Below are 55512 nucleotides of genomic sequence, written 5' to 3'. Positions count from 1 at the left end.
CCGCATCCAGCTCCAGCAGGCCTTCGTCAAGGCCCTGGTCCACCAGGTCAAGGACATCGGCCTGCTCGGCAACCCCAAGAAGCTGTACGACATCGCCGACACCGCCACCAAGACCGTCACCACCGACTCCGACCTGGGCTCGGTGAACTCCCTGATGTCCTTCGCGAGCGGCCTCAAGGGCATCGGCCCGGACAAGATGCACATGGTCACCATGCCGGTGGTCTACGACCCCGCCGACGCCAACCGGGTCCTGGTCGAGAAGGACAAGGCCCAGCAGGTCTGGACGGCCCTCAAGAACGACCGCCCGATCCCGGAGTCGGCCACCAGGGGCACGGCCACGGGCGAGGCCAAGGGCGTCGTGAACGCCGGGGAATAGTTCACCGCCGCCCCCGGTTTTGGGGGATGGCCCCAGTCCTGGCAGACTGGTACGTCGGCTCCGGTTCACGCTCCCGCATCCCGCGGCTGCGACCCGGCGCCCTCCCGGAACAGTAGGAGACACCTTGAAGCGCGACATCCACCCCGAGTACGTCGAGACGCAGGTCAGCTGCACCTGTGGCGCGTCGTTCACCACCCGCAGCACCATTCAGTCCGGCACCGTCCGGGCCGAGGTCTGCTCCGAGTGCCACCCGTTCTACACGGGCAAGCAGAAGATCCTCGACACCGGTGGCCGCGTGGCCCGCTTCGAGGCCCGCTTCGGCAAGGCTTCCGCCGGCTCCAAGAAGTAGCGAGCCTCCAACCGCCGGTCCACGGCCGCATCCCCTCCCCGGGGAGCGCCGGGACCGGCGTTTTTGGTCGCCCGCCTTCCCTTTCCCACGCAGTAGCAGGAGCCCAAGATGTTCGAGGCCGTCGAGGAACTCGTCGCCGAGCACGCCGACCTGGAGAAGAAGCTCGCCGACCCGTCGGTCCACTCCGACCAGGCGAACGCGCGCAAGCTGAACAAGCGGTACGCCGAGCTGACCCCGATCGTCGCCACGTTCCGCTCCTGGAAGCAGACCGGCGACGACATGGAGACCGCCCGCGAGTTCGCGGCCGACGACCCCGACTTCGCCGCCGAGGTCAAGGAGCTGGACAAGCAGCGCGACGAGCTCACCGAGAAGCTCCGGCTGCTCCTCGTCCCGCGCGACCCCAGTGACGACAAGGACGTCATCCTCGAGATCAAGGCCGGCGCCGGCGGCGACGAGTCGGCGCTCTTCGCCGGGGACCTGCTGCGCATGTACCTGCGCTACGCCGAGAGGATCGGCTGGAAGACCGAGATCATCGACTCCACCGAGTCCGAGCTGGGCGGCTACAAGGACGTCCAGGTCGCCGTGAAGACCAAGGGCGGCCAGGGCGCCACCGAGCCCGGCCAGGGCGTCTGGGCGCGGCTCAAGTACGAGGGCGGCGTGCACCGCGTGCAGCGCGTCCCCGCGACCGAGTCCCAGGGCCGGATCCACACCTCCGCGGCGGGCGTCCTCGTGACCCCCGAGGCCGAGGAGATCGACGTCGAGATCAACCCGAACGACCTCCGCATCGACGTCTACCGGTCCTCCGGGCCCGGCGGCCAGTCCGTCAACACCACCGACTCCGCGGTGCGCATCACGCACATCCCGACCGGAGTCGTCGCCTCCTGCCAGAACGAGAAGAGCCAGCTGCAGAACAAGGAGCAGGCCATGCGTATCCTGCGCTCCAGGCTGCTCGCGGCGGCGCAGGAGGAGGCGGAGAAGGAGGCCGCGGACGCCCGGCGCAGCCAGGTCCGCACCGTCGACCGCTCCGAGAAGATCCGCACGTACAACTTCCCGGAGAACCGCATCTCGGACCACCGTGTCGGCTTCAAGGCGTACAACCTGGACCAGGTCCTGGACGGCGACCTCGACTCGGTGATCCAGGCCTGCGTCGACGCGGACTCGGCGGCCAAGCTCGCCGCCGCGTAAGCCCCGTACGACAGCCCGGAGGACCAGCGTGCCGCTACATCACGGGGGGCGACCCCCGAACCCCCGCAGTGTGCTGCTCACGGAGGTGGCCCAGGCCACCCAGCGGCTGGCCGACGCCGGCGTGCCCTCGCCGCGCACCGACGCGGAAGAGCTCGCCGCGCACCTGCACGGCGTCAAGCGGGGCGAGTTGCACACCGTGCCGGACGCGGACTTCGACGCCCGGTACTGGGAGGTCGTCGCCCGCCGGGAGGCGCGCGAGCCGCTCCAGCACATCACCGGCCGCGCCTACTTCCGCTACCTGGAGCTCCAGGTCGGCCCCGGCGTCTTCGTGCCCCGCCCCGAGACCGAGTCGGTCGTCGGCTGGGCCATAGACGCGGTGCGGGCGATGGACGTCGTCGAGCCCTGCATCGTCGACCTGTGCACCGGCTCGGGCGCCATCGCGCTCGCCCTCGCCCAGGAGGTGCCGCGCTCGCGCGTGCACGCCGTGGAGCTGTCCGAGGACGCCCTGAAGTGGACGCGGAAGAACATGGAGGGGTCCAGGGTCGACCTCCGCCAGGGAGACGCCCTGACGGCCTTCCCGGACCTCGACGGCCAGGTCGACCTGGTGGTCTCCAACCCGCCGTACATCCCGCTCACCGAGTGGGAGTACGTCGCCCCCGAGGCCCGCGACCACGATCCCGAGCTGGCCCTGTTCTCCGGCGAGGACGGCCTCGACCTGATCCGCGGCCTGGAACGCACCGCGCACCGCCTGCTGCGCCCCGGCGGCGTGGTCGTCGTCGAGCACGCCGACACCCAGGGCGGCCAGGTGCCCTGGATCTTCACCGAGGAGCGGGGCTGGGCCGACGCGGCCGACCATCCCGACCTCAACAACCGGCCCAGGTTCGCGACCGCCCGCAAGGCACTGCCGTGAACATCCCGACGACCCCCACCCCGCAGTACGTGTACGAGGAGGCCAGCTAAATGGCACGGCGTTACGACACCAACGACGCGACCGACCGAGTGACCGGTCTGCGCGAGGCCGCGTCCGCCGTCCGCCGTGGCGAGCTCGTGGTGCTGCCGACGGACACCGTGTACGGCATCGGCGCCGACGCGTTCACCGCGGAGGCCGTCGGCGACCTGCTGGAGGCCAAGGGACGCGGCCGCAGCATGCCCTCCCCGGTCCTCATCGGCTCGCCCAACACCCTGCACGGCCTCGTCACCGACTTCTCCGAGATGGCCTGGGAACTCGTCGACGCCTTCTGGCCCGGCGCGCTGACCCTGGTCGCCAAGCACCAGCCGTCCCTCCAGTGGGACCTCGGCGAGACCCGCGGCACGGTCGCCGTCCGGATGCCGCTGCACCCCGTGGCCATCGAGCTGCTCACCGAGGTCGGTCCCATGGCCGTCTCCTCCGCCAACCTGACCGGCCACCCGGCCCCCGAGGACTGCGACGCCGCCCAGCAGATGCTCGGCGACTCCGTCTCCGTCTACCTCGACGGCGGCCCCACCCCCGGCAACGTCCCGTCGTCCATCGTCGACGTCACCCGCGAGGTGCCCGTGCTGCTGCGCGCGGGCGCGCTGTCCGCGGAGGAACTGCGCAAGGTGGTACCCGACCTCGAGGTGGCGAATTGACGGCCCCTGAGACGGGGCGTGGCATAGGCAACGGGGAACGCGCCGCGGAGATCACGACCACGTTCGTCGGACTTCCGCGCGACAGCTTCCGCATCCTCCACGTCAGCACCGGAAACGTCTGCCGCTCGCCCATCACCGAGCGGCTGACCCGGCACGCGGTGCAGGAGCGGCTCGGTGTGCTGGGCGGCGGCCTGATCGTGGAGAGCGCCGGGACCTGGGGCCACGAGGGCGCCCCCATGGAAGCGAACGCCGAGACGGTCCTCACGGACTTCGGCGCCGACCCGGCCGGGTTCACCGGCCGCGAGCTGCTCGACGAGCACGTGATCCGCGCCGACCTGGTCCTCACCGCCACCCGCGACCACCGGGCCCAGGTCATCTCCATGGGCCACTCCGCGGGCCTGCGCACCTTCACCCTCAAGGAGTTCACCCGCCTGGTGAACGCCATCGACCCGGCCACGCTCCCTCCCCTGGAGGACGGCGTGGTCACCCGCGCACGCGCCCTGGTCCGCGCCGCCGCCGCTCTACGCGGGTGGCTCCTGGCGCCCACGGCCGAGGCGGACGAGGTGTACGACCCGTACGGCGCCCCGCTGACGTTCTTCCGGTCGATCGGCGACGAGATACACCAGGCACTGGACCCGGTCGTGACCGCGCTGACGGGGGTCCCCGCGCGGGCGTAGGGCCCGTCGTGCGCACGCCGGGCGGCTTCGCCGTGCCGGGCCTACATTGGTCGTACGTCACCGTCGACGCACGCCCGGAGCGCACCATGTCGGTCACCCACGACGTCCTCGAGGCCGAGGCCGGCCCGCTCGGAGCCCTGGCGCGCCAGGATCCCGAGCTGGCCGAGATCCTGTTCGCCGAAGGCCGCCGGCAGGCGACGACCCTCCAGCTGATCGCCGCCGAGAACTTCACGTCCCCCGCCGTACTGGCCGCCCTCGGCTCCCCCCTGGCCAACAAGTACGCCGAGGGCTACCCGGGCGCCCGCCACCACGGCGGCTGCGAGATCGTCGACGTCGCCGAGCGGCTGGCCGTCGAGCGCGCCCAGGGCCTCTTCGGCGCCGAGCACGCCAACGTGCAGCCCCACTCCGGCTCCTCCGCCGTACTGGCCGCCTACGCCGCCCTGCTGCGCCCCGGCGACACCGTCCTCGCCCTCGGCCTGCCCCACGGCGGCCACCTCACCCACGGCTCGCCCGCCAACTTCTCCGGCCGCTGGTTCGACTTCGTCGGCTACGGCGTGGACGCGGAGACCGGGCTGATCGACTACGACCAGGTGCGCACCCTGGCCCGTGCCCGCCGCCCCAAGGCGATCGTCTGCGGCTCCATCGCCTACCCCCGCCACATCGACCACGCCGCCTTCCGCGACATCGCCGACGAGGTGGGCGCCTACCTCATCGCGGACGCCGCGCACCCGATCGGACTGGTCGCCGGGGGAGCGGCGCCCAGCCCGGTGCCGTACGCCGACATCGTGTGCGCCACCACGCACAAGGTGCTGCGCGGTCCGCGCGGCGGCATGATCCTGTGCGGAAGCGAACTGGCGGAGCGGGTCGACCGGGCCGTCTTCCCGTTCACGCAGGGCGGCGCCCAGATGCACACCATCGCCGCCAAGGCCGTCGCCTTCGGCGAAGCCGCCACCCCCGCGTACGCCGCCTACGCCCACCAGGCGGTCGCCAACGCCCGGGCGCTCGCCGCCCACCTGGCCGCCGAGGGCCTGGTCGTCACGACCGGCGGCACGGACACCCACCTGCTCACCGCCGACCCCGCCCCGCTCGGCGTCGACGGGAAGGCCGCACGGGGGCTGCTCGCGGCGGCCGGGATCGTCCTGGACTGCTGCGCACTCCCGCACGGCGACGCCCGCGGCCTGCGCCTGGGCACGGCGGCGCTGACCACGCAGGGCATGGGGGAGCGGGAGATGCGGGCCGTGGCAACGCTGCTCGCCGGAGTCCTGCGCGGGACGACGGACCCGGCCGCGGCACGGGCGGACGTACGGGACCTGACCGCGGAATTCCCCCCGTACCCGGACTGAGGGCGGGTAGGCGTACGAGCGTGCACAGCCACACGTGCAACCATCGTCGATACCCGGAAGTCCTCAACCGTATGCGTCGCATTGCCATGCGCATCGCTAGGGTGTGGGGTTGAGGATGGCCAGCGAGACCTGTGGGGAAGCCCGTGCGTGAATACCTGCTGACGCTCTGCATCACGGCCGCGGTGACGTATCTGCTGACAGGGCCGGTACGGAAGTTCGCGATCGTGGCGGGGGCGATGCCGGAGATCCGGGCACGTGACGTGCACCGGGAACCCACTCCGCGGCTCGGCGGGATCGCGATGTTCTTCGGGCTGTGCGCCGGCCTCCTGGTCGCCGACCACCTCACCAACCTCAGCGAGGTCTTCGAGAAGTCCAACGAGCCGCGCGCCCTGCTCTCCGGGGCCGCCCTGATCTGGCTGATCGGCGTCCTGGACGACAAGTTCGAGATCGACGCCCTGATCAAGCTCGGCGGCCAGATGATCGCCGCCGGTGTGATGGTGGTCCAGGGCCTGACCATCCTGTGGATCCCGCTGCCGGGCGTCGGCACGGTGGCGCTCACCCAGTGGCAGGGCACCCTGCTGACGGTGGCCCTCGTCGTCATCACCATCAACGCGGTCAACTTCGTGGACGGCCTGGACGGCCTCGCGGCGGGGATGGTGTGCATCGCGGCGGCGGCGTTCTTCATGTACGCCTACCGGATCTGGTACTCGTACGGCATCGAGGCGGCGGCACCCGCGTCGCTCTTCGCGGCCATCCTCATGGGCATGTGCCTCGGCTTCCTGCCGCACAACATGCACCCCGCCCGGATCTTCATGGGCGACTCCGGCTCGATGCTCATCGGCCTGGTGCTGGCGGCCGGCGCGATCTCGGTCACGGGGCAGGTCGACCCCGACCTGATGAACCTGTTCTCCGGGTCCGAGCGCGCCTCGGTGCACCAGATGGTGCCGGTCTACATCCCGCTGGTGATGCCGCTGACCATCATCGCCATCCCGGCCGCCGACCTGATCCTGGCGATCGTCCGGCGCACCTGGAAGGGCCAGTCGCCGTTCGCCGCGGACCGGGGGCACCTGCACCACCGGCTGCTGGAAATCGGCCACTCGCACAGCCGCGCGGTGCTGATCATGTACTTCTTCTCGGCATTGATCGCCTTCGGCGCGCTCGCCTACTCCGTGAACGCGGCGTCGATGTGGATCGTGCTGAGCGTCGTCTTCCTCAGTGCGATCGGCCTGGTCCTGCTCCTGCTGCCGCGCTTCACCCCGCGCGCGCCCCGCTGGGCGGAGGGCTTCGTCCCGCCGCGCTACCGGCGCCGCAGGGCGGCCGTCCTGGCGAGCGAGGACGAGACCGTGGCCCCCGCGGACGAGGACGAGGAGCGGGTTCCGGTCGGCGTGGGCGTCTCGGGCGTCAACGGGGCGACCGCCGTCGGATCCCGTACGCGGACCAGGTGACAACGGCAAAATGCCGCATTACCAGACAAGTTGGCGCGGTAATTGCACAAACGCGCACCGTCACTCTCACGTGTGACAGCAAGCACACCCAGAGGTAAAGACCTCATCAAATAGTTTGTGATACGGTTCACGAGTATCCCCCGGGTAGAGCCCAAGGACCGTAGTGCGACGGTCTCTTGTAAGTGAGGACCTCGTCCGGCTCGGGGCTACGCTCGTCCATGACGACACCTGCCCCCTGTGTGTTGAAAGCGGAGTTGCCGCCATGCCGTCCAATGACGTCCGGATCCTGCTTCAGGCTGCCGTGCCCACGGCTGCCGTCGGCGCTGTAGCCGCCGTCGTCAGCGCCGTGGTGGCCGGCGGCAAGGGCGCGGTCGGAGCCGTCGTCGCGACCGTGGTGGCGATGCTCTTCATGGGAATCGGGCTCTACGTCCTGCAGCGCACCGCCAAGTCGCTTCCGCACCTTTTCCAGGCGATGGGCCTGATGCTCTACGCGGCACAGATCCTGCTGCTGTTCGTCTTCCTCGCCGCGTTCAAGAACACGACGCTGTTCAACCCCCGGTCCTTCGCGATCACTTTGGTCGCCGTCACGCTCGCGTGGATCGCCGCGCAGACGCGGGCGCACATGAAGGCCAAGATTCTCTACGTCGAACCCGAGTCGTCGAGCGAGAAGCCCGAGAAGACGGGCCACTCGTCGTGAGGGGTAGGGCCGGGATAAAGAGGCATGTGAAGTCCTGCTATCGTCCGGTGCCAACTGCGGCATCGCGGGCGCGGGCATCCGAGCTGACGCCTGCACGAGCGCGAGGCAAGATGCCCCACAGCCGCCCCCACATCCGTAACACCAGTCCCGTGCCGAACTGCGGCCCCGCGCCGCGCCGACACAACGAGGTTGCCGTACCCATGCGCCACGATGAAGGAGCCCGCGGTGAGTGCTGACCCGACGCAGGTGCTCGCCTTCGAGACCGACTGCCACATTTTCGACGGGTGTGGCTTCCCGGCTCCCGGCCTGCACTCGTTCCTCTTCGAGCCGCTCTGGGGCAACGCAGACGGCAACGGCCTGTACTTCAACAAGCCGATGCTGCTGGCTCTGCTCGGCTCGTTCATCATCGTGGGCTTCTTCTGGGCCGCCTTCAACAAGCCGAAGGTCGTCCCGGGCAAGCTCCAGATGGTCGCCGAGTCCGGCTACGACTTCATCCGCCGCGGCGTGGTCTACGAGACGATCGGCAAGAAGGAAGGCGAGAAGTACGTCCCGCTCGTCGTGACGCTCTTCTTCTTCGTCTGGATGATGAACCTCTGGTCGATCATCCCGGTCGCCCAGTTCCCGGTCACCTCGATCATCGCCTACCCGATGGTCCTGGCCCTGATCGTCTACGTCCTGTGGGTCTCGCTCACCTTCAAGCGCCACGGCTTCGTCGGCTTCTTCAAGAACGTCACCGGCTACGACAAGTCCCTCGGCGCGGTCCTGCCGCTGTCGATGACCATCGAGTTCTTCTCGAACCTGCTGGTCCGCCCCTTCACGCACGCCGTCCGGCTCTTCGCCAACATGTTCGCCGGCCACACGCTGCTGCTGCTCTTCACGATCGCCAGCTGGTACCTGCTGAACGGCATCGGCTTCGCCTACGCGGGCGTCTCGTTCGTGATGACGCTCATCATGACGGCCTTCGAGCTCTTCATCCAGGCCGTGCAGGCGTACGTGTTCGTTCTGCTGACCTGCACCTACATCCAGGGCGCGCTCGCCGAGAACCACTGAGTCCCCGCCCGGCCTCACCCCCCAGCCGTCCGGTGGCCAACCCCCACCGGTCCGTAAAGAAAAGGAAGAACCGGCATGTCCCAGACCCTTGCTGCCGTTGATGGTTCGCTCAGCTCCGTCGGGTACGGCCTGGCCGCCATTGGCCCCGGCGTCGGCGTCGGCATCATCTTCGGTAACGGCACCCAGGCCCTCGCCCGCCAGCCCGAGGCGGCCGGCCTGATCCGCGCCAACCAGATCCTCGGCTTCGCCTTCTGTGAGGCGCTCGCCCTCATCGGTCTCGTCATGCCCTTCGTCTACTAAGACGAAGACCGACGACCGACCCTTTCGACGAAAGGCATTGATGTGACTTCCGCCCTGGTTTTCCTGGCGGCTGAGGGTGAGAAGGAGAACCCCCTCATCCCGCCGTGGCCGGAGCTCGTCATCGGCCTGATCGCCTTCGTCATCGTCTTCGGCTTCCTCGCCAAGAAGCTCCTCCCGAACATCAACAAGGTTCTGGAAGAGCGCCGCGAGGCCATCGAGGGCGGTATCGAGAAGGCCGAGGCCGCGCAGACCGAGGCCCAGAGCGTCCTCGAGCAGTACAAGGCGCAGCTCGCCGAGGCCCGGCACGAGGCCGCGCGCCTGCGTCAGGAGGCGCAGGAGCAGGGCGCCACGCTCATCGCCGAGATGCGCGCGGAAGGCCAGCGGCAGCGTGAGGAGATCATCGCCGCCGGTCACGCCCAGATCCAGGCCGACCGCAAGGCCGCCGCGTCCGCGCTGCGCCAGGACGTCGGACAGCTGGCCACTCAGCTGGCCGGCAAGCTGGTCGGGGAGTCCCTCGAGGACCACGCCCGCCAGAGCCGTGTGATCGACCGCTTCCTGGACGAGCTGGACGACAAGGCGACGACGGCAGAGGCAACCCGATGAGTGGGATGCACGGAGCGAGCCGCGAGGCTCTTGCCGCCGCACGCGAGCGTCTCGACGCGCTGACGGACTCCACGTCCGTGGACGCCGGCTCGCTCGCCGACGAGCTGGCCGCCGTCACCGCGCTGCTCCACCGCGAGGTGTCGCTGCGTCGGGTCCTCACCGACCCGGCGCAGTCCGGCGAGGCCAAGGCCGAGCTCGCCCAGCGCCTCCTCGGCAACCAGGTCAGCGGCACCGCCGTCGACGTGGTCGCCGGCATGGTGCGCTCCCGCTGGTCGCAGTCCCGCGACCTGGTGGACGCGCTGGAGGAGCTGGCGAACACCGCCGACCTCACCGCCGCGCAGAAGCGGGGCCGGCTCGACAACGTGGAGGACGAGCTGTTCCGGTTCGGCCGGATCGTCTCCTCCAGTACCGAGCTGCGCGCCGCGCTCACCAGCCGGTCGGCCGGCACCGCGGCCAAGGGCGAGCTGCTGAGCGACCTGCTCGGCGGCCGGGCGGAGCGGACCACCGAGCGTCTGGTGACGCGCCTTGTCACCGCGCCGCGGGGACGTAGCCTGGAGTCGGGACTCGAGTCCCTGTCCAAGCTCGCCGCCGACCGGCGCGACCGGATGGTCGCCGTGGTCACCTCGGCGGTGCCGCTGAGCGACACGCAGAAGCAGCGCCTCGGCGCGGCCCTCGCGAAGGTCTACGGCCGTCCGATGCACCTCAACCTCGACGTGGACCCCGAGGTCCTCGGCGGGATCCGGGTGCAGGTCGGTGACGAGGTCATCAACGGCTCCATCGCGGACCGCCTGGAGGACGCCGGCCGCCGTCTGGCGAGCTGACGGCTCCCGCGACGGCGGTCGCGACAACAGCACAGCAACAACAGCAGTAGCAGAGCAGTAGCAGTACGTACTTACGACGGCCCTGGTTGGGCCGTGCAGAGGATTCACCTCTCATTGGGGGGAGTCCCGACTCGTGGAATACCCCCCAAGTGAAACTTCGGGCCCAACAAGGAGAGCAGGGAACTCAGATGGCGGAGCTCACGATCCGGCCGGAGGAGATCCGGGACGCACTGGAGAACTTCGTCCAGTCGTACAAGCCGGACGCGGCCTCGCGCGAGGAGGTCGGTACGGTCACCCTTGCCGGCGACGGCATCGCGAAGGTCGAGGGCCTGCCCTCGGCCATGGCCAACGAACTGCTGAAGTTCGAGGACGGCACCCTCGGCCTCGCCCTCAACCTCGAGGAGCGCGAGATCGGTTGCGTCGTCCTCGGTGAGTTCAGCGGCATCGAGGAGGGGCAGCCGGTCTCGCGTACCGGCGAGGTCCTCTCCGTGGCCGTCGGCGAGGGCTACCTCGGCCGCGTCGTCGACCCCCTCGGCAACCCGATCGACGGCCTCGGCGAGATCGAGACCAGCGGTCGCCGCGCCCTGGAGCTGCAGGCCCCCACGGTCATGCAGCGCAAGTCGGTGCACGAGCCGATGGAGACCGGCTACAAGGCCGTCGACGCCATGACCCCGATCGGCCGCGGTCAGCGTCAGCTGATCATCGGCGACCGCCAGACCGGCAAGACCGCCCTGGCCGTCGACACGATCATCAACCAGCGCGACAACTGGCGCACCGGCGACCCGAACAAGCAGGTCCGCTGCATCTACGTCGCCATCGGCCAGAAGGGCTCCACCATCGCGTCCGTGCGCGGCGCGCTGGAGGAGAACGGCGCGCTGGAGTACACGACCATCGTGGCCGCCCCGGCGTCCGACCCGGCCGGCTACAAGTACCTGGCGCCGTACACCGGCTCGGCCATCGGCCAGCAGTGGATGTACGAGGGCAAGCACGTCCTGATCATCTTCGACGACCTGTCGAAGCAGGCCGACGCCTACCGCGCCGTGTCGCTGCTGCTGCGCCGCCCGCCGGGCCGCGAGGCCTACCCGGGTGACGTCTTCTACCTGCACTCCCGTCTGCTGGAGCGCTGCGCGAAGCTCTCCGACGCCGAGGGCGCCGGCTCGATGACCGGTCTGCCGATCGTCGAGACCAAGGCCAACGACGTGTCGGCGTTCATCCCGACCAACGTCATCTCCATCACCGACGGCCAGTGCTTCCTGGAGTCCGACCTGTTCAACGCCGGCCAGCGTCCGGCCCTGAACGTCGGTATCTCGGTCTCCCGCGTCGGTGGCTCCGCCCAGCACAAGGCGATGCGCCAGGTCTCCGGCCGACTGCGCGTGGACCTTGCCCAGTTCCGTGAGCTGGAGGCGTTCGCCGCCTTCGGATCCGACCTGGACGCCGCGTCGAAGGCGCAGCTGGAGCGCGGTCAGCGCATGGTCGAGCTGCTGAAGCAGAACCAGTACCAGCCGATGGCCACCGAGGACCAGGTCGTCTCCGTCTGGGCCGGTACCAACGGCAAGATGGACGAGGTGCCGGTCGCCGACATCAGCCGCTTCGAGAAGGAGCTGCTCGAGTACCTGCACCGCCAGGAGCAGGGCCTGATGACCTCCATCAAGGAGGGCGCCAAGATGTCGAACGACACCATCCAGGCCATCGACGACGCCGTCGCCGCGTTCAAGAAGCAGTTCGAGACCTCGGACGGCAAGCTGCTCGGCGAGGACGCCCCGTCCGCCGCCAAGTGACGTAAGGAAGGGACCTGACTCATGGGAGCCCAGCTCCGGGTCTACAAGCGTCGCATCCGATCCGTCACCGCGACCAAGAAGATCACCAAGGCGATGGAGATGATCGCCGCCTCGCGCGTCGTCAAGGCGCAGCGCAAGGTGGCGGCCTCCACGCCGTACGCGCGGGAGCTCACCCGCGCGGTCACGGCGGTCGGTAACGGGTCGAACACGAAGCACCCGCTCACCACGGAGGCGGAGAACCCGACCCGTGCCGCGGTCCTGCTCTGCACGAGCGACCGCGGTCTGGCCGGCGCCTTCAACTCCAACGCCATCAAGGCGGCGGAGCAGCTGACCGAGCGCCTCGAGCGCGAGGGCCGGCAGGTCGACACGTACATCGTCGGCCGGCGCGGTCTGGCCCACTACAACTTCCGCGAGCGCAAGGTCGCGGAGTCGTTCTCGGGCTTCACCGACGAGCCGGCGTACGCGGACGCCAAGAAGGTCGCGGCGCCGCTGATCGAGGCCATCGAGAAGGACACGGCCGAGGGCGGCGTGGACGAGCTCCACATCGTCTACACCGAGTTCGTCTCGATGATGACGCAGACGGCGGTCGGCTCCCGGCTGCTGCCGCTGAGCCTCGACGAGGTGGCGGAAGAGTCGGGCACGAAGGACGAGATCCTTCCGCTGTACGACTTCGAGCCGTCGGCGGAGGACGTCCTCGACGCCCTGCTGCCGCGCTACGTCGAAAGCCGCATCTACAACGCGCTGCTTCAGTCGGCTGCCTCCAAGCACGCCGCCACCCGGCGCGCGATGAAGTCGGCCACCGACAACGCGGGCGAGCTGATCAACACGCTCTCCCGTCTTGCCAACGCGGCCCGCCAGGCCGAAATCACCCAGGAAATCAGCGAGATCGTCGGTGGCGCCAGTGCCCTGGCCGACGCGAACGCGGGGAGTGACAACTAATGACCACCACTGTTGAGACCGCGACGGCCACGGGCCGCGTCGCCCGGGTCATCGGCCCGGTCGTCGACGTGGAGTTCCCCGTCGACGCGATGCCGGACATCTACAACGCGCTGCACGTCGATGTGGCCGACCCGGCCAAGGAGGGTGAGCTCAAGACGCTGACCCTCGAGGTCGCCCAGCACCTCGGTGACGGCCTGGTCCGCACCATCTCCATGCAGCCCACCGACGGCCTGGTCCGCCAGGCCCAGGTGACCGACACGGGCGCGGCCATCTCCGTCCCCGTCGGCGACTTCACCAAGGGCAAGGTGTTCAACACCCTCGGCGAGGTCCTCAACGTCGACGAGCAGTACGACGGCGAGCGCTGGCCGATCCACCGCAAGGCCCCGAACTTCGACGAGCTCGAGTCGAAGACCGAGATGTTCGAGACCGGCGTCAAGGTCATCGACCTGCTGACCCCGTACGTCAAGGGCGGCAAGATCGGTCTGTTCGGCGGCGCCGGCGTCGGCAAGACGGTGCTCATCCAGGAGATGATCTACCGCGTCGCCAACAACCACGACGGTGTCTCCGTGTTCGCCGGTGTCGGTGAGCGCACCCGTGAGGGCAACGACCTCATCGACGAGATGAGCGAGTCGGGCGTCATCGACAAGACCGCGCTGGTCTTCGGTCAGATGGACGAGCCGCCGGGCACCCGTCTGCGCGTCGCGCTGGCCGGCCTGACCATGGCCGAGTACTTCCGTGACGTCCAGAAGCAGGACGTGCTGTTCTTCATCGACAACATCTTCCGCTTCACCCAGGCGGGTTCCGAGGTGTCGACCCTGCTCGGCCGCATGCCTTCCGCGGTGGGCTACCAGCCGAACCTGGCCGACGAGATGGGTCTCCTCCAGGAGCGCATCACCTCGACCCGTGGTCACTCGATCACCTCGATGCAGGCGATCTACGTCCCCGCGGACGACCTGACCGACCCGGCCCCGGCCACCACCTTCGCCCACCTCGACGCGACGACGGTGCTCTCCCGTCCGATCTCCGAGAAGGGCATCTACCCGGCCGTGGACCCGCTGGACTCGACGTCCCGCATCCTCGACCCGCGGTACATCGCGGCGGACCACTACCAGGCCGCGATGCGCGTGAAGAACATCCTGCAGAAGTACAAGGACCTCCAGGACATCATCGCGATCCTCGGTATCGACGAGCTGGGCGAAGAGGACAAGCTCGTCGTCCACCGCGCCCGTCGCGTGGAGCGCTTCCTGTCCCAGAACACCCACGTCGCCAAGCAGTTCACCGGCGTCGACGGGTCGGACGTCCCGCTGGAGGAGTCGATCGCGGCCTTCAACGCGATCTGCGACGGCGAGTACGACCACTTCCCGGAGCAGGCGTTCTTCATGTGCGGTGGCATCGAGGACCTGAAGAACAACGCCAAGGAGCTGGGCGTCTCCTGAGCCTCGGCTCACGGTGAGCCGCACGGTTCACCATCCGGAGGGGACGGGCGCGTCCCGTCCCCTCCGGCACGCCCTTTAGACTTGTAACCAACACCCGGCTCTCCCGCCGGGTGGTGACCCGAGGAGCCACCTTGGCTGCTGAGCTGCACGTCGCGCTGGTCGCGGCCGACCGAGAGGTCTGGTCCGGCGAGGCCACCCTGGTCGTCGCGCGCACCACGTCCGGCGACATCGGCGTCATGCCCGGTCACCAGCCGCTGCTCGGTGTGCTGGAGTCGGGCCCGGTGACCATCCGTACGAGTGACGGCGGGACGGTCGTCGCCGCGGTGCACGGCGGTTTCATCTCGTTCGCCGACAACAAGCTGTCGCTGCTGGCCGAGACCGCCGAGCTGGCGGACGAGATCGACGTCCACCGCGCCGAGCGGGAGCTCGAGCGCGCGAAGACGGAGGGCGACGCCCACGCCGAGCGTCGCGCGGACGTCCGCCTGCGCGCTGCGGCGGGACGCTGATCCACAGCACTGTGCGATAGCGTCGTGCCATGACGTCACTCAGCCGCGGCTGGGACCGGAGTCATCCGGACCCGGCCGCGGCTGAGGCAGATCCGGGTGTTTTTTCCGTTCCGTTACCTAGGAGACGAGGAGGTCGGTGTCGATGGCCCTCGCTCTGACTGTGTGCGGAATCGTGGTCGCCCTGGTGGTGATCGGGCTCTTCGTCTTCGGTCTGCGGCGCCGGCTGATCCAGCGCTCGGGCGGCACCTTCGACTGCTCGCTGCGGTGGGACGCCCCCAAGGAGGGGGACACCGGCGGCAAGGGCTGGGCGTACGGGGTGGCCCGCTACAACGGCGACCGGGTCGAGTGGTACCGCGTCTTTTCGTACTCCCCCCGCCCGCGCCGCGTGCTCGAACGCTCCGCGATCGAGGTGGCCGGCCGCCGGGTCCCGGACGGCGAGGAGGAACTCGCGTTGCTCTCCGACGCCGTGGTCCTGGCCTGTCTGCACCGGGGCACACGGCTCGAACTGGCGATGAGCGAAGACGCGCTGACCGGATTTCTCGCGTGGCTGGAAGCAGCCCCGCCCGGACAGCGAGTGAATGTGGCGTAGCCACATTCACTCGCTGGGTGGGGGTCCCCCCGGACGAAGTCTGGGGGAGCGTCAATGTTGCTTAGGCCCTCTCGAACGCCGGGCCCTTGAGGATTACTTCAGGCCGCTGTCGATGGCGCTCACCAGCTCGCCGTTGGCGGTGTCTCCGCTGAACTCCCAGAAGAAGGCGCCACCGAGGCCCTGCTGCTCCGCCCAGTCCATCTTGGACTTGATGGTGGCCGGGGTGTCGTAGGACCACCAGTTGGTGCCGCAGTGGGCGTACGCGGTGCCGGCGACGGTGCCGGTGGCCGGGCAGCTGTTCTTGAGGACCTTGTAGTCCTCGATGCCCGCCTCGTAGGTGCCGGCCGCCGGGCCGGTGGCGGTGCCGCCGGGCGCGGACTGCGTGACGCCGGTCCAGCCGCGGCCGTAGAAGCCGATGCCGATCAGGAGCTTGTCGGCCGGGACGCCCTTGGACTTGAACTTCGCCATCGCGTCGGCGGTGTTGAAGCCCTGCTGCGGGATGCCGTCGTACGCGTTGAGCGGCGAGTGCGGAGCGGTCGGGCCGTTCTTCGCCCAGGCGCCGAAGAAGTCGTACGTCATCACGTTGTACCAGTCGATGGACTTCGAGGCCTCGCCGTAGTCGGCGGCGTCGATCTTGCCGCCGTCCGAGCCGTCGGCGGTGACGGCCGCGGTGATCAGGTAGTCCTGGCCGAACTCGGCGCGCATGGCCTTCATCATGGTGCTGAAGGCGTTCGGGGCGCTGGTCTCGTCGCAGCTGAGGCCGCAGGCGTTCGGGTACTCCCAGTCCAGGTCGATGCCGTCGAAGACGTCGGCCCAGCGCGGGTCCTCGACCAGGTCGTGGCAGGACTTCGCGAACGCGGCCGGGTTCTTCACGGCGTCGGGGAAGCCGCCGGACCAGGTCCAGCCGCCGAAGGAGTAGAGGATCTTGATGTTCGGGTACTTGGCCTTCAGCTTGCGCAGCTGGTTGAAGTTGCCGCGCAGCGGCTGGTCCCAGGTGTCGGCGACGCCGTCGACGGACTGGTCGGCGGTGTACGCCTTGTCGTAGTCGGCGTAGGAGTCGCCGATGGTGCACTTGCCGCCCTGGACGTTGCCGAAGGCGTAGTTGATGTGCGTGATCTTGTCGGCGGAGCCGGAGGTGACCAGGTTCTTCACGTGGTAGTTGCGGCCGTAGACGCCCCAGTTGGTGAAGTAGCCCATCTTGACCTCGGCACCCGGGTTCGGGTTCGGCTCGCCGCCGTCGCCGCCGGTGGTCGTGACCTTCACGGACCCGCTGGCCGGACCGGTCTGGTCGCCGGTGTCGCGGGCCTTGACGCTGTAGGAGTAGTCGGTGCCCTTGGTGAGGCCGTTGTCCGTGTAGGTGGTGCCGGTGACGGTGGCGACCGTCGCGCCGTCGCGCAGGACGTCGTAGTTCTTGACGCCCTTGTCGTCGGTGGCCGCCGACCAGGACAGCTTCACCGAGGTGTCGGTGATGTTCGAGGCGGTGGGCGTGCCGGGCGCGGAGGGGGCCTCGTCGCCGGGGACCGAGGAGCCGTCGCAGCTGCCGCCGTTGATCTTGCAGCCGGACGGGGAGCCCGGGCCGCTGCCGTTGAAGCCGAAGGAGACCGAGGCGCCGGGGGCGAGCGTCCCGTTCCAGCCGACGTTCTTGGCGGTCCAGTGGTCGGCGGAGTTGGTGACGGTGGCGTCCCAGGCGGAGGTGACCTTGGTGCCGGCGGGGAAGTCCCACTCGACGGTCCAGGAGCTGAGGGAGGTGGTGCCGGTGTTCTGCACCGTCCACTTGCCGCCGAAGCCCGTGCCCCAGTCCGAGGTCTTCTGGAAGGTGGCCGTCGCGCTGGTGGCCGCCTGGGCCGGGCTGGCGAGGCCGACCAGGCCGGCGAGGGGAAGCGCCAGGGTCGCTGCGAGTGCCGCGGCTTTGTGTCTGAAGCGCATGTGCGCCTCCTTTTATGGGGATGTTGTCGAGGGCATGACTGAGCCTCATGCCCGCAGTGCGGCGAGAATAGAAAGGTCTGGACCACAGGTCAATAGGTCTGGACCAATGTGGCGGCCAGTGGTTGAACCTGTGACCGACAGGGAAAACTAGATCCCCAACTCCTGCGCCAGCACCGCCGCTTGCACCCTGCTGCGCAGCCCCAGCTTCCCCAGCATCCGGCTGACGTGCGTCTTCACCGTGGCCTCGGCCATCTCCAGCCGCTCGGCGATCGCGGCGTTGGACAACCCCTCGCCGAGACAGGACAGCACCTCGCGCTCACGCCGCGTCAGCTCCCGCAGCACCGAGGGGTCGGCGGCGGGCTCCCGCACCGGCTTCGCGGCGAACTCGGCGATCAGCCGCCGGGTGACGGCCGGCGCCACGATGCCCTCGCCGCCCGCCACCGTGCGCACGGCCGCGATCAGGTCCTTGGCGTCGGTGTTCTTCAGCAGGAACCCGGACGCCCCCGCCCGCAGCGCGCCGAAGACGTACTCGTCCAGGTCGAAGGTGGTCAGCACCAGCACGTCGGCGAGACCCTCCCCGACCACGATCCGGGTCGCCGACACCCCGTCCAGGCGCGGCATCTGCACGTCCATCAGCACCAGGTCGGGACGGAGCTCCCGGGCCAGCTCCACCGCCCGCTCCCCGTCCGGGGCCTCCCCGACCACCTCGATGTCCGGTGCGCTGCCCAGGATCAGCACCAGCCCCGCGCGGACGGCGGACTGGTCCTCGGCGACGAGGACGCGGATCATGCGAGGTCTCCTTCGGTCAGGGGCAGGGTGGCCCGTACGGCCCAGATCTTGTCGCCCGCCGCACCGGGGTCCGCCACCGCCCCCGCCTCGAAGGTGCCGTGCAGCAGCGCGGCCCGCTCCCGCATCCCGACCAGACCGGCGCCGGAGCCCGGGGCGCGCGGGGTGTCCCGGTCGCCGTACGGGCTGGTCACCCGGACCCGCAGGGCGCCCCCGTGCCGGTCGAGGCGGACCCGGACGAGGCCCGGCGCAGCGTGCTTGAGCGCGTTGGTGAGCGACTCCTGCACGATCCGGTACGCGGCCAGCTCGACCGGCGCGGGCAGGTTCTGGCCGGGATCCGCGTCCAGCGCGTCCAGGGTGACGTCGAGGCCGTTGGAGCGGGCGCCGTCGACCAGTGCGCCGAGCCCGTCGAGGGTGGGCGCGGCGGCCGGTTCCGTGTCCCCGCCGTCGTCCCGCAGGATGCCGATCAGGCGTCGCATCTCGGCCAGTCCCGCCACGCTGTTCTCCCGGATCACGCCGAGCGCCTGCCGGGTGGTCGCCGGGTCGTCGAGGGAGAGCGCGGCCGTGGAGTGGATGGCGATCGCGGAGAGGTGGTTGGCGACCATGTCGTGCAGCTCGCGGGCCATCCGGGCGCGCTCGGCGGTCACCGCCTGCGTCCGGTCCATCTCCGCCAGCAGCGCGGTCTGTTCGGCCCGCAGCAGGGCGGCGTCCGCGGTCTCGCGGTGGTTGCGCACGATGAGGCCGGTGGAGGCGGGCGTGAACGTCACGGCGCCCGTGACGACCCCGATCAGCAGCGCCTCCGGCACCCGCAGGACGGCGAAGGGCACCAGCGTCGCCGCGATCGACAGCATCCCGGTGACCCATGGCAGACGGCGTGCCGTGGTGGGCGGTCCGTAGAGGACTGCGGCATACATCAGGTCGGTGTACATCACGATCGTGGCGATGCTGCCCTGGGTCGTGAGGTCCGCGGCCAGCGCGAGCGTGCCGGTCAGCAGGGCGGTGCGCGGTGCGGTGCGGCGCAGCAGTTCGCAGCCGGACATCAGGACGAGCGGCACGAGGAGCGGTCCGCCGCCGTCGAAGACGACCTGGGGATCACCCGACTCGCGGAGGCCCAGCCCGGATCCCCACAGCAGCAGTCCGCCGACGAGTCCGGCGAGCGCGGCCCACAGGTCGAAGCGGGGCGGGCGGGGGAGTCGTGCGGCCATGTCACCATCCAACACGGCCCGCGCCCCGCCCGCCTGATCCCGGGGAAGGGTCCCGCACTGCATCTTTCGATGTACCGGAGGTTCGTCACCACCGACGACGAACCCGGCGGATTGCGACGGGAGCCTGGAAGGGTGAACGAAGGGAGTGCGTCGTGGTCGTCGCGTTGATCATCGCCTGCGAGGTCGGCTTCTGGGTCCTGCTGGCCCTCGGCCTGGGCGCCCGCTACCTGCTGAAGTGGCGGCGCACGAGTGTGGTCCTGCTGCTGTGCGAGCCCGTGCTGGAACTGGTCCTGTTCGCCGTGACGGCGTACGACCTGAAGAACGGCGCCGAGCCCGGCTGGGAGCACGGCCTGGCCGCGCTGTACATCGGCTACACCGTCGCCTACGGCCACTACACGATCCGATGGCTCGACGGCCACGCCGCCCACCGCCTGGCCGGCGGCCCGCCCCCGCGGAAGCCGCCGCGTCACGGGCTGCCCCGGGCCGCCCACGAGGGCCGGATGTGGCTGCGGACGCTGGTGGGTGGCGCCGTCGCCTCGACGCTGCTCCTGGTAGCGATCTGGTACGTCGGTGACGACGGGGACACCGCCGCCCTGGAGGCGACCCAGGGCGCGGTGCTGAAGGTCGTCGGCATCCACGGCCTGATCGCCCTCACCTACCTGGTCTGGCCGAAGAGGGGCCCGGCCGGCATGACGGTGCCAGGGGCAACCGGGTCCAGTCAGGCGCCGGCTGGGAAAACCCTTGAAGGGGCGCGGGGAACTGCGCGACCAGCCACGACGGAGCAGCAGACGAAAGACGGCACCGGTCCCCGGCCCCCTCAGCGGAGCGCCTAGCGTTCTCCGCCCGGCACCCACAGCACGTCCCCGACCTCCTTGTTGGCCACCCGGGCCAGGATGAAGAGCAGGTCGGAGAGGCGGTTGAGGTAGGTCGCGGTGAGCGGGTTCATCGTCTCGCCGTGGGCCTCCAGCGCCGCCCAGGTGGAGCGCTCGGCCCGGCGGACCACGGTGCACGCCTGGTGCAGCAGGGCCGCGCCGGGGGTGCCGCCGGGGAGGATGAAGGAGCGGAGCTTCTCCACCTCGGCCAGGTAGCGGTCGCAGTCCGCCTCCAGCTTGTCGACGTAGAACTGCTCGACCCTGAGCGGCGGGTACTCGGGGTTCTCCACCACCGGCGTGGACAGGTCCGCGCCCACGTCGAACAGGTCGTTCTGGACGCGGACGAGGACCTTCACGACCTCCTCGGACAGGCCGCCCAGGGCGATGGCGCTGCCGATCACCGCGTTCGCCTCGTTGGCGTCCGCGTATGCGGAGATCCTGAGGTCGGTCTTGGGGACCCGGCTCATGTCGCCGAGGGCGGTGGTGCCCTTGTCGCCGGTCCGGGTGTAGATGCGCGTCAGGTTGACCATGGGGCCAGCGTAGTTACGCCCCGGCGGTTCGGAAGACGCGTGTGCCCACCGTCACGGCCAGCGCGGTGAAGGCCAGGGCGACGAGGACGCCGTACAGCATGTGCGCCGTCGCGTAGGAGCCGACGTACGCGTCCCGCACCGCGTCCACCAGATAGCGGAACGGCATCAGGTGCGAGAGCACGTCCAGCCACGCCGGGCCCAGGGTCATCGGCAGCATCAGGCCGGACAGCAGCATCGACGGCATGGTGAGCGCGTTGACGGTGGGCCCGAACTCCTGCGGGGTGCGGACCTTCATCGCCAGCGCGTACGACAGCGAGGCCAGCGAGACCGTGAGCAGCGCGACGAAGGCGAAGCCGATCAGCACGCCGGGCAGCGGTGCGCGCAGGCCCATCACCAGGGCCGCCAGCACCAGCAGCACCGCCTGGAAGGCGAAGACGGTGGCGTCCCGCAGGACCCGCCCCAGGAGCAGCGCCAGGCGGCTGACGGGCGTGACCCGCATCCGCTCGACCACTCCCTGGCCGTTCTCGATGATGACCGAGAAACCGGCGAAGGAGGCGCCGAACAGGCCGAGTTGGAGCAGCAGGCCGGGGACCAGCACCTGCCAGGAGCTGCCCTGCCCGCCGAGCGGCAGGTCGGTCAGCAGTGGGCCGAAGAAGAGCAGGTACAGCAGCGGCATCAGCACGCCGAACAGCAGCGCGAAGCGGGAGCGCAGGGACTGGCGCAGATAGCGGCCGTAGATGAGGCCGGTGTCGTGGAGCAGCATCGGAAGTCCTCGGAGGGTCAGACGGCTACGGGAGTGGCGTCGGCCGGAGCCGTGCTGCGGCCGGTGACGGCCAGGAAGGTGTCCTGGAGGGAGGCGTCGGGCGAGCCGCCGTACTCCCGCTTCAGTGCGGCGGGAGTGCCCTCGGCGACCACCACGCCGCCGTCCACGACGACCAGGCGGTCGGAGAGGGCGTCGGCCTCGTCCAGGTAGTGGGTGGTCAGGAAGACCGTGGTGCCGTGCTCGTCGCGCAGCCCGCGGACCAGGTCCCACAGGTCGGCGCGGCTGCCCGGGTCCAGACCGGTCGTCGGCTCGTCCAGGAAGAGCACTTTCGGGCGGTGCGTGAGCGCCATCGCGATGTCCAGCCGGCGCCGCTGCCCGCCGGAGAGGGCGCCGCACTTGCGGTCGAGCAGCTCGCTCAGGTCCAGGTCGCGGGCCAGCTCGCCGGCGCGCTCGGCGGCCCGCGCCCTGGACAGCCGGTACAGGCGGCCCTGGGTGACCAGCTCCTCCCGAACCGTGATCTGCGGGTCCACCCCGCCCGACTGCGCCACGTACCCGCACGCCGCGCGCACCCCGGCCGGGTCCGTCGCCAGGTCGTGCCCGGCGACGGTGGCCGCGCCGCCGGTGGGGGCGAGCAGGGTCGTCAGCATCCGCAGGGTGGTGGTCTTGCCGGCGCCGTTGGGGCCCAGGAAGCCCAGGATCTCGCCCTCGCGGACGGTGAGGTCGATGCCGCGCACCGCCTCGACCGGGCCGCGCTTGGTCGCGAAGGTCCGGGCCAGTCCGGCCGTACTGATGATTGCCATGCGTCACAGAAAAACAGAGTCACTGAAATTTTGCAATCGCCCCAAGTTTTCAGTGGTACTAGTCAGTGAGGCCGGCGCGGCTAGGATGCGTGCATGGCCGAGGGACTCAGGGAACGGAAGAAGCGGCAGACCCGGCAGTACATCTCGGATGTCGCCACGGGGCTGTTCCTGGAACGCGGCTTCGAGGCCGTGACCGTGGCGGAGGTCGCGGACGCCGCGAACGTCTCCGTCAACACGGTCTACAACTACTTTCCGGCCAAGGAGGATCTGTTCCTCGACCGTTCCAAGGGCGTGATCGACCGGCTGTCGCGCTGGGTGCGCGGGCGGCGCGGCGGGGAGTCGGCGGCGGGCGCCGTGCTGCGGGAGCTGCGCGAGGAGGTCGAGTCGGTGTCGCCCCGGATCGGCCTCATGGACGGATACGCGCGCTTCATGGGGGTCATCCACTCCTCGACCGCGCTGCGTTCCCGGCTCTGGGCGATCGGCCAGGAGGTGCAGGACAACCTCGAGCACACCCTGCGCGAGGAGACCGGCGCCCCGGACGACGACCCCGTCCCCTCGCTGATGGCCGGCCAGATCGGCTGGCTGCACGGCACGGTGATGGCGACCATCGGCCGCCGCCTGATGGCCGGCGGGAAACCCGCCGAAGTGTCCCGCGACATCCTCGTGCTGCTGGACGAGATGGAGGACCTGTTGAGCGACAAGGTGCTCAACTACGCCGTACGAGGCCCCGAGTGACACCCGAATACCACCCCTCGGTGTGACGTCCGTCATTTGAGACGTGACGCGCGTTACTAACCGGTCACACAGCGCCTCCCGCCCGCTAATCTCCGGCCGAGAGACGAGAATCAGCGCGTATCAGGGGAGTCGCACAGTGGCACGGAAGCTCGCCGTCATCGGAGCCGGTCTCATGGGATCGGGCATCGCCCAGGTCTCCGCCCAGGCGGGCTGGGACGTCGTCCTGCGCGACGTCACCGACGAGGCGCTGCGGCGCGGCACCGACGGCATCAAGGCGTCGTACGACAAGTTCGTCGCCAAGGGGAAGCTCACCGCGGAGGACGCCGAGGCGGCGCTCGGGCGCCTCACCGCGACCACCGACCTGGACGCCGCCGCCGACGCGGACGTCGTCGTCGAGGCCGTCTTCGAGAAGCTGGAAGTCAAGCACGAGATCTTCCGTACCCTGGACAAGCTGGTGAAGGACGGGGCGATCCTCGCGTCCAACACCTCCGCCATCCCGATCACCAAGATCGCGGCCGTGACGGAGCGCCCGGAGCGGGTCGTCGGCACCCACTTCTTCTCGCCGGTCCCGATGATGCAGCTGTGCGAACTGGTGCGCGGCTACAAGACCAGCGACGAAACGCTCGCCACCGCACGGGAGTTCGCCGAGTCCACCGGCAAGACCTGCATCGTCGTCAACCGCGACGTCGCCGGCTTCGTGACCACCCGCCTCATCTCCGCCCTCGTCGTCGAGGCCGCGAAGCTGTACGAGTCGGGCGTCGCCACCGCCGAGGACATCGACCTCGCCTGCAAGCTGGGCTTCGGCCACGCCATGGGACCGCTGGCCACCGCCGACCTGACGGGCGTCGACATCCTGCTGCACGCCACGGGCAACATCTACACCGAGTCCCAGGACGAGAAGTTCGCCCCGCCGGAGCTGATGCGCCGGATGGTGGACGCCGGTGACATCGGCCGCAAGAGCGGGCAGGGCTTCTACAAGCACTGAGGTCACATCGGCCCCGGCAAACGTCACACGCCGGGGTGAATTCGGTATCGGTTCGCTTACAGGCGGCAACCTCCGGTCGTTTCGGCCAGTCAGAGGGTGCAACACCTGATATCGCCGAGAGATCACCACGCACGGACGACACCGCACGGACGACGAAGAGAAGACGCACGCCGGGGAGCGCATATGCACATCAGGGGCGACCACGTCGAGCTGGTCGTCGGGGGCCGCCTCGACGTCCGCAGCGCGGCGGACGCCCGTACGGTCCTGCACTCGGCCGTCGACGACGGAGTCGGCGACCTGGTGCTCGACCTGTCAGAGCTGGACTCCTGGGACGCCACCGGACTCGGCGTGATCATGGGGGCCCACCGGCGGGCCGGCCGCTGCGGCCGGCGCCTGGTGCTGCGCGGCGTGCCGCCGCAGATGCAGCGCCTGCTGGTGGCCACCCGGCTGCACCGCATCCTGGCCATCGAGGGCGGTATCGGTGTGGAGACCCTGCCCCGCGTGTGAGTGGGGGTTCACACCTCCGACACACGCAATCCTCACGAGACCGTGACCTCTCGGGCCGCCCGGCACCCCGGACTGTCGGAGATACTGGGCGAAGGTTTAGGGTCTGGCTGCCCGCTGCCTTTGCAAACCCGCCGGCGGGCCCGGACCAGAAGCGACAGCGCGGTGTGCGGCAAGGCCGGGAGGGTGGTCCCTGCCGGGGCCCTGCACACGACGCTTTTGGGGGGCTTGAACCAATGGACCCGAACAACCGGGGCCCTGAGGAGTACGGCCAGGACGGCGACCACCAGGCGCCGCGCCCGCGCCCGCACAGGGACCCCATCACCTCCGACTTCGGACAGCCCGCGCTCGCCCGCACGGTGCAGCTGGTGTCCGGCGACTTCCTGCTCACCGTCAACCCCGTCGACGGCAGCGAGATCGAGGTCTGCCCGCCCACGGAGCGGCCCGCCCGGCCCGAGAAGCTCACCGCGGCCGAACGCGCCGAGGCGGAGCGCACCGCCCGGCCGCCCGTCCCGCCGGGTCCGGTCCGCACCGTCCTCGGCCTGCTCGCCCGCGAGGACGAACGCGAACGCCTGGTGCGGCTGCTCGCCCGCGGCCGTTCCGTCCGCCTCACCGGCCCCGCCGGCTCCGGCCGCACCAGCCTCCTCGAGGTCGTCGCCGAGGACTGCGCGGGCCTCGCGCCCGACGGCGTCGTCCGGCTCAGCGGCCACCACCGCACCGCCGACGACCTCCTCCACGACCTCTTCCACGCCGTCCACCGCGCGTCCCTGCACCGCCCGGACCGGACGGAACTCCTCGCCCACCTCCGCGAAGTGGGCGCGGTCGTGATCCTGGACGACGTCGAGTTCGGCGGCACCGCCCTCGACGAACTCCTCGACGCCACCCCCGAGTGCGCCTTCCTCCTCGGCGCCACCCCGGACGTGCCCGCCCCCTCCGCCGACTCGGCCGTCGAAGAGGTCTTCCTCACCGGCCTGGAGCGTTCGGACGGCGTGGAGCTGCTGGAACGCGCCGCCGGGCGTGCCCTCACCGAGGAGGAGGCCAACTGGGCCGGTGACCTCTGGTTCGAGTCCGAGGGCCTGCCGCTGCGCTTCGTCCAGGCCGGTGCCCTGCTGCGCCGCCGGGACCGGGAGCGGGCCGGCGCCGACGCCGTCGACGAGTTCGGCGTCTTCGCCGACGCACGCCCGGACGACGACACCCCCTACGACGCCACCGAGGCCGACGACGTACCGCTGCCGTCCCTCGGCGAGGCCGCCGCGCCCGCGCCGCTGCTCGCCTCCCGGCTCAGCGCCTCCGCCCGCGCCACCCTGGAGTTCGCCGTCGCGCTCGGCGGCGAGGTGCCGCACCAGGCCCACCTGCCCGCCCTGGTCGGCGACACCCACGCGGACGCCGCCCTCGGCGAGCTGACCGACTGCGGGCTGGTCTCCCCGGTCGGCTCCCGCTACCGCCTGGCTGCCGGGGTGCTCACCCAACTGGAGAGCGCCGGGTACACCGACGCCGTGCGGGAGCGGGCACGGTCCGCCGCCCAGCACTACGCCTGGTGGGCCGGGCACCCCTCGGTCACCCCGGAGCGGGTCTGCGCGGAGGCCGACGCCGTCCTGGCCGCCCTCGCCGTCCTGGGGCCGGCGACGACCCCGGCCGCCGAGGACGAGGAGAGCCCGGCCGTCCAGCTGGCCCGCACCGCGGCGCCGGCGTTCGCCGCCGGGCTCCACTGGAGCGCCTGGCAGCGGGCGCTGCGCTCCGGCACCGAGGCCGCCCGGCTCGCCGGCGACGTCGCGGAGCAGGCCTACTTCCACCACGAACTCGGCGTCCTCGCGCTGTGCGAGGACCGGCTGGACCGGGCGCGCGCCGAGCTGGAGGCCTCCATCGGGCTGCGCGGCGCGCTCTCCGACAAGCGCGGCGCCGTGGCGGGCCGCCGCGCCCTCGCGCTGGTCGCCGACCGCACCGGAGACACCCCGGGGCTGGGCAGCGGAGGTGCGGGCGCCTTCGGCGGCGCGGGTGCCGTCGCCGGGTTCGGTGTCGCCGGCGCCGGGCTCGGCCCGACCGTGGGGGAGGAGGTGCCCGACGCCCGCCACGAGGAGTCGGTGTCGCCGTCCGCGGGCGTTCCCGCGCCCTTCCCGCCGCTCCAGCCGCCCCCGCAGTCCCCGACCCTCGTCACCCGCCGCGAGCCCGACGAGGAGCCGTCCCGCACGGTCGCCGGCGGCATCAAGGGCTTCGCCCGGCGCAATCTGGTGGCCGCCGGAGCGGGCGCGCTGCTCGTCGCCGTGCTGGGCACGGTGGTGACCCTCGGGGCCACCTCCGAGAACGACGCGGGCAATCCCTCCAACGAGGTCGGCGGCACCCCGTCGGCCAGCCAGGGCATCGACGACGGCAGCCTGGGCGCGGACCGGCCCTCGGACGACGGCAAGGACCGGGAGACGCCCGGCGGCCCGACCGACTCGGGCCCGGACGGCACCGCCGGCACGTCGGACGACCCGACGCCCACGGAGTCGGGGGAGCCGTCGCAGGGGCCGAGCAGTACGGGCAGCAGCGACCCCGGGGGCGACGAGAGCCCGGACGATCCGGGGTCGCCGGACGAGTCGAGCACGTCGCCGAGTTCACCGACGACGACGCCGACGTCGCCGAAGCCGACGGACAGCGAACCGGACGACCCGCCCACGCCGCCGACCGACTCGCCCGACCCCAGTCCGACCGAGACGGAGACGGACGACCCGCCACCGGCCACTCCCTCCACGTCCGACACCGCGAGCGGGCCCAACACGCCCACGGCCACGGCGGGCTCCCCGGTGAGCACCCCCACCGCTTCCGAGAGCGAGAGCGGCACGGGGACCGGTACGGACACGTCGACCGGCTCGGACGACGGCGAGGCCGGTCAGATCATCTGACCCCGCCGGTCGGGCAACGACGCACGAAGGAGGGCCGGGTCCGCCCGTCGGACCCGGCCCTCCCCACGCCGTGGGTGACGCACCCTCAGAACAGCCGCAGCTTGTCGTCCTCGATGCCGCGCAACGCGTTGTAGTCCAGCACCTGGCAGCCGATGCCGCGGTCCGTGGCCAGCACCCGGGCCTGCGGCTTGATCTCCTGGGCGGCGAAGACGCCGCGCACCGGGGCGAGATGCGGATCGCGGTTCAGCAGCTCCAGGTAGCGCGTGAGCTGCTCCACGCCGTCGATCTCGCCGCGCCGCTTGATCTCGACCGCGACGGTCCCGCCCTGGGCGTCCCGGCACAGGATGTCGACGGGGCCGATGGCGGTCATGTACTCGCGTCGGATGAGGGTGTAGCCCTCGCCCAGGGTGTCGATGCGGTCGGCGAGCAGCTCCTGGAGGTGTGCTTCCACGCCGTCCTTGATCAGGCCGGGATCGACGCCCAGTTCGTGCGAGGAGTCGTGGAGAATCTCCTCCATCGTGATGATGAGCTTCTCGCCCGCCTTGTTGACGACGGTCCAGACGCCTTCCTCCTCGCCCGTGCCCTCCTTGAGGGTGCACGGAGGCGACATCCAGTTGAGGGGCTTGTAGGCCCGGTCGTCGGCGTGGATCGAGACGCTGCCGTCCGCCTTGACCAGGATCAGCCGGGGGGCCGAGGGCAGGTGGGCGGTGAGCCGTCCGGCGTAGTCGACGGAGCAGCGGGCAATGACGAGACGCATGGTCGGCAACGCTACTCGACGCGCCCGGCCCGACGCGATTCGCCCGTGCCCGGGAGCCCCGCGCCACCTCCGCGCGCTGTCCCACTTCTCCCATTGGCCCCGTTGTGCGCACTGGCCGATTGTGGGCCTACCGGATGGTGCCCATCTGGGCATTCTCCTGGTGCGGTCCCGATCGGTTGCTTACGGTATTGAACGGGAGGTCGCGAACTGTGTACGCAGCGTGTTCGGAATCGCGCACTCCCCTAACTGTCCGGCAACCCCCGCCAGTCGGGGGTGCGAGAGGAGAACCCATGTCGCTCGACGTCTCACCGGCCCTACTCGAACAGGCCGAGCGAGGCGAGGTCGACGAAGCAGACTTCGTCGACTGCGTCCGGACCTCCCTGCCCTACGCATGGGAGATGGTCAGCTCCCTGGTGGCACAGCTGAAGGTCGACGGCGGAGCCTTCGCCGACAACCAGACGCCCCCGCCGGACGAGCAGGCGCGCGGCCAGCTCCTGCGTGCGCTCGCGAGTGACGCCATACGCGGTGCACTTCAGCGGCACTTCGGGGTGCGGCTGGCCTTCCAGAACTGCCACCGGGTGGCGGTGTTCCCGTTGGACTCCTCCGTCGACGAGACGCTGACCAAGTTCACCTCGGTGCGCAGCCAGTTGCTGAACCAGTCGCCCGAATTCCGCGACTGCTGAGGCATCCCAGAGCGCCCGCTTGCCGCTCCGTACGCGGGAGGTGCAGTACTTGTACCGGAGCGGCAAGCTCCCCGCCCGCGGGCTCAGCGGAGCTGGGGGAGCACCTCGGCCCCGAGCCGCCGTACGTTCTCCTCGGTCGCCGCCAGGTCTCCCGAGCCCTCGACGAGCAGGGCGAAGCGGGAGATGCCGGTCCGTTCGCCGGTCGCCGCGAGCCGGTCCGCGCACAGCCGGGGCGTGCCCACCGGGTGCAGCCCGCAGAGCAGTTCGGTGTAGGCGTGCGGGTCGCGCATCCGCCGCTCCCGGTCGTCCACCGTGACATGGGCGCCGAGCCCCTGCCGCAGCCAGCCCGGCATCGCCTTGAGCAGGGTCTCCGCCGCGTCCGTGCGCCGGTCCGCGATCTGGCAGACGCCGGCCGAGACGTGTCCGGCGCCGTGGATCTCCGCCGCCGGACGCCCGGCCGCACGCGCGTGGCGCCGCCACAGGGCGACCATCTCCGCCTTCTCCTCGTCGCCGACGTGCATTCCGAGGAGCATCGGCAGCCCCCGCTCGGCCGCCATGCGCACGCTCGACGGCGAGGTGCAGGCCACGACGACCTCCGGGCCCGGCTCCTCCGAGAGGGACTCCGACGGCCGCGGCACGACGGGCACCTCGCGGAACCGGAAGCGGTCCCCCGAGGCGCCGACGGCCGGTTCGCGCAGCCAGCGCAGCAGCAGGTCGAGCGACTCCGGAAAACCCTTCTCGTACGCCTCCAGACCCGCGCCGAACACCTCCAGGTCCACCCACGGCCCGCCGCGGCCCACGCCCAGCGAGAAGCGGCCGCCGCTGGTGACGTGCAGCAGCGCGGCCTGCTCGCCGAGCGCCACCGGGTGGACGGTGGGCAGCACGCTGACCGCGGTGCCGACCCGCAGCCGCCGGGTGCGGCCCAGCAGCAGCGCGGCCAGGGTCACGGCCGACGGACACGTGCCGTACGGCACGAAGTGGTGTTCGGCCAGCCAGACCGTGTCGAGCCCGGCCTCCTCGGCGACCTCGGCCGAGCGGACCGCGCGGTGCAGCGCCTCGCCCTGGCCCTGGCCCGGGAACTGGGCTCCCAACACGAAACTTCCTACGCGCATTGCCTTTTCCTGCTTCCTCGGCCCCGACACGGAGCTCCCCCACAGGGCATAACCGCCTGACACGTGCCGAGGACACGGCCGGACGGAGGGATTTGCGGATTGTCTGCAGAATCGGCCGTTGTGGGACGTCGTACCGGGCCCGGCCGGAACCCCGCGCGGGGGAGCCGCGGCGCTTCGGCGGCGTACGCGTACCCGTGCCCGTGCCGCGTAGGCTGGATGCCGCCCTGCTTCCTGTATAGCTCCGTGAGGTGTCCTGTGTCCCCGCGTCGCAACCGACCCAAGGGAGCCGGTTCGTCCGGCCGGAGCGCCGAGGAGGACGGCTCCGGCCGCTACGGCGGCTGGCAGTCCGCGGAGAGCTGGCAGGGCGAGGAGTGGAGCGTACGGCACGTGGCGGGCGCCAGCGCGCAGGGGAAGTCGTACCGCTGCCCGGGGTGCGACCAGCTCATTCCGGACGGAGTGCCGCACGTGGTGGCCTGGCCCGCCCACGCGGGCGTCGACGACCGCCGGCACTGGCACAAGGCCTGCTGGAACGCGAAGGACCGCCGCACCACGCGGGTGCAGCGGTCCCGTAACGCGCCGAGGTTCTGAGAGCCGGACGGCCCCCTACACGTCGCGCTTCTCCAGCAGGGCGAAGGCGGCGGCGAACGCGGCCGCGGTCACGCCGAGCACGATCCACAGCGGGTCCCAGCCCGAGGGCCCGGAGTCGGAGAGCGAGTTGGCGTAGAAGATGCTCATCTGGTTCGGGATCGAGTACTCGAACAGGGCCTGCTGCACGTCCTTGAGCGACTCCGAGAACATGAAGAGCGCGATCACCAGCGGGGCGAGCAGCACGCCGATCATGAGGGTGATGGCGCCCGCCGAGTGCCGGATGACCGAGCCCACGGCCAGCGAGAGCAGCCCGAGCAGCGCGATGTAGAGCGAGACGCCGACGGTGCCCTTCAGCCACTCCTCGCCGGTGGGGTCGCCGGCCCCGTTGCCCTCCAGCGTGGAGACGTGGAACAGCCCGACCAGGGTCGCGGACACGAGCGTCACCACGAAGGCGACCAGGAAGAACACGATGCCCTTGGCCGCCAGCACCCGGCCGCGGCTGGGGCAGGCGGTCATGGTCGTGCGGATCATGCCCGTGCCGTACTCCGAGGCGGTGGTCAGCACGCCGAGCGTGATCACGCAGATGCTGCCGAGCAGCAGGCCGAAGAAGCCGAGGCTGAGCGCGCTCTCGCCGGCCAGGTCGGAGTCCGAGCTCGCCACCACCGCGCCGGTCAGCAGCCCGATGCCGAGGACGAGCAGGACGAACACGCCCAGCGTCCACATCGTCGAGCGCACCGACTTGATCTTCGTCCACTCGGAGGCCAGGGCGTGCAGGAGGGTCGTGCGCACCACCGGGATCGGCGACGTGTAGGTCGGGTACGGCGAACCGGGCGCCGGGTGCCAGTCGGGCGCGGCCTGCTGCGTCGGGGGCTGGGGGGTGCTCATCGGGCGTCCTCGGGCTTGGTCGGGTCGGTGACGGGCGCGGAGGCGGGCGCCGGGGCGGCGGCGGGGGGCGCGGGAGCGGAGGCGGGCGGCGCGGAGGCGGGCGGCTGAGGCGGCTGCGGAGCCTGTGGGGCCGACGGCGCCTGCGGGGCCTGCTGGGCCTGCTGGGCCTGCTGGGCCGCGTACGGGTTGGCCGTCTGACCGCCCGGCACCGCGCCGGGCGCCTGCGGGGCGCCGTACGGGCCCGCCGGGGGCCGGCCCGGTGCGCCCTGCGGCGCGGCGAAGGGCTGACCGCCCTCCTGGGGCGGCGGCGGGGCGTACCACCCCGGCTGGCCCTGCCCCGGCACCGGCATCGGCGGCTGCGCGCCGGGCGGCAGGGGCTGCTGGAGCCCGGCCTTCTGGTCGGCGGTCGACCGGTAGTCCACGGCACCCTGCGTCATCCGCATGTACGCCTCCTCCAGCGAGGCCTGGTGCGGCGACAGCTCCCACAGCCGTACGTCACTGGCGTGCGCGACATCGCTGATCCGGGGGAGGGGAAGGCCGGTCACGCGCAGCGCGCCGTCCTGCTCGGGCAGCACGTGGCCGCCCGCCTCGGTCAGCGCCGAGGTCAGCTTCTCGCGCAGCTGCGGCTCGGTGTCCGGCGTCCGCACCCGCGCGAAGTCGGCGGAGTTGGCCGAGATGAACTCCGTCACGCTCATGTCGGCCATCAGCTGGCCCCGCCCGATGACGATCAGGTGGTCGGCGGTCAGCGCCATCTCGCTCATCAGGTGCGAGGAGACGAAGACGGTGCGGCCCTCCGCCGCGAGCGCCTTCATCAGGTTGCGCACCCAGTGGATGCCCTCCGGGTCGAGGCCGTTGACCGGCTCGTCGAAGAGCAGGACCTGGGGGTCGCCGAGCAGTGCCGCGGCGATGCCGAGCCGCTGGCCCATGCCGAGGGAGAAGCCCTTGGAACGCCGCCTGGCCACGTCCTGGAGGCCCACCACGCCGAGCACCTCGTCCACCCGCCGGGCCGGGATGCCGGACAGCTGGGCGAGGCTCAGCAGGTGGTTGCGGGCGGCGCGGCCGCCGTGCACCGCCTTGGCGTCGAGGAGCGCCCCGACGTGCCGCGCGGCGTTGGGCAGCTTGCGGTACGGGTGGCCGCCGATCGTCACGTGCCCCGACGTGGGGTTGTCCAGGCCCAGGATCATCCGCATCGTCGTCGACTTGCCCGAGCCGTTGGGCCCGAGGAAGCCGGTGACGGCACCGGGCCGCACCTGGAAGGAGAGGTTGTACACGGCGGTCTTGTCGCCGTATCGCTTGGTCAGGCCGACAGCCTCGATCATGCTCCGCACCCATCGGAAGGTTCAGGGACAGCAGGGCACACGCCCCCGTAAGGGTTAGGAGGATATCCACGCGCTGACGGTTCCGTTCAAGCGCGGGCAAAATCCGACGCCGGACGGCGGCGTCCACCCCGTGTGCTAGGCGTCCCGCTTCTTCAGCACGGCGTACCCGCCGACTAGGGCAGCGATCACCCACAGTGCCATGATCCCGAGGCCGCCCCACGGACCGTACGGCACGTCGTCGTCGATCGGCCTGACCACCTGCATGATCCGGCTGCCGGCCTGGTCGGGCAGGAACCGGCCGACCTTCTCCGTCGCGGGGACGTTGCCCAGGATGTTGGAGATCAGGAAGAAGAACGGCATCAGGATGCCCAGCGACAGCATGGGGGAGCGCAGCATCGCGGCGACCCCCATCGAGAACATCGCGATGAGGGTCATGTAGAGGCCGCCGCCGAACACCGCGCGCAGCACGCCCGGGTCGCCGATCGACGCCTTGAGGTCGCCGAGCATCGCCTGGCCGAGGAAGAAGGTGGCGAAGCTGGTGACCATGCCCACGACCAGCGCCAGGGCGGTCGCCACCGCGATCTTGCTGAACAGGAAGGTGCCGCGGCGCGGCACGGCGGCCAGCGAGGTGCGGATCATGCCGGAGCTGTACTCGTTGCCCACGACCAGCACCCCGAACACGATCATCGCCAGCTGGCCGAGGCTGGTGCCGGCGAAGCTGATGAAGGTCGGGTCGAAGGCGAGCTGGTCCCGTCGGCTCATGTCGCCGAACTGGCTCTTGGTCAGGGCCGAGATCAGCATGCCGAGGGCGATGGTGACGACCACGGCGAGGCCCAGCGTCCACACCGTGGACGCGACCGACCGGATCTTGGTCCACTCGGACCGGACGACCTGTGTCGCCGCCATGCTCAACCCCTCTTCCAGTCGCTGCCCCACTGCTGCCGCGGCGGCGGCCCCGGTGGCTGCTGCTGCGGCGGCACGGCGCCGGTCGGCTGCCCGTCGTGGGCGTGGTACTCCACGGACTCCGCGGTCAGCTGCATGAACGCCTCCTCCAGCGAGGCGCGCTGCGGGCTCAGCTCGTGCAGCACGATCTGCTGCCGCGCCGCCAGCTCGCCGACGGCCTCCGACTTGTCGCCGTCCACCTCAAGGACCCCGTCGCCCACCTCGACGACCGTGACCCCGGCACCGTGCAGCGCGTCGAGCAGCTGCTCGCGCTGCGGGGTGCGGATCCGGACGTAGCTGCGCGAGTTCTCCGCGATGAACTCGGCCATCGAGGTGTCCGCGAGGAGCCTGCCCTGGCCGATGACCACCAGGTGGTCCGCGGTCAGCGCCATCTCGCTCATCAGGTGGGAGGAGACGAAGACCGTACGGCCCTGGGAGGCCAGGGTCTTCATCAGGTTGCGGATCCAGTGGATGCCCTCGGGGTCCAGCCCGTTGACCGGCTCGTCGAACATCAGGATCCGCGGGTCGCCGAGGAGCGCGGCGGCGATGCCGAGCCGCTGGCCCATGCCGAGGGAGAAGCCCTTGGTCTTCTTCCGGGCCACCGCAGAGAGGCCGACCGTGTCCAGGACCTCGCGCACCCGGCTCGCGGGAATGCCGTTGCTCTGCGCGAGGCACAGCAGATGGTTGTGGGCGCTGCGCCCGCCGTGCCACGCCTTGGCCTCCAGGAGCGCGCCGATGTACGTCAGCGGGTCCGGCAGCTGGTCGTAGTGCCTGCCGTCGATCCGCACGTCCCCGGCGGTCGGCCGGTCCAGGCCGAGCACCATCCGCATGGTCGTCGACTTGCCCGCGCCGTTGGGCCCGAGGAAGCCCGTGATGATGCCGGGTCTGACGGTGAAGGAGAGATTGTTGACCGCCACCTTCTCGCCGTACCGCTTGGTCAGCCCCTCGAGCTCGATCATGGCGCCCACGCTAGAACGGGACGAGGCCCGCTGCCACCCCAGTGACAGAAGGCCTCGTCCTTGTTCCTGCTCGTTCCTGCTTGTTCCTGCGCGGTCGTACGGATTCCGCAGGCGTGCGCGCCCGGTCAGCGGGACTGCTGGGCCGGCACCCCGCGGGAGACCGAGTCGTCCTCGACCGCCGGGGCGGCGGCCACCGCGGCGCCCGTGAGCGAAGCCAGCATCTCGCGCACGTTGGTCAGCTGCGCGTTGATGGAGTCGCGGCGGTTGGTGAGGGCGGCCAGCTCGCGCTCCGACTCCGAACGGATCCGGTCGGCCTTGGCGTTGGCGTCGGCCACGATGTCCTCGGACTGGCGCTGCGCCGTCTCCACGGTCTGGCGGGCCCGGCGCTCGGCGTCCGTGCGCAGCTTCTCCGCCTCCAGGCGCAGCTGCTCCGCGCGGTGCTCGATCTCCGCGAGCCGCTTCTCCGCCTTCGCCTGACGGGAGGCCAGGTCGCGCTCGGACTGCTCGCGGCGCTTGGCGAGGTTCGTCTCGAAGTCCGCGGCGGCCTGCGCGGCCTTGGCGCGGGTCTCCTCGAACAGGGCGTCGGCCTCGTCGCGCTTGGACTGCGCGTCCTTCTGCGCCTCGGAGCGCAGCTGGGAGGCGTCGCCCTTGGCCTTCTCGACGATCCGGACGCCCTCGTCCTCGGCCTTGGCCTTGCGCTCCGCGGCGTACGACTCCGCGTCGTTGCGCACCTGCTGGGCCGAGGACTCGGCCAGCTCGCGGTGCTGCTCGGCCGCGCGACGGGCCTCCTCGCGCAGGTCCTTCGCCTCTTCCTCGGCGAGCCGCAGGATCTTCTCGACCCGGGCGCCGAGACCGGCGTACGACGGCTCTGCGTCGTTGACCTGGGCCTGGGCGTTCTGGGTCTCGAGGTGGAGCTCCTCGATGCGCTTTTCCAGAGCGGTGATGCGGGAGTGAGCGCTGTCACGGTCGGAGACGAGCTTGGAGATGCGTTCGTCCACCTGAGCGCGGTCGTACCCACGCCGCACAAGCTCGAAGCCGTAGGGGGAAGTGTCGCTCATGGGGTTCCTGTCGAAAGAGACCGGGTGAGGTGATAGAGGGAATCCTAGGCGCCAATGCGGTGTGTCATCGAGCGGATGCACGTTTGGTACGGAGAATGACACCTCTTTTGAGTGGCTGACCCTCGGATGGCTTGCCAAAGTTCTGGTCAACGGTTCCGTCCGGACCCGGCCAAAGATCTCCAGCAGACACCGAATCCGCCCCGGATGCTAGTTGTCTGACGACTTGCCACCCGAACGTGGGGCGCCCACCGTCGCTCCGGCCTTCACCCCGTTGTCCTTCGCGCCCCCGGGCGCCTCGAACGACTCCAGTGCCTCCAGGACGTCCTGCACCCGGGAGATCTCCGCGTTGATGTCCTCGCGGCGCCGCACCAGGACCTCCAGCTCGCGCTTGCCCTCGTCGACCGTGGCCCGGGCCTCGCGGACCGCCTCGGCCTTCAGCTCCTCGGCCTCGCGGACCAGGGTGGCCTTCTTCTGCTCGGCCTCCTTGAGCAGCCCCTCGGCCTTCTTGACGGCGGCGATGCGCACCTTGCCGGCCTCGGAGTTGGCCTCCGACACCAGCTCCTTCGCCTTCGCCTCCGCCTTGCCCAGCTGCTCCTCGGCGGCCTTGATGAGCGCGTCGCAGCGGTCGCCGGCCGACTTCATCGTCTCGGCGGCCTCGCGGCGGGCCCGCTCGTGCAGCTCCTCGATCTCGGAGGTGAGCCGCTCGCGCAGCTCCTCCGCGCGCTCCCTTATGGCGGTCGCGTCCCGGCGGGCGCCGACCAGCAACTCGTCCGCGTCCGTACGGGACTTCTCCACCCGGGTGTTGCCCTCGACCGTCGCCTCCTGGACGATCCGGTCGGCCTCCGAGCGGGCCGCGCCGACCATCGTGTCGGCCTGCGACTCGGCGTCCGCGGTGGTCTTCTGGGCCTGCTGCTGAGCCTCGGTGAGCAGCTTGTCGGCCTCCGCCGTGGTCTCCGTGATGAGCGTGTCGACCTGCTCGGCCGCCTCCGAACGCCGCTTGTTGGCGTCCTTGCGGGCCTCGTCGAGGGTGCGCTCGGCCTCCTCGCGGGCGGCCGCGGTGACCCGCTCGGCCTCCGCGGCGGCCTCGGTCCGGACCCGGTCCGCCTCGGTGCGGATCCGCTCCGCGTGCTGCTGGGCGGAGCCGACGGTGTCGGCGGCCTCGGCCCGCAGCCGCTCCGCCTCGCCGGTGGCTTCCGAGACCAGCTGCTCGGCCCGGGCGTTCGCCTCGGCGCGGACCCGCTCGGCCTCGGCGGTCGTCTCGGTGCGCAGCCGCTCGGCCTCGGTGGCCGCCTCGGTCCGTACCCGCTCGGCCCGGCTCGCCGCCTCGGTGGTGACGCGCTCCGCCTCGCCGAGGGTCTCGGTCCGGAGCCGGTCGGTCTCGGCCACCGTCTCCGTGGTGAGCCGCTCCGCCTCGGCACGCGCCTCCGTGATCAGGGTGTCCGCCTGCGTCGCCGCGTCGGACCGGATGCGGTTGGCGTCCTCGCGGGCGTCCGCCCGGGTCCGCGACGCCGACTGCTCGGCCTCGGCGATGGCGTCGGAGGCCTCGGTGCGCACCCGCTGGGCATGCTCGGAGACGTCCGCGCGGATCCGGTCGGCCTCCGTGATGGCCTCGGACACGGTCCGCTCGGCCAGCGTCTTGGCGGCCTCGCTCTCCTCCCGCGCCTCGCGCCTGAGGCGTCCGGCGTCCTCGCTCGCGCGCTCCCGCTCCGCGTAGGCGTCGGCGCGGACCCGGTCCGCCTCCTCCTGGGCCTCGGTCCGGGTGCGTTCGGCCGCGTGCTCGGCGGCGCTGCGCAGCCCGGTGATCTCCTCCTGGGCCTGCTCGTGCAGCCCGGCGACCGACTCCCGGACCTGGGCCGCGTGCTGCTCGGCGGCCGACACCATCTCGGTGGCGCGCCGGTCGGCCTCCTCGACCAGCCGGACCGCCTCGGCCTGCGCCTCCTCCACGCGGTTGCGCGCCGAGGCCAGCAGCTCCTCGCTCTGCTCGCGGGCCTGCGTGCGCTCCTGGTCGGCCTCCTGCCGGGCGGAACCGAGCAGTTCCTCCGCCTCGCGGCGGCGCCGGGCGGCCTCCTCCTGCGCGGCGGCCAGCGCCTCGGAGGCCTCCGCGGCGATGCGCTCGGCGGCACTCTGCGCCTCCGCCCGCACCCGGTCGGCGCTCTCCTGCGCCTCCGACTTCAGCCGCTCCGCCTCACTGGACGCCTCCGAGCGCAGCCGTACGGCGACGGCCTCGCCCTCCGCGCGGGAGGCGGACGCGTCCGCGGCGGCCTCGGTGCGCAGCCGCTCGGCCTCCGTCTCGGCCTGCTGCTGGAGCGTACGGATCCGCTCCGCGGCCTCGGTGCGCAGCCGCTCGCTCTCCTCGGCGGCCTCGCGGCGGATCCGCTCGCCCTCCTCGCGGGCCCCGGACAGCGCCTCCTCGGCGGCGGTACGCCGCTCCTCGGCCTCGGTGTGCAGCCGCGTCAGCTCCTCGGCGGCCTCCGCCTGCCGGGCCTCGACGGCGCGCTCGGTCTCCTCGCGCAGCTCCCGCGCGGCCCGCTCGGCCTCCGCCTGGAGCTCCTCGACGCGCTCGGCGGCCTCCGTGCGGTGCCGCTCGGCCTCCGCGCGGGTGCGCTCCAGCGTCTCCTCGGCCTGCCGGCGCAGGGTCGTCGCCCGCTCGATGGCCTCCGCACGGACCTTCTCGCCGTCCGCCGTCGCGCTCCGCCTCAGCTCGTCCGCGTCCGCCTTGGCCTTGGCGAGCAGCTCCTCCGCGCTCTTCGCCGCCTCCTCGATCTGCGCCACGGCCTCCTTGCGGGCCTCGGCGCGGATCTTCTCGCCCTCTTCGACCGCGTCCGCCCGCAGCTGCTCGGCCTCGCCGCGCAGCCGGCGCGCCTCCTCCTGCAACTCGACCGTCTTGGCGCGGTACTCCTTGGTGTCGTCCTTCGCCGCGCCCTTGAGCTGCTCGGCGATGTCGTGCGCCTCGCCGCGCAGCCGGTCCGCCTCGGCCTCGGCCTCGGTGCGGATCCGCTCGGCCTCCTCGGTGGCGGCCTTCGTGGTGCGCTTGGCGTCCTCCGACGCCTTGTTCAGCACGTCCTCGGCGGTCTTGGCCGCCTTGGACAGCTGGGTGGCCGACTCCTCGGCGGTGATGGTGCGGGCCTTCTCGGCGGCCTCGGCGACGATCCGCTCGGCCTCGGCACGGGCGTCCGCGACCACCTGCTCGGCCTCGGACCGGGTGCTCTCCGCGTCCTTGGTCGCCTCGCCGACCAGCCGGGCGACCTGCTCCTTGGCGGTACGGGTGCGCTGCTCGTTGGTCGCCTCGGCGCTCGACAGCGCCTTGGCCGCGGCCTCCTCGGCCTCGGCGACCACCTTCTCGGCCTCGGTCTGCGCCTTGCGCAGCGCCTCCTCGGCCTCCGACATGCGTTGCTCGGCGGCCCGGCTCAGCTCCTGGACCTCGCGCCGGGTGGACTCCGACTCGCTGGCGGTGGAGCTGCGCAGCTGCTCGGCGTGGTCGGTGGCCTCCTGCGCCTGCGTGGAGGCGGCGTTGAGCAGCCGCTCGGCGTCGGTACGCGCCCGGCGCAGGATCTGCTCGGCCTCGGTGCGGGCGCTCTCCGCGTCGCTCCGCAGCCGCTGGCGGGCCTCCGAGGTCAGCCGCTCCGCCTCCGCGCGGGCCGCGGTCATGGCCTGCTCGGCCTCGGTACGGGACTCGTCGAGCAGGCGGCGGGCCTGCTGCTCGGTGCGGGCGCGCAGCTGCTCCGCCCACGCCACGTTCTCGTTGACGTGCGACTCGACGGTCTGCCGGCGCTCGGCCAGCTCCTGGTCCAGCTGCTGGCGGCGGGTCACCGCCTCCTGGTGCAGCTCGGCCTGGAGCCGGGCGGCCTGCTCGGCGTGCTCCTGGAGGATCCGCTGGGTCTGCGCCCGGGCCTGGCTCAGCTCCCGCTCCGCGTCGGCGCGCAACTGGTCGGCCTGCGTCTGCGCGTTGCGCAGCAACTGCTCGGCCTGGTACCCGATGTCGCCGCCGTCGAAGGCGGGCCGGGACATGATGGTGCGCCGCGCCTCGTGCAGCTTGGCGCGCAGCACCTCGACCTGGTAGCCGAGGTCCTCGGCGTGCTGGATCGCCTTTTCCCGCTCGGTCTTCAGCCGCTTCATCTCGGCCTCGAACCGAGAGAGGTGGTCGACGTCAGCCGCCGGCTCTCGCTCCTGGCTCTCGTAGCCCCGCACTGCGCGGTCCCATCCGTCCCCTGGTCGCAAATCTTCCCGAACGAGCTCCGTCCGTCCGCCGGACGGTGCCCCCGGGGAATGGTGTCAGATCAACGGCGGAGCATGTGCTGCTGCCCCGTCGCCGACCCCCCGAAACACGACCCCGGCGGTCCCGGCGCCCAGGGCGACAGGACCGGGTCACCCTGGACTGAGCGGCGACCGCACCCAACCCTACCGGCCCATATGTACGAGGGTCAGTGCTCAGGTGACTCAACGGCCGCCGAAGTGACCAGTTCTGTCAGTACGCCATGGCAGTCCTTGGGGTGCAGGAAGGTGATCCGCGATCCCATCGAACCGCGCCGGGGCTCGTCGTACAGAACGCGTACGCCCTTCTCCCGGACGTCCGCGGCGTCCGCGTCCACGTCGGCGGTGCCGAACGCGATGTGGTGGACGCCCTCGCCGTTCTTCGCGAGCCACTTGCCGACCGCGGAGTCCTCGCGGGTCGGCTCGAGGAGCTGGAGGTAGGAGGCGCCGCCGTCCGAGGTCTCGTTGATCTTGAGCATGGCCTCCCGGACACCCTGCTCCTCGTTGACCTCGGTGTGGAACACCTCGAAGCCGTACGTGGCACGGTAGAACTCGACGGTGGTGTCGAGGTCGCGGCAGGCGATTCCGATGTGGTCGATTCGCGTCAGCATGGATTCAGTGCAGCGCTCCGGAGGTGGTTACGCAACGTGCGCGCGATCACACCGACCGCCGGGTGACGGGGGGCATACCGCTCAGTACATTCGAGTAAACCCTCGTTCACTCCGCGGCCTGTGCGGGCCGGAAAAGGGGATCGCAGCCCATGTCTTCCACAGCTTCTGGTACGAACGGCACCACGTCCGTCATCGTCGCGGGTGCCCGCACCCCGATGGGGCGGCTGCTCGGCTCCCTGAAGTCCTTCTCCGGGGCCGACCTCGGCGGCTTCGCGATCAAGGCCGCCCTCGACCGTGCGGGGATCGGCGGCGACCAGGTCCAGTACGTGATCATGGGGCAGGTGCTCCAGGCCGGCGCCGGGCAGATCCCCGCCCGCCAGGCCGCCGTCAAGGCCGGCATCCCCATGAGCGTCCCGGCACTCACGATCAACAAGGTCTGCCTCTCCGGCCTCGACGCCATCGCACTCGCCGACCAGCTCATTCGCGCGGGTGAATTCGACGTGGTCGTCGCCGGCGGCCAGGAGTCCATGACCAACGCCCCGCACCTGCTGCCCAAGTCCCGCGAGGGCTACAAGTACGGCGCGGTCGAGATGATCGACGCCATGGCCCACGACGGCCTGACCGACTCCTTCGAGAACATCGCCATGGGCGAGTCCACGGAGAAGCACAACACCCGGCTCGGCATCGAGCGCGCCGCCCAGGACGAGATCGCCGCCCTGTCCCACCAGCGCGCCGCCGCCGCCCAGAAGAACGGTCTCTTCGAGGCCGAGATCACCCCGGTCGAGATCCCGCAGCGCAAGGGCGACCCGGTCCTCTTCAGCAAGGACGAGGGCATCCGCGGCGACACCACCGCCGAGTCGCTCGGCAAGCTCCGCCCGGCCTTCGCGAAGGACGGCACCATCACCGCGGGCTCCGCCTCGCAGATCTCCGACGGCGCCGCGGCCGTGGTGGTCATGAGCCGGGCGAAGGCCGAGGAGCTGGGCCTTCAGTGGATCGCGGAGATCGGCGCGCACGGCAATGTCGCGGGACCGGACAACTCTTTGCAGTCGCAGCCGTCGAACGCCATCCAGCACGCCCTGAAGAAGGAGGGCCTGGAGGTCGGCGACCTCGATCTCATCGAGATCAACGAGGCGTTCGCCGCCGTCGCCGTCCAGTCAATGAAGGACCTCGGCGTCTCCACCGAAAAGGTGAACGTCAACGGCGGTGCCATCGCCCTGGGCCACCCCATCGGCATGTCCGGCGCCCGCCTGGTGCTGCACCTGGCGCTGGAGCTGAAGCGGCGCGGCGGCGGGGTCGGCGCGGCGGCGCTGTGCGGCGGCGGCGGCCAGGGCGACGCGCTGATCGTGCGGGTGCCCGGCGCCTGAGCGCGCGGTACGGCTGAGAACGTAGCGAAACAGAGCTGAGCGGAGCTGAACGGAGCTGTGATGCAGGACGTCTCCTCACTGGTGGCCCAGGCCCGGGAAGGCCGGCCGCGGGCCGTGGCCCGGCTGATCTCCCTGGTGGAGGGGGCGTCCCCGCAGCTCAGGGAGGTCATGGCGGCCCTCGCGCCGCTCACCGGCAACGCGTACGTCGTCGGTCTGACCGGCTCCCCGGGCGTCGGCAAGTCGACGTCCACTTCGGCGCTGGTGACGGCGTACCGCAAGCAGGGCAAGCGGGTCGGCGTCCTCGCCGTCGACCCGTCCTCCCCCTTCTCCGGGGGTGCGCTGCTCGGCGACCGCGTCCGGATGTCGGAGCACGCCTCCGACCCCGGCGTCTACATCCGCTCGATGGCGACCCGCGGCCACCTCGGCGGGCTCGCCTGGGCCGCGCCGCAGGCGATCCGCGTCCTGGACGCGGCCGGCTGCGACGTGGTCCTCGTCGAGACGGTGGGCGTGGGCCAGTCGGAGGTCGAGATCGCCTCCCAGGCCGACACCTCCGTCGTCCTCCTCGCCCCCGGCATGGGCGACGGGATCCAGGCGGCCAAGGCCGGAATCCTGGAGATCGGCGACGTCTACGTCGTCAACAAGGCCGACCGGGACGGCGCCGACGCCACCGCGCGCGAGCTGAACCACATGCTGGGCCTCGGCGAGGCCCGCGCCGCCGGCGACTGGCGGCCGCCCATCGTCAAGACGGTCGCCGCGCGCGGCGAGGGTGTGGACGAGGTCGTCGAGGCGCTGGCGAAGCACCGGGCGTGGATGGAGGAGCGGGACGTGCTGGCCGAGCGCCGCCGGGCCCGTGCGGCGCGCGAGGTCGAGACCATCGCCGTCACGACGCTGCGGGAGCGGATCGGTGACCTGCACGGGGACCGGCGGCTCGGGGCGCTGGCGGAGCGGATCGTCGCGGGGGAGCTGGATCCCTACCGGGCGGCGGACGAGCTGGTGGCGGGGCTGACCCAGGGCTGACGGAGGGGGAGCGGCTCGGGGCGGCTGTCCGGGGTGGGGTTTCGTTCGCCCCCGCCGCCCCTTCCCTTCCCGGCCCTGGGGGCTGCGCCCCCAGACCCCCCTTCGGCTTGAACGGCCTCGTCCTCAAGCGCCAGACGGGCTTGGAGGGGCTTGAACGGCCTCGTCCTCAAGCGCCGGACGGGCTTGGAGGGGCTTGACGGCCTCGTCCTCAAGCGCCGGACGGGCTAAAGTGACGCGCATGTTCCTCCTGTTGGCATAGGGCCCGCCCCGCGCGCGACCGCCGCATCCGGCCGTCGCGTGCCTCGGCGTCCCCCTGTTGCCCTCCTCTGAGGAACTTTCGCGTGTCCACGCCCTCTTCGCGGCCCTCGTATGCCGCCGTGCTCCGTGTCCCCCATGCCCGCCGCACGTTCGCGGCCGCCCTCGTCGGGCGGCTGTCCTACGGCACGGTCTCCCTCGCCCTGATGCTCTCCCTGACCCGGTCCACCGGGTCGTACGCCGTGGCCGGGCTGGTCATGGCGCTCTTCGGCGCGACGAGCGTCTTCCTGTCCCCCTACCGCGCCTCCCTCGTCGACCGGCACGGTCCCCGCCGGGCCCTGCTGCCCATGGCCCTGCTCTACGCCGCCCTGCTCTGCGTGCTGGCGGAGGCCTGCCGACGTCCGGGCACACCCGAAGCCGTCCTCGCGGTGACCGCCGCGCTCGCGGGCGCCTGCACGCCCCCGCTCGGCCCCACGATGCGCGCGGTGTGGGCGCGACTGCTGCCCGACCGGGCCCTGCTCCAGCGCGCCTACAGCCTGGACGGCGTCGCCGAGGAACTGCTCTTCGTCTCCGGCCCGCTCCTGGTCGGCGCCCTCGTCGCCGTCGCCCCGCCCGTCGCGGGCGTCGTGCTCAGCGCGGTGCTGGTGGCGACCGGCACCCTCGCCTTCGTCACCTCACCGATGACCGCCGCGCCCGGTCCGGACGGGCGGCAGAAGAACGACAACCCCGCTCCGGAGGGCCGTGCGGAGGGCCGTGCGGAGGGCCAGGTCCGGGCCCTGCTCCAGCCCGTCGTCGTCGCGGCGGCCGTCGGCGTCTCGGTCAGCGCCGTCGACCTCCTCGTCGTCGCCTACGCGGGGGAGCGGGACCTTGGGGACGGCGCCGTCGCCTGGGTGCTCGCGGCGCTGTCCGCGGGCAGCGCGGTCGGCGGTCTCGTCAACGGCGCCGTCGCCTGGAGCTCGCCCACCCGCGCCCGGCTTCCGTTCTTCGCGGCCGGTCTCGGCCTCTGCCTCGTCGCCGCGGGCCTCGCGCCCGGCCTCGGCACGCTGGTCCCGGCGGTCATGTGCGCGGGCCTGTTCGTGGCCCCGGCCCTGACCACGGCCTACCTGATCGCCGACGAGGGCGCGGCGCCCGGGTTCCGGGTCCGGGCGGGCGCCTGGTGCAACACCGCGGTGAACGCCGGGGGTTCCGCCGGGGCCGCCGCCGTGGGGCTGCTGGTGGAACGGCTGCCCCTGCCGGTGTGCTTCGCGGTGTCCGGCGCGGTCGCCGCGGCGGCGGCGCTGGTGCCGGGGCACCGCCGCGGGGGTTCCGCCCGGCGGGCGGGGCTGATCAGTCGTCGTCGGAGTCGTGCGAGTCGTCCGAGTCGTCCGAGCCGTCAGCGTCTTCCGAGTCGTGCGAGTCGTCGGAGCCGTGTGAGCGGTCGGCCGTGACCTCGCCGGTCTTCGGGTCGACCCGCCACTCCTGCTCGCCCTTGCCGGAGGTGTGCGTCTCGACCTCCCAGGCGGGCTTCCCGTCGCCGTAGTGGCCGTCCTCGTCCAGTTCGACGGAGGTGACGGTGCCGTGTCCGGCCGCCGCCTTCGCGGCCTCGGCGGCGTCGACGGAGGTGCCCTTCAGCCCCGCCCGCACCTCGGCGGTGTCGTCCTCGTCGTCCTTCTCCGAGCCGAGGACCTTGCCGGTGGCCGGGTCCACCCGGACGCTGTGCCAGGTGCCGTCGCCGGAGAGGACGTCGACCTCCCAGGCCGCGCGCTCGCGGCGGTCGTCGCGGTCGTCGCCGTCGTCTCCGTCCCCGTCGTCCTCGTCGTCCTCGTCGTCCAGTTCGGCGGAGACGGCGGTGCCCGGGGTGTCCGCGAGCGCGGCGGCGACGGCGTCGGCCGCCGTCACCTTCGCGGAGGCGGCACGGGCCGCGTCGTCGTCACGGGCCGCGTCGTCGGCGCGGTCGTCGGCCTCGTCCCGTACCCCGCCGTCGTCCGACACGCTCACGTCCGCGCGGGGCGTCGTGCCCCGGTCGTCGTCCCCCGTCGTCGCCAGCGCCGTCGCCGTACCGCCTCCGACCAGTGCGGCGGCGGTGACGGCGGCGATCACGATGTTGCGCTTCATGCGGTTTTCCTCCGAGTCGTCAGAGATCATCCAGAGTCCGGCGGTTTCCGGTGACTTCACTGTCGCGGACCGACGCTGAGGCCAGGCTGAAGCCGCCTGAAGGGATCTTCAGCTCGGCTTTGGGACCCTCTACACATGCGCCCACCCGTCGCCCACCACCACCCTGCCCGAGGCGCTTCGCGCCGCCCCTCTCGATTCTTGATCGTGGAGGACGAGAAGCGCCTCGCCGTGTCGCTCGCCAAGGGCCTCACCGCGGAGGGATACGCCGTGGACGTCGTCCACGACGGCCTGGAGGGACTGCACCGGGCGGGCGAGGGCACGTACGACCTCGTCATCCTCGACATCATGCTGCCCGGCCTCAACGGCTACCGGGTCTGCGCCGCCCTGCGCGCCGCCGGGCACGACGTGCCGATCCTGATGCTCACCGCCAAGGACGGCGAGTACGACGAGGCCGAGGGCCTGGACACGGGCGCGGACGACTACCTCACCAAGCCCTTCTCGTACGTCGTCCTCGTCGCCCGCGTGAAGGCCCTGCTGCGGCGGCGCGGGCAGGGCGCCGGGGCCTCGCCCGTGCACGTCCACGGCGACCTCAGGGTCGACACCGCCGCCCGCCGGGTGTTCCTCGGCGAGGACGAGGTCACCCTCACCGCCAAGGAGTTCGCCGTCCTGGAGCAACTCGTGGTGAGGGCCGGGCAGGTCGTGTCCAAGGCCGAGATCCTGGAGCACGTCTGGGACTTCGCCTACGACGGCGACCCCAACATCGTCGAGGTGTACGTCAGCGCGCTGAGGCGCAAGCTGCGCGCCGGGCTCATCCGGACCGTGCGCGGCGCCGGCTACCGGCTGGAGACCGGGCGGTGAGCCGCCTCTTCGCCTCGGTGCGGGCCCGCGCCACGCTCGCCGCGACCCTCGTGGTCGCCGTCGCCCTCGTCGCGGCCGGCACCGCCGTCCTGCTGTCCCTGCGCTCCAACCTGCTCGGCGAGGCGGGCACCCAGGCGGAGCGCTCGGCGCGGGACGTGGCGACCTCGCTGGCCGTCGGCACGCGGTACACCGAGCTGAACCTGGACGACGACGACCGCCCCGTGCAGGTCGTCGACGAGGCGGGCACCGTGGTCGCCGCCAGCGAGGACCTGGAGCGGATCACCGGCACCGGCGTCGACGCGGTGACCCCGCAGCCGTCCGCCTCCCCGAGCGACGACGGCGACGACGGCGACGACGATGACGACTCCGGCGAGTCGCTCGAAGCCGGTGAGATCGGCGAGCCCGCCACCGTCGGCGACGGCACCGCGACCGTCGACGGCGACACGGAGGACTACCGCTTCGTCACCGTCCCCGTGGAGACCCGGCGCGGCGACCAGCTCACCGTCTACGCCGGCGCCCCGCTCTCCGCCGAACACGGCGCCGTGAACACCGCGCTGACCGTCATGCTGATCGGCTTCCCGCTGCTGCTCGCGGTCGTCGCGTGGGTGACCTGGCTGGTCACCCGGCGGGCGCTGCGCCCCGTGGAGGGCATCCGGCGGGAGATGGCCGCGATCACCGCCAGCGAGGACCTGGCCCGCCGCGTCCCGGTGCCCGGCACCCACGACGAGGTGGCCAGGCTCGCCACGACCACCAACCAGACACTGGCCGCGCTGGAGTCCTCGGTGGAGCGGCAGCGCCGGTTCGTCGCCGACGCCTCGCACGAGCTGCGCAGCCCGATCGCCTCGCTGCGCACCCAGCTGGAGGTGGCCGCCGCCCACCCCGAGCTGCTGGACCTCGACGGCGCCGTGGAGGACACCGTACGGCTCCAGCGGCTCGCCGCCGACCTGCTGCTGCTGGCGAGGTTGGATGCTGGGGAGCGGCCCGCCGACGCACGGGTCGACCTGGCGGCGCTGGCGCGGGAGGCGGCCGAGGGCCGTACGGGGGTGAGCGTGCGTGGGGACGCCGCGGTGAACGTGGCCGGATCGCGGGGGCAGCTGGGGCGGGTGCTGGCCAATCTGCTGGACAACGCCCAGCGGCACGCCCGCTCGGCGGTGGAGGTGACCGTGCGGCGGGACGGGGAGGCGGCGGTGGTCGCGGTGGCCGACGACGGCGAGGGCGTGCCGGCGGCCGACCGGGAGCGGATCTTCGAACGGTTCGTACGGCTCGACGCCGCCCGCAGCCGTGACGACGGCGGGGCCGGTCTCGGGCTGGCCATCGCCCGCGACGTCGCCGTACGGCACGGCGGCACGCTCACGGTGCACGACGCGCCGGCAGGCGGGGCCCTGTTCGAGCTCCGCCTGCCGGGTGAGCGTGCCTGAACGGCTCAGGGGGTCGTGATCAGGGACGTCCCCGCTGCCCGCGCAGGTGTTCCGCGATGGGCTTGAGCGCCTTGTCCAGCTCCGTCAGGTCCTCGGGAGCCAGCAGGTCGATGAAGTGCCTGCGGACGGAGGCCACGTGGTGCGGTGCGACCTTCCGCATGGTCTCCAGGCCGTGCTCGGTGAGGACGGCGAAGAGCCCGCGGCGGTCGGACTCGCAGTTCTCCCGCCGGACCAGGTTCGCGTTCTCCATGCGGGTGATCTGGTGGGAGAGGCGGCTCTTGGACTGCATCGTGGCGGTGGCCAGGTCGCTCATCCGCATTCTGTCGCCCTCCGACTCGGAGAGGTTCACCAGGATCTCGTAGTCGTTCATTGTCAGGCCGAACGGCTGCAGGTCCTTCTCGAGCTGGTGCGTCAACAGCCTGTTGACCTCCAGGTGGGTGCGCCAAGCACACTGCTCCGTATCGGTCAGCCAGCGAGTGGCCGTCTCGGTCTCCATGAATGAAGTCTACCTAAAATGTTGAAAGGCGAACTAGTGAGGGGTTTTCCGTGACGGTGACGGTGCGCACGCGTTCGATGTCACACTCCGCAGATTACCGCTCACAGCCCGAAGCGGCGCTGGAGGTCCCCCAGCTGTCCGGGAAGCCCCGGTACCCCCGACCGGCCGCCCTGCGCTCCGGAAGCGCCGCCTCCGGGCACGCCGGCCTGCTGCGGCGGAGCCCCCACGGCCTGCTCCGCCATGAGCGCCTCGCTCGACTGGAGCAGCACCGTGCCCGCCCCCACGAACTCGAACTGGTGCTCCTCCCCGGAGGCCCCGCCGAGCCCCGTCATCGCACGTAGACCGCCCAGTAGGCCGGTCATGTACCCGTGGTCGTAGTGGTGGCACGGGGACGGGCAGTCCGCCCAGCCGACCAGGGCCTGCGGGTCCACCCGGATCGGCGGTTCCATGAACACCACCGGACCGTTGGACGCGGCCACGAACTTCCCGGTTCCGATCAGCGTCAGGAAGCCCGGCACGATCGACTGCTTGAGCGCGAGGCTTGGCTGAAAAGCGAGCAGATTGCCCGAGCGAATGGTCAGGTTGCCGTCCTCGAGGTCGTACGAATTCACGTCGAAGGCCCGGTCGGCGAGGAGCATCTTGCCCGAGCCCTCCGCCACGACCCAGTCGCTCGCGTGCAGAGGTGAATGGAACGACGTGCGCACCAGACGGTCCAGCCGGCCGTGCCCGATCCCGTTGAAGTCGATCGTCCCGTAGTAGGCGATCATCTTCCCCTTCTGGAGGAACCACTGGCTCCCCTTGAGCTCCACGCAGAAGGTGTACGCGTTGACGTTGTCGTCGGCCGGCAGCGTCGCCGGGTCGTGGTGGACCGTGCTCACAGCTTCTCCTCGGACGCCTGGACGAACACCGTGCCGCTGCCGCTCAGCTCCAGCTGGAACGCCTCGCCGGAGCCGCGTCCCACCATGTCCCGCCAGCCCAAAGCCGTGGACAGCTTGTTGCGCACGTCGCCGTGGTGGGCGACGTAGGCCTGCGGGTCGACGCGCACCGGGCGCTGCGGGGTGATGGGCACCTCGAAGACGCCCCCGTGGGCCATCACCGCCACCGAGCCGTGCCCCTTGAGGGAGGTGGTGAACAGCCCCTGCCCGCTCACCTGGCCCCGCACCATGCCCATGACCCCGCCCTGGGAGCCCAGGAACACGGTGCTCTGCTCCAGGGTGCCCTCGAAGGCGAGGAGACGGTCCGCCTCCACGTACAGGGTGTCGCCCGACAGGTTGATCACCTGGACGTGGTGGCCGCCGTGCCCGAAGAGGACGGTGCCGCTGCCCTCGACGGTCATCAGCGGCGTGTCCTCGTTCGCCACCCGGCGGCCGATCATCGACATGACCCCGCCCTGCCCGCCGCGCAGATTGGGGGTGAAGGACACCTCGCCCTGGTAGGCGAGCATCGCCCCGCGCTGACTGAACAGCCGCTGCCCCGGCGCGACGGACGCCCGGACCATCTTGGAATTGATCTCCTCGAAGGCCATCTCACACATCCCCCGCGATCGTGTTCCGCTCGCTCGGCTGTACGTACACCAGCCCGTCGCCCTCGAAGCGGATCTGGAAGGCCTCCCCGCCACCCTCCCCGAACAGGGTGCGGAAGGTCACACCCGACTGGAAGGACTGCCGCAGGTTCCCCTGGTGCGCCACGTACGCCCCCGGGTCGACGGTCAGCGGGTACTGGGCGCTGACCCGCAGCACCACCGCGGGACCGTCGGACATGATCGCCGCCTGCCCGTGCCCCTCGATCGTCGTGGTGAACAGCCCGTTGCCCTGGGAGGCGCCGCGGGTGCCCGTGAAGCTCGTGCCGGTGCGCAGCCCGGCGTCGGCCGCCAGGAAGTTGCTCGACTCGACGTACAGCTTGTCGCCCTGGAGGGCCACCAGCGTGATCTCCGAGGCCCGGTCCGCGAACCAGCAGGTGCCCTGCCCCCTCACCTCCATCACCGTCATCTGCTCGCCGGTGATCCGCCGGGTCACCATGCCCCGGATGCCCTCACCGCCGCCGCTCAGCTTCTTGAAGGCCATCTCCCCGTCGTACGCGACCATCGAGCCGTTCTTCGCCTTCACGGCGTCTTGGGTCATGTCGACGGCGAGGACCTTGCTGCCTTGAAGTCGGAACATCGCCACGTGGTGAAAGTAGCCCCGCCACGGGGGGACAGAACAGGGCCCACGGGTGGAGAACGACCCTGAGTCCATCCCTTGGGGCATTGTTTGCCACAATGGGCGAACGATTGTGCTTCCGTTCACAAGGCGGACCGCACACCGCCCGCGCCGACGGCGCATCCCTCCCTTCCGAAGGTGACCCGTGGACCTCAAGACCGCCACCGCCCTCCGCCGCCTCCGCCTGGTATCGGCCCCCGAGGCGATCTCGTTCCTCCTCCTGCTCGTCTGCTCCGTCCTGAAGCGGACCACCGACTTCAACGCGGTGCCGGCGATGGGCATGATCCACGGTGTCCTCTTCGTGCTGTACGTGATCTTCTGGGCCGACGCCTGGAACCGTGCCAAGTGGCCGCTGAAGACCGCCGCCCTGTACTTCGTCCTCTCGGTCCTGCCGACCGGCGGCTTCTTCGCCGACCGCAAGCTCAAGCGCGAGGCCGAGACCGCGGTCATCGCCTCCCGCGCCCGCCAGGAAGGGGTCGTGGGCGCATGATCGTCGCCTTCTCCGTGACGCCGCTCGGCGTCGGCGAGGACGTGGGGGAGTACGTCGCCGACGCCGTCCGGGTGGTCCGCGAGTCCGGGCTGCCGAACCGCACCGACGCGATGTTCACGTCCGTCGAGGGCGAGTGGGACGAGGTCATGGACGTCGTCCGGCGGGCCGTCGCCGCCGTCGAGGCGCGCGCGCCGCGGGTCTCCCTGGTCCTCAAGGCGGACATCCGCCCCGGCGTGACGGACGGCCTCACGTCGAAGGTCGAGACGGTCGAGCGCCACCTCGCCCCGTGACCGTGCCGGCGGGCGGTGGTATCGAAGGGCGAGACGGGGCTGACCGGCATGTGACCGGCCGGTAAGGTCTGTTGCCGTGCCGAAGCCCCTCAGTCTCTCCTTCGATCCCATCGCCCGAGCCGACGAACTCTGGGCACAGCGCTGGGGCGGTGTGCCCTCCATGGCGGCGATCACCTCGATCATGCGGGCCCAGCAGATCCTGCTGGGCGAGGTCGACGCCGTGGTCAAGCCGTACGGGCTGACCTTCGCGCGCTACGAGGCGCTGGTGCTGCTCACCTTCTCCAAGTCGGGCGAACTGCCGATGTCCAAGATCGGCGAGCGTCTGATGGTGCACCCCACCTCCGTGACGAACACCGTCGACCGGCTGGTGCGCTCCGGCCTGGTGGCCAAGCGCCCCAACCCCAACGACGGCCGCGGCACGCTGGCGACCATCACCGACAAGGGCCGCGAGGTCGTCGAGGCGGCCACCCGCGACCTCATGGCGATGGACTTCGGCCTGGGCGCGTACGACGCCGAGGAGTGCGGCGAGATCTTCGCGATGCTCCGGCCGCTGCGGGTCGCCGCGGGGGACTTCGGGGAGGACTGAGCGGGGCGGCCGGGCGGGTCCCGGCGGGCCCGGCGAGTCGTCCGACCCGGTCGAAGATCGCGCGAAACGGGCGGTTACGCTCGTAGCCATGAAAAAGAGCGTGCTGACCCGCTACCGGGTCATGGCGTACGTCACCGGTGTGCTGCTGATCGCGCTGTGTCTTGGCATGATCGCCAAGTACGTGCTGGATCTCGGCGGCGCCGCCGACTTCACCCAGGTCGTCAGCATCGCCCACGGCTGGCTGTACGTGATCTACCTGGTCTTCGCCTTCGACCTCGGCTCCAAGGCGAAGTGGCCGGTGAAGAAGCAGCTGTGGGTGCTGCTCGCCGGGACCGTTCCGACGGCCGCCTTCTTCGTGGAGCGACGGATCAGCCGGGAGCTGGACGCGAAGGTCGCCGCCACCGAGGCGCCCGCCCCCGTCAAGGCGTAACCGGGCCCTCGGGAGCCGTTCCCACCGCCGTGCGGACACCCGTACGGCGGTAGCCCATCGACATTTACTTGGACGTCCTAGTAAATTCGAGGGTATGGACGCTCATGCCATAGAAGAGGGCCGCCTTCGGTGGCAGGCCCGGTACGACGCGGCGCGCAAGCGCGACGCGGACTTCACCACGCTCTCCGGCGACCCTGTGGAGCCGGTGTACGGGCCCCGGCCGGGGGACGAGTACGAGGGCTTCGAGCGGATCGGCTGGCCGGGCGAGTACCCCTTCACCCGCGGCCTGTATCCGACCGGATACCGGGGGCGTACGTGGACCATCCGGCAGTTCGCCGGGTTCGGCAACGCCGAGCAGACCAACGAGCGCTACAAGATGATCCTCCGCAACGGGGGAGGCGGTCTGTCCGTCGCGTTCGACATGCCGACGCTGATGGGCCGCGACTCCGACGACCCGCGTTCGCTCGGCGAGGTCGGGCACTGCGGGGTGGCCATTGACTCGGCCGCCGACATGGAGGTCCTGTTCAAGGACATCCCGCTCGGGGACGTGACGACCTCCATGACGATCAGCGGGCCCGCCGTGCCCGTGTTCTGCATGTACCTGGTCGCCGCCGAGCGGCAGGGTGTCGACGCGGGTGTGCTCAACGGCACGCTCCAGACCGACATCTTCAAGGAGTACATCGCCCAGAAGGAGTGGCTCTTCCAGCCCGAGCCGCACCTGCGGCTCATCGGCGACCTGATGGAGTACTGCGCGGCCGGCATCCCCGCCTACAAGCCGCTGTCGGTCTCCGGGTACCACATCCGCGAGGCGGGCGCGACGGCCGCGCAGGAGCTGGCGTACACGCTGGCGGACGGCTTCGGGTACGTGGAGCTGGGGCTCTCGCGCGGGCTGGACGTGGACGTCTTCGCGCCCGGCCTCTCCTTCTTCTTCGACGCGCACCTCGACTTCTTCGAGGAGATCGCCAAGTTCCGCGCGGCGCGCAGGATCTGGGCCCGCTGGATGCGCGACGTGTACGGGGCGCAGACCGACAAGGCGCAGTGGCTGCGGTTCCACACCCAGACCGCCGGTGTCTCGCTCACCGCGCAGCAGCCGTACAACAACGTCGTGCGGACCGCCGTCGAGGCGCTGTCGGCCGTGCTCGGGGGGACCAACTCCCTGCACACCAACGCGCTCGACGAGACCCTCGCGCTGCCCAGCGAGCAGGCCGCCGAGATCGCCCTGCGCACCCAGCAGGTGCTGATGGAGGAGACCGGCGTCGCCAACGTCGCCGACCCGCTGGGCGGTTCCTGGTTCGTCGAGCAGCTGACCGACCGCATAGAGGCCGACGCGGAGAAGATCTTCGAGCAGATCAAGGAGCGGGGGCTGCGCGCCCACCCCGACGGGCAGCACCCCGTCGGCCCGATCACCTCCGGTCTGCTGCGCGGCATCGAGGACGGCTTCTTCACCGGAGAGATCGCCGAGTCGGCCTTCCGCTACCAGCAGTCCTTGGAGAAGGACGACAAGAGGGTCGTCGGTGTCAACGTCCACACCGGCTCCGTCACCGGTGACCTCGAGATCCTGCGGGTCAGCCACGAGGTCGAGCGCGAGCAGGTGCGGGTGCTGGGCGAGCGGAAGGCGGCCCGGGACGACGCGGCCGTGCGCGGGGCGCTGGACGCGATGCTGGCGGCGGCGCGGTCGGGCGGCAACATGATCGAGCCGATGCTGGACGCGGTGCGCGCGGAGGCGACGCTCGGGGAGATCTGCGGGGTGCTGCGGGACGAGTGGGGGGTGTACACGGAGCCTGCGGGGTTCTAGGCGCCGCGTGTTCCGGTGGGCGTCTCCAGGGGGCTCCGCCCCCTGGACCCCCGGCCTGTGCCCACCCGCCACCCGACTCGGTCGGCCAAGAGGTCACCCGTCGGTCGGCTCGGTGGGCCGGGGTCACCCGCGTCCGGCTCGGCCGGCCAAGAGACCAGCCGCCAGGCGTCACTGTCAGGCGTCACTGTCAGGCGTCAGCCGTCAGCCGTCAGCCGTCAGGCGACAGCCGTCACCCGTCACCCGTCAGCCGTCACCCGTCACCCGTCAGCCGTTGTCCGGCTCGGTCTGGCGGGAGGTGAGGCCCCACAGCAGGACCTGGGTGAAGCTGCGCACCCAGTCCCCGTTCGCGGTCTCCGCGCTGACCAGGGTGCGGTGCACCACCGCTCCCGCGACCATGTCGAAGATCAGGTCCGCCGTGCGGGCCGCCTCCGTGGTGTCCGGCTCCGGCGGGAGTTCGCCCCGGTCCTGGGCCCGCGCCCTGCCCTCCAGCACCAGGCGCTTCTGCCGCTCGACGATCGACGTGCGGATGCGCTCGCGCAGCGCCTCGTCCCGTGTGGACTCCGCGACCACCGCCATCAAGCCGCTCCTCGCCTCCGGACGCGCCAGGATCGCCGCGAACTGGAGCACCACGCCCTCGATGTCCGCGGCGAGCGAGCCGCGGTCGGGCAGTTCGAGCTCGTCGAAGAGCTCCGCCACCGCGTCCACGACCAGCTCGTTCTTGCCCGCCCAGCGGCGGTAGAGCGTCGTCTTGGCAACCCCGGCCCGCGTGGCGACGTCTCCCAGGGTGAGCTTCGACCAGCCGAGGTCGACCAGCGCGGCCCGCGTCGCGGCCAGGATCGCGGTGTCCGCCGCGGCACTGCGCGGGCGTCCGGCACGGCCGGCGGGGCTGCTGCTCTGCATGCCCCGACCTTAACCGGCGGGTAACACGCGCTCCGCCGTGAGACAGATCACCGGGGCGGGGTGTTGCGGCCGCGCCTCCTGGCATTACGCTACGACGCGTAGCGAAAGCGCGGGTCCGCCCGCGCCCCAGCGACGACCACGGGCGTGGGGTGGGGACCCGGCGCCGAGCAGTACACAAGCAGGGCAGCGCACAAGCAGGGCAGTGCGCAAGCCGAACAGCACACATCCGGGCGGGCTTTCGACCCGGTTTTCACACGCGCGCGCCGTACGGGGGAGGATAGACCCATGCAGCCACGGAACATGTCCATGAGCGGGGTCGTCGACCTCGCCGCGGTGAAGCAGGCCCAGGAGGCCAAGGCGAAGGCGGAGCAGGCGCGCGCCGAGGCGGCCCGGACCGGCGGCGCGGGCGCCGTCTCCCCGGCCGACCTCGTCATCGACGTCGACGAGGCCGGGTTCGAGAGCGAGG

The 55512-nt window shown here is 71.3% G+C and carries 57 protein-coding genes (2 of these 57 only partly in view); 36 read left to right on the top strand and 21 right to left on the bottom strand.

Going from position 1 to position 55512, the window contains the following annotated elements; genetic code table 11:
* The 18 genes from OHA99_RS11395 to OHA99_RS11310 all read left to right on the top strand — a co-directional run.
* A protein-coding gene (locus OHA99_RS11395; RefSeq protein WP_153177912.1) for an LCP family protein crosses the window boundary here: on the top strand, positions 1 to 376 show its 3' end. It extends 773 nt beyond the left edge of the window; only the last 376 of its 1149 coding nucleotides appear in the window; the start codon falls outside the window, past its left edge; its stop codon occupies positions 374 to 376.
* Between the two features lie 124 nt (positions 377 to 500).
* Positions 501 to 725, top strand: coding sequence for a 50S ribosomal protein L31 (gene rpmE, locus OHA99_RS11390; protein ID WP_030420966.1), 225 nt, complete (start codon positions 501 to 503; stop codon positions 723 to 725).
* Positions 726 to 833: 108 nt separating this feature from the next.
* Positions 834 to 1910 carry a peptide chain release factor 1 gene (prfA, locus tag OHA99_RS11385; protein ID WP_003973637.1) on the top strand — a complete coding sequence of 359 codons (1077 nt, stop codon included), beginning with the start codon at positions 834 to 836 and terminating at the stop codon, positions 1908 to 1910.
* A 70-nt stretch (positions 1911 to 1980) separates the two neighbouring features.
* Positions 1981 to 2820 carry a peptide chain release factor N(5)-glutamine methyltransferase gene (gene prmC / locus OHA99_RS11380; RefSeq protein ID WP_153177911.1) on the top strand — a complete coding sequence of 280 codons (840 nt, stop codon included), beginning with the start codon at positions 1981 to 1983 and terminating at the stop codon, positions 2818 to 2820.
* Positions 2821 to 2870: 50 nt separating this feature from the next.
* On the top strand, positions 2871 to 3518 hold the full coding sequence (locus tag OHA99_RS11375) for an L-threonylcarbamoyladenylate synthase (protein WP_153177910.1): 648 nt from the start codon (positions 2871 to 2873) through the stop codon (positions 3516 to 3518).
* Positions 3515 to 4195 (top strand): low molecular weight phosphatase family protein, encoded by a 681-nt coding sequence (locus tag OHA99_RS11370; protein WP_030402740.1) that lies wholly within the window; start codon positions 3515 to 3517, stop codon positions 4193 to 4195. Before OHA99_RS11375 ends, OHA99_RS11370 begins: the two co-directional genes overlap by 4 nt.
* Before the next feature lie 86 nt (positions 4196 to 4281).
* The gene (gene glyA / locus OHA99_RS11365; RefSeq protein WP_153181746.1) at positions 4282 to 5538 is read left to right on the top strand and encodes a serine hydroxymethyltransferase; all 1257 of its coding nucleotides are present in this window, start codon (positions 4282 to 4284) and stop codon (positions 5536 to 5538) included.
* Between the two features lie 143 nt (positions 5539 to 5681).
* The gene (locus OHA99_RS11360) at positions 5682 to 6983 is read left to right on the top strand and encodes an MraY family glycosyltransferase (protein WP_366473871.1); all 1302 of its coding nucleotides are present in this window, start codon (positions 5682 to 5684) and stop codon (positions 6981 to 6983) included.
* A 262-nt stretch (positions 6984 to 7245) separates the two neighbouring features.
* Positions 7246 to 7680: a hypothetical protein gene (locus OHA99_RS11355; protein ID WP_007387658.1), complete on the top strand. Its 435-nt coding sequence runs from the start codon at positions 7246 to 7248 to the stop codon at positions 7678 to 7680.
* A gap of 210 nt (positions 7681 to 7890) precedes the next feature.
* Positions 7891 to 8730: a F0F1 ATP synthase subunit A gene (gene atpB, locus OHA99_RS11350; RefSeq protein WP_042821733.1), complete on the top strand. Its 840-nt coding sequence runs from the start codon at positions 7891 to 7893 to the stop codon at positions 8728 to 8730.
* Between the two features lie 75 nt (positions 8731 to 8805).
* On the top strand, positions 8806 to 9030 hold the full coding sequence (gene atpE, locus OHA99_RS11345) for an ATP synthase F0 subunit C (protein ID WP_007387656.1): 225 nt from the start codon (positions 8806 to 8808) through the stop codon (positions 9028 to 9030).
* A 42-nt stretch (positions 9031 to 9072) separates the two neighbouring features.
* Positions 9073 to 9633: a F0F1 ATP synthase subunit B gene (locus tag OHA99_RS11340; protein WP_007387655.1), complete on the top strand. Its 561-nt coding sequence runs from the start codon at positions 9073 to 9075 to the stop codon at positions 9631 to 9633.
* Between the two features lie 5 nt (positions 9634 to 9638).
* A complete protein-coding gene (locus OHA99_RS11335; RefSeq protein WP_194279922.1) occupies positions 9639 to 10454 on the top strand; it encodes a F0F1 ATP synthase subunit delta in 816 nt (271 codons plus the stop codon).
* 188 nt (positions 10455 to 10642) lie between these two features.
* Positions 10643 to 12232, top strand: coding sequence for a F0F1 ATP synthase subunit alpha (gene atpA, locus OHA99_RS11330; RefSeq protein ID WP_007387653.1), 1590 nt, complete (start codon positions 10643 to 10645; stop codon positions 12230 to 12232).
* A 21-nt stretch (positions 12233 to 12253) separates the two neighbouring features.
* The gene (locus OHA99_RS11325) at positions 12254 to 13171 is read left to right on the top strand and encodes a F0F1 ATP synthase subunit gamma (protein WP_153177907.1); all 918 of its coding nucleotides are present in this window, start codon (positions 12254 to 12256) and stop codon (positions 13169 to 13171) included.
* Positions 13171 to 14607: a F0F1 ATP synthase subunit beta gene (atpD, locus tag OHA99_RS11320; protein WP_405695598.1), complete on the top strand. Its 1437-nt coding sequence runs from the start codon at positions 13171 to 13173 to the stop codon at positions 14605 to 14607. The genes OHA99_RS11325 and atpD overlap by 1 nt, the downstream gene beginning before the upstream one ends.
* Before the next feature lie 131 nt (positions 14608 to 14738).
* Positions 14739 to 15113: a F0F1 ATP synthase subunit epsilon gene (locus OHA99_RS11315; protein WP_007387650.1), complete on the top strand. Its 375-nt coding sequence runs from the start codon at positions 14739 to 14741 to the stop codon at positions 15111 to 15113.
* A gap of 142 nt (positions 15114 to 15255) precedes the next feature.
* A complete protein-coding gene (locus OHA99_RS11310) occupies positions 15256 to 15702 on the top strand; it encodes a DUF2550 domain-containing protein (protein ID WP_007387649.1) in 447 nt (148 codons plus the stop codon).
* Positions 15703 to 15795: 93 nt separating this feature from the next.
* On the opposite strand, the gene OHA99_RS11305 is transcribed toward OHA99_RS11310, so the two are convergent.
* The 3 genes from OHA99_RS11305 to OHA99_RS11295 form a co-directional block, all read right to left on the bottom strand.
* Positions 15796 to 17628, bottom strand: a complete 1833-nt coding sequence (locus OHA99_RS11305; RefSeq protein ID WP_405695596.1) for a glycosyl hydrolase family 18 protein — start codon at positions 17626 to 17628, stop codon at positions 15796 to 15798.
* Positions 17629 to 17775: 147 nt separating this feature from the next.
* Positions 17776 to 18417, bottom strand: coding sequence for a response regulator (locus OHA99_RS11300; RefSeq protein ID WP_405695593.1), 642 nt, complete (start codon positions 18415 to 18417; stop codon positions 17776 to 17778).
* Positions 18414 to 19619: a sensor histidine kinase gene (locus OHA99_RS11295; protein ID WP_405695592.1), complete on the bottom strand. Its 1206-nt coding sequence runs from the start codon at positions 19617 to 19619 to the stop codon at positions 18414 to 18416. Before OHA99_RS11295 ends, OHA99_RS11300 begins: the two co-directional genes overlap by 4 nt.
* A gap of 152 nt (positions 19620 to 19771) precedes the next feature.
* Here OHA99_RS11295 and OHA99_RS11290 point away from each other — a divergent pair, with 152 nt between their 5' ends.
* Positions 19772 to 20452, top strand: a complete 681-nt coding sequence (locus OHA99_RS11290) for a hypothetical protein (RefSeq protein ID WP_405695590.1) — start codon at positions 19772 to 19774, stop codon at positions 20450 to 20452.
* Here the strand turns inward: OHA99_RS11290 and OHA99_RS11285 are convergent.
* Genes OHA99_RS11285 through OHA99_RS11275 form a run of 3 tightly spaced genes read right to left on the bottom strand, consistent with a single transcriptional unit; the run spans position 20449 to position 22584 of the window.
* Positions 20449 to 21021, bottom strand: a complete 573-nt coding sequence (locus OHA99_RS11285; RefSeq protein ID WP_153177901.1) for a cob(I)yrinic acid a,c-diamide adenosyltransferase — start codon at positions 21019 to 21021, stop codon at positions 20449 to 20451. The genes OHA99_RS11290 and OHA99_RS11285 overlap by 4 nt on opposite strands.
* A 13-nt stretch (positions 21022 to 21034) precedes the next feature.
* Positions 21035 to 21784, bottom strand: a complete 750-nt coding sequence (locus OHA99_RS11280) for an ABC transporter permease (protein WP_153177900.1) — start codon at positions 21782 to 21784, stop codon at positions 21035 to 21037.
* 17 nt (positions 21785 to 21801) lie between these two features.
* Entirely contained in the window at positions 21802 to 22584 is a 783-nt protein-coding gene (locus tag OHA99_RS11275; RefSeq protein WP_366473877.1) for an ATP-binding cassette domain-containing protein, read from the bottom strand.
* Between the two features lie 93 nt (positions 22585 to 22677).
* On the opposite strand from OHA99_RS11275, the gene OHA99_RS11270 reads away from it, so the two are divergent.
* The 4 genes from OHA99_RS11270 to OHA99_RS11255 all read left to right on the top strand — a co-directional run bounded on the left by OHA99_RS11270 (position 22678) and on the right by OHA99_RS11255 (position 27690).
* Entirely contained in the window at positions 22678 to 23319 is a 642-nt protein-coding gene (locus tag OHA99_RS11270) for a TetR/AcrR family transcriptional regulator (RefSeq protein WP_366473878.1), read from the top strand.
* A 136-nt stretch (positions 23320 to 23455) separates the two neighbouring features.
* Complete coding sequence (locus tag OHA99_RS11265) at positions 23456 to 24304, top strand: 3-hydroxyacyl-CoA dehydrogenase family protein (RefSeq protein ID WP_007387645.1); 849 nt, start codon at positions 23456 to 23458, stop codon at positions 24302 to 24304.
* A 183-nt stretch (positions 24305 to 24487) separates the two neighbouring features.
* Positions 24488 to 24811: an STAS domain-containing protein gene (locus OHA99_RS11260; protein WP_003973611.1), complete on the top strand. Its 324-nt coding sequence runs from the start codon at positions 24488 to 24490 to the stop codon at positions 24809 to 24811.
* A 233-nt stretch (positions 24812 to 25044) separates the two neighbouring features.
* Positions 25045 to 27690: an ATP-binding protein gene (locus OHA99_RS11255; RefSeq protein ID WP_405695587.1), complete on the top strand. Its 2646-nt coding sequence runs from the start codon at positions 25045 to 25047 to the stop codon at positions 27688 to 27690.
* Between the two features lie 85 nt (positions 27691 to 27775).
* On the opposite strand, the gene nucS is transcribed toward OHA99_RS11255, so the two are convergent.
* Entirely contained in the window at positions 27776 to 28447 is a 672-nt protein-coding gene (gene nucS / locus OHA99_RS11250; protein WP_059301477.1) for an endonuclease NucS, read from the bottom strand.
* 290 nt (positions 28448 to 28737) lie between these two features.
* Between nucS and OHA99_RS11245 the strand changes: the two genes are divergently transcribed.
* Complete coding sequence (locus tag OHA99_RS11245) at positions 28738 to 29130, top strand: SCO5389 family protein (RefSeq protein WP_153177896.1); 393 nt, start codon at positions 28738 to 28740, stop codon at positions 29128 to 29130.
* A gap of 83 nt (positions 29131 to 29213) precedes the next feature.
* Here OHA99_RS11245 and OHA99_RS11240 read toward each other — a convergent pair whose 3' ends face one another.
* The gene (locus OHA99_RS11240) at positions 29214 to 30242 is read right to left on the bottom strand and encodes an LLM class flavin-dependent oxidoreductase (protein WP_164383210.1); all 1029 of its coding nucleotides are present in this window, start codon (positions 30240 to 30242) and stop codon (positions 29214 to 29216) included.
* Between the two features lie 255 nt (positions 30243 to 30497).
* On the opposite strand from OHA99_RS11240, the gene OHA99_RS11235 reads away from it, so the two are divergent.
* The gene (locus OHA99_RS11235) at positions 30498 to 30830 is read left to right on the top strand and encodes an ATP/GTP-binding protein (RefSeq protein ID WP_153177894.1); all 333 of its coding nucleotides are present in this window, start codon (positions 30498 to 30500) and stop codon (positions 30828 to 30830) included.
* A gap of 15 nt (positions 30831 to 30845) precedes the next feature.
* On the opposite strand, the gene OHA99_RS11230 is transcribed toward OHA99_RS11235, so the two are convergent.
* The 7 genes from OHA99_RS11230 to mce all read right to left on the bottom strand — a co-directional run bounded on the left by OHA99_RS11230 (position 30846) and on the right by mce (position 40855).
* On the bottom strand, positions 30846 to 31715 hold the full coding sequence (locus OHA99_RS11230) for an ABC transporter permease subunit (RefSeq protein ID WP_153177893.1): 870 nt from the start codon (positions 31713 to 31715) through the stop codon (positions 30846 to 30848).
* Positions 31712 to 33034, bottom strand: a complete 1323-nt coding sequence (locus OHA99_RS11225; protein WP_405695584.1) for an ABC transporter ATP-binding protein — start codon at positions 33032 to 33034, stop codon at positions 31712 to 31714. The genes OHA99_RS11230 and OHA99_RS11225 overlap by 4 nt, the downstream gene beginning before the upstream one ends.
* A gap of 135 nt (positions 33035 to 33169) precedes the next feature.
* Positions 33170 to 33940, bottom strand: a complete 771-nt coding sequence (locus OHA99_RS11220) for an ABC transporter permease (protein WP_164383207.1) — start codon at positions 33938 to 33940, stop codon at positions 33170 to 33172.
* Positions 33941 to 33942: 2 nt separating this feature from the next.
* Positions 33943 to 34935, bottom strand: coding sequence for an ABC transporter ATP-binding protein (locus OHA99_RS11215; RefSeq protein WP_164383206.1), 993 nt, complete (start codon positions 34933 to 34935; stop codon positions 33943 to 33945).
* Positions 34936 to 35060: 125 nt separating this feature from the next.
* Complete coding sequence (locus tag OHA99_RS11210; protein WP_153177889.1) at positions 35061 to 35993, bottom strand: cellulose-binding protein; 933 nt, start codon at positions 35991 to 35993, stop codon at positions 35061 to 35063.
* Between the two features lie 207 nt (positions 35994 to 36200).
* Positions 36201 to 40181: a polarized growth protein Scy gene (scy, locus tag OHA99_RS11205; RefSeq protein WP_366473881.1), complete on the bottom strand. Its 3981-nt coding sequence runs from the start codon at positions 40179 to 40181 to the stop codon at positions 36201 to 36203.
* A gap of 233 nt (positions 40182 to 40414) precedes the next feature.
* Positions 40415 to 40855, bottom strand: coding sequence for a methylmalonyl-CoA epimerase (gene mce / locus OHA99_RS11200; RefSeq protein WP_007444716.1), 441 nt, complete (start codon positions 40853 to 40855; stop codon positions 40415 to 40417).
* A 149-nt stretch (positions 40856 to 41004) separates the two neighbouring features.
* On the opposite strand from mce, the gene OHA99_RS11195 reads away from it, so the two are divergent.
* The 3 genes from OHA99_RS11195 (at position 41005) to OHA99_RS11185 (ending at position 44918) form a co-directional block, all read left to right on the top strand.
* Positions 41005 to 42219 (top strand): acetyl-CoA C-acetyltransferase, encoded by a 1215-nt coding sequence (locus OHA99_RS11195; protein ID WP_164245454.1) that lies wholly within the window; start codon positions 41005 to 41007, stop codon positions 42217 to 42219.
* 60 nt (positions 42220 to 42279) lie between these two features.
* Positions 42280 to 43236, top strand: a complete 957-nt coding sequence (gene meaB, locus OHA99_RS11190) for a methylmalonyl Co-A mutase-associated GTPase MeaB (RefSeq protein ID WP_405695578.1) — start codon at positions 42280 to 42282, stop codon at positions 43234 to 43236.
* 341 nt (positions 43237 to 43577) lie between these two features.
* The gene (locus tag OHA99_RS11185; RefSeq protein ID WP_405695577.1) at positions 43578 to 44918 is read left to right on the top strand and encodes an MFS transporter; all 1341 of its coding nucleotides are present in this window, start codon (positions 43578 to 43580) and stop codon (positions 44916 to 44918) included.
* Here the strand turns inward: OHA99_RS11185 and OHA99_RS11180 are convergent.
* A complete protein-coding gene (locus tag OHA99_RS11180) occupies positions 44818 to 45585 on the bottom strand; it encodes a PepSY domain-containing protein (protein WP_405695575.1) in 768 nt (255 codons plus the stop codon). The genes OHA99_RS11185 and OHA99_RS11180 overlap by 101 nt on opposite strands.
* 135 nt (positions 45586 to 45720) lie before the next feature.
* Between OHA99_RS11180 and OHA99_RS11175 the strand changes: the two genes are divergently transcribed.
* Both OHA99_RS11175 and OHA99_RS11170 read left to right on the top strand, forming a co-directional pair.
* The gene (locus tag OHA99_RS11175) at positions 45721 to 46443 is read left to right on the top strand and encodes a response regulator transcription factor (protein ID WP_405695573.1); all 723 of its coding nucleotides are present in this window, start codon (positions 45721 to 45723) and stop codon (positions 46441 to 46443) included.
* Positions 46440 to 47861, top strand: a complete 1422-nt coding sequence (locus OHA99_RS11170) for an ATP-binding protein (protein WP_405695571.1) — start codon at positions 46440 to 46442, stop codon at positions 47859 to 47861. Before OHA99_RS11175 ends, OHA99_RS11170 begins: the two co-directional genes overlap by 4 nt.
* Positions 47862 to 47880: 19 nt before the next feature.
* Here the strand turns inward: OHA99_RS11170 and OHA99_RS11165 are convergent, their stop codons facing one another.
* The 4 genes from OHA99_RS11165 to OHA99_RS11150 form a co-directional block, all read right to left on the bottom strand.
* Positions 47881 to 48357, bottom strand: coding sequence for a MarR family winged helix-turn-helix transcriptional regulator (locus OHA99_RS11165; protein WP_003973592.1), 477 nt, complete (start codon positions 48355 to 48357; stop codon positions 47881 to 47883).
* Between the two features lie 101 nt (positions 48358 to 48458).
* Positions 48459 to 49235 (bottom strand): AIM24 family protein, encoded by a 777-nt coding sequence (locus OHA99_RS11160; protein WP_164383200.1) that lies wholly within the window; start codon positions 49233 to 49235, stop codon positions 48459 to 48461.
* Positions 49232 to 49882 (bottom strand): AIM24 family protein, encoded by a 651-nt coding sequence (locus OHA99_RS11155; protein ID WP_282881383.1) that lies wholly within the window; start codon positions 49880 to 49882, stop codon positions 49232 to 49234. Before OHA99_RS11155 ends, OHA99_RS11160 begins: the two co-directional genes overlap by 4 nt.
* 1 nt (position 49883) lies before the next feature.
* Positions 49884 to 50516: an AIM24 family protein gene (locus OHA99_RS11150; protein ID WP_042825207.1), complete on the bottom strand. Its 633-nt coding sequence runs from the start codon at positions 50514 to 50516 to the stop codon at positions 49884 to 49886.
* 184 nt (positions 50517 to 50700) lie between these two features.
* On the opposite strand from OHA99_RS11150, the gene OHA99_RS11145 reads away from it, so the two are divergent.
* The 5 genes from OHA99_RS11145 to OHA99_RS11125 all read left to right on the top strand — a co-directional run bounded on the left by OHA99_RS11145 (position 50701) and on the right by OHA99_RS11125 (position 54146).
* Positions 50701 to 51045 (top strand): DUF3817 domain-containing protein, encoded by a 345-nt coding sequence (locus OHA99_RS11145; RefSeq protein WP_007444730.1) that lies wholly within the window; start codon positions 50701 to 50703, stop codon positions 51043 to 51045.
* Positions 51042 to 51335: an MTH1187 family thiamine-binding protein gene (locus tag OHA99_RS11140; RefSeq protein WP_003973587.1), complete on the top strand. Its 294-nt coding sequence runs from the start codon at positions 51042 to 51044 to the stop codon at positions 51333 to 51335. The genes OHA99_RS11145 and OHA99_RS11140 overlap by 4 nt, the downstream gene beginning before the upstream one ends.
* Positions 51336 to 51411: 76 nt before the next feature.
* A complete protein-coding gene (locus tag OHA99_RS11135) occupies positions 51412 to 51921 on the top strand; it encodes a MarR family winged helix-turn-helix transcriptional regulator (protein ID WP_153177881.1) in 510 nt (169 codons plus the stop codon).
* An 88-nt stretch (positions 51922 to 52009) separates the two neighbouring features.
* The gene (locus tag OHA99_RS11130; RefSeq protein ID WP_059301499.1) at positions 52010 to 52351 is read left to right on the top strand and encodes a DUF3817 domain-containing protein; all 342 of its coding nucleotides are present in this window, start codon (positions 52010 to 52012) and stop codon (positions 52349 to 52351) included.
* Between the two features lie 94 nt (positions 52352 to 52445).
* The gene (locus OHA99_RS11125; protein ID WP_164383198.1) at positions 52446 to 54146 is read left to right on the top strand and encodes a methylmalonyl-CoA mutase; all 1701 of its coding nucleotides are present in this window, start codon (positions 52446 to 52448) and stop codon (positions 54144 to 54146) included.
* A 264-nt stretch (positions 54147 to 54410) separates the two neighbouring features.
* Here the strand turns inward: OHA99_RS11125 and OHA99_RS11120 are convergent, their stop codons facing one another.
* Positions 54411 to 55046, bottom strand: a complete 636-nt coding sequence (locus OHA99_RS11120; RefSeq protein ID WP_366473888.1) for a TetR/AcrR family transcriptional regulator — start codon at positions 55044 to 55046, stop codon at positions 54411 to 54413.
* Between the two features lie 285 nt (positions 55047 to 55331).
* Here OHA99_RS11120 and OHA99_RS11115 point away from each other — a divergent pair, with 285 nt between their 5' ends.
* Positions 55332 to 55512, top strand: partial view of a tetratricopeptide repeat protein gene (locus OHA99_RS11115; RefSeq protein ID WP_194279920.1) — the start only. It continues 797 nt past the right edge of the window; only the first 181 of its 978 coding nucleotides appear in the window; its start codon is at positions 55332 to 55334; the stop codon falls past the right edge of the window.

The sequence above is a fragment of the Streptomyces coelicoflavus genome (assembly GCF_045041415.1).
GTDB lineage: Bacteria > Actinomycetota > Actinomycetes > Streptomycetales > Streptomycetaceae > Streptomyces > Streptomyces coelicoflavus.
This window is presented reverse-complemented; position numbering and strand designations above follow the sequence as displayed.

Excerpts from the sequence above, each read along its gene's own strand:
- prfA (WP_003973637.1), top strand. The coding sequence starts at position 834 with ATGTTCGAGGCCGTCGAGGAACTCGTCGCCGAGCACGCCGACCTGGAG.
- OHA99_RS11375 (WP_153177910.1), top strand. The coding sequence starts at position 2,871 with ATGGCACGGCGTTACGACACCAACGACGCGACCGACCGAGTGACCGGT.
- glyA (WP_153181746.1), top strand. The coding sequence starts at position 4,282 with ATGTCGGTCACCCACGACGTCCTCGAGGCCGAGGCCGGCCCGCTCGGA.
- OHA99_RS11355 (WP_007387658.1), top strand. The coding sequence starts at position 7,246 with ATGCCGTCCAATGACGTCCGGATCCTGCTTCAGGCTGCCGTGCCCACG.
- atpB (WP_042821733.1), top strand. The coding sequence starts at position 7,891 with ATGAAGGAGCCCGCGGTGAGTGCTGACCCGACGCAGGTGCTCGCCTTC.
- atpE (WP_007387656.1), top strand. The coding sequence starts at position 8,806 with ATGTCCCAGACCCTTGCTGCCGTTGATGGTTCGCTCAGCTCCGTCGGG.
- OHA99_RS11335 (WP_194279922.1), top strand. The coding sequence starts at position 9,639 with ATGCACGGAGCGAGCCGCGAGGCTCTTGCCGCCGCACGCGAGCGTCTC.
- atpA (WP_007387653.1), top strand. The coding sequence starts at position 10,643 with ATGGCGGAGCTCACGATCCGGCCGGAGGAGATCCGGGACGCACTGGAG.
- OHA99_RS11325 (WP_153177907.1), top strand. The coding sequence starts at position 12,254 with ATGGGAGCCCAGCTCCGGGTCTACAAGCGTCGCATCCGATCCGTCACC.
- atpD (WP_405695598.1), top strand. The coding sequence starts at position 13,171 with ATGACCACCACTGTTGAGACCGCGACGGCCACGGGCCGCGTCGCCCGG.
- OHA99_RS11310 (WP_007387649.1), top strand. The coding sequence starts at position 15,256 with ATGGCCCTCGCTCTGACTGTGTGCGGAATCGTGGTCGCCCTGGTGGTG.
- OHA99_RS11305 (WP_405695596.1), bottom strand. The coding sequence starts at position 17,628 with ATGCGCTTCAGACACAAAGCCGCGGCACTCGCAGCGACCCTGGCGCTT.
- OHA99_RS11300 (WP_405695593.1), bottom strand. The coding sequence starts at position 18,417 with ATGATCCGCGTCCTCGTCGCCGAGGACCAGTCCGCCGTCCGCGCGGGG.
- OHA99_RS11295 (WP_405695592.1), bottom strand. The coding sequence starts at position 19,619 with ATGGCCGCACGACTCCCCCGCCCGCCCCGCTTCGACCTGTGGGCCGCG.
- OHA99_RS11285 (WP_153177901.1), bottom strand. The coding sequence starts at position 21,021 with ATGGTCAACCTGACGCGCATCTACACCCGGACCGGCGACAAGGGCACC.
- OHA99_RS11280 (WP_153177900.1), bottom strand. The coding sequence starts at position 21,784 with ATGCTGCTCCACGACACCGGCCTCATCTACGGCCGCTATCTGCGCCAG.
- OHA99_RS11275 (WP_366473877.1), bottom strand. The coding sequence starts at position 22,584 with ATGGCAATCATCAGTACGGCCGGACTGGCCCGGACCTTCGCGACCAAG.
- OHA99_RS11270 (WP_366473878.1), top strand. The coding sequence starts at position 22,678 with ATGGCCGAGGGACTCAGGGAACGGAAGAAGCGGCAGACCCGGCAGTAC.
- OHA99_RS11260 (WP_003973611.1), top strand. The coding sequence starts at position 24,488 with ATGCACATCAGGGGCGACCACGTCGAGCTGGTCGTCGGGGGCCGCCTC.
- OHA99_RS11255 (WP_405695587.1), top strand. The coding sequence starts at position 25,045 with ATGGACCCGAACAACCGGGGCCCTGAGGAGTACGGCCAGGACGGCGAC.
- nucS (WP_059301477.1), bottom strand. The coding sequence starts at position 28,447 with ATGCGTCTCGTCATTGCCCGCTGCTCCGTCGACTACGCCGGACGGCTC.
- OHA99_RS11245 (WP_153177896.1), top strand. The coding sequence starts at position 28,738 with ATGTCGCTCGACGTCTCACCGGCCCTACTCGAACAGGCCGAGCGAGGC.
- OHA99_RS11240 (WP_164383210.1), bottom strand. The coding sequence starts at position 30,242 with ATGCGCGTAGGAAGTTTCGTGTTGGGAGCCCAGTTCCCGGGCCAGGGC.
- OHA99_RS11230 (WP_153177893.1), bottom strand. The coding sequence starts at position 31,715 with ATGAGCACCCCCCAGCCCCCGACGCAGCAGGCCGCGCCCGACTGGCAC.
- OHA99_RS11225 (WP_405695584.1), bottom strand. The coding sequence starts at position 33,034 with ATGATCGAGGCTGTCGGCCTGACCAAGCGATACGGCGACAAGACCGCC.
- OHA99_RS11220 (WP_164383207.1), bottom strand. The coding sequence starts at position 33,940 with ATGGCGGCGACACAGGTCGTCCGGTCCGAGTGGACCAAGATCCGGTCG.
- OHA99_RS11215 (WP_164383206.1), bottom strand. The coding sequence starts at position 34,935 with ATGATCGAGCTCGAGGGGCTGACCAAGCGGTACGGCGAGAAGGTGGCG.
- OHA99_RS11210 (WP_153177889.1), bottom strand. The coding sequence starts at position 35,993 with ATGAGCGACACTTCCCCCTACGGCTTCGAGCTTGTGCGGCGTGGGTAC.
- mce (WP_007444716.1), bottom strand. The coding sequence starts at position 40,855 with ATGCTGACGCGAATCGACCACATCGGAATCGCCTGCCGCGACCTCGAC.
- OHA99_RS11195 (WP_164245454.1), top strand. The coding sequence starts at position 41,005 with ATGTCTTCCACAGCTTCTGGTACGAACGGCACCACGTCCGTCATCGTC.
- meaB (WP_405695578.1), top strand. The coding sequence starts at position 42,280 with ATGCAGGACGTCTCCTCACTGGTGGCCCAGGCCCGGGAAGGCCGGCCG.
- OHA99_RS11180 (WP_405695575.1), bottom strand. The coding sequence starts at position 45,585 with ATGAAGCGCAACATCGTGATCGCCGCCGTCACCGCCGCCGCACTGGTC.
- OHA99_RS11175 (WP_405695573.1), top strand. The coding sequence starts at position 45,721 with ATGCGCCCACCCGTCGCCCACCACCACCCTGCCCGAGGCGCTTCGCGC.
- OHA99_RS11165 (WP_003973592.1), bottom strand. The coding sequence starts at position 48,357 with ATGGAGACCGAGACGGCCACTCGCTGGCTGACCGATACGGAGCAGTGT.
- OHA99_RS11155 (WP_282881383.1), bottom strand. The coding sequence starts at position 49,882 with ATGGCCTTCGAGGAGATCAATTCCAAGATGGTCCGGGCGTCCGTCGCG.
- OHA99_RS11150 (WP_042825207.1), bottom strand. The coding sequence starts at position 50,516 with ATGTTCCGACTTCAAGGCAGCAAGGTCCTCGCCGTCGACATGACCCAA.
- OHA99_RS11140 (WP_003973587.1), top strand. The coding sequence starts at position 51,042 with ATGATCGTCGCCTTCTCCGTGACGCCGCTCGGCGTCGGCGAGGACGTG.
- OHA99_RS11130 (WP_059301499.1), top strand. The coding sequence starts at position 52,010 with ATGAAAAAGAGCGTGCTGACCCGCTACCGGGTCATGGCGTACGTCACC.
- OHA99_RS11125 (WP_164383198.1), top strand. The coding sequence starts at position 52,446 with ATGGACGCTCATGCCATAGAAGAGGGCCGCCTTCGGTGGCAGGCCCGG.
- OHA99_RS11120 (WP_366473888.1), bottom strand. The coding sequence starts at position 55,046 with ATGCAGAGCAGCAGCCCCGCCGGCCGTGCCGGACGCCCGCGCAGTGCC.